Consider the following 56,718-nt stretch of genomic DNA (forward strand, 5'->3'; position numbering starts at 1 on the left):
TGGCGGTCTCATATTCGACGTGCGCCGTCGAAATGGTGATGCCGCGGGCCTTTTCTTCCGGCGCCTTGTCGATTTGGTCGTAGGCGGTGAAGGTCGCGCCGCCGGTTTCGGCGAGGATCTTGGTGATGGCCGCCGTCAGCGAGGTCTTGCCGTGATCGACGTGACCGATGGTGCCGATGTTGCAATGCGGCTTGTTACGCGAAAATTTTTCCTTGGCCATGGCCCTCGTTCCGAATGCAGGCTTCACCAATGTTGCGACACGTCGCGCGCCAATGCTGGATTGGGGGATGCGCGCGCCTGTCGTATACGCTCCCGACCGTTTCCCTGGCGGGAGAACTGGCGTCAGAATCCAACGACGGCGCTCATAGAAGGCTTTGCGGGCAAACTCAAGCGCGTTTTTCCGCGCGCGCCGCCATCAACGATGTCAGGCGGTCGCGGCGCGCTTGGCGGCCATCGCGTCGCGATAACCCGCCAGCACGTCGCGCACCATGGCGTCCACGGTAAAATGCGCGGCGACATGGGTCTTGAGCGCCAGACTCTCCGCCTGGAGCGCTTCAGGCGCGCGGCCGAGCGCCGATATCATGGCCTTGGCCAGCAGATCGGCGCGGTCGCGCGGAATCAGCCGTTCGCGATAGGGGCCGAAAATCTCGCCGACGCCGCCGACATCGGTGGCGATCAGCGGCTTTTCCGCGGCAAGAGTCTCCAGCACGATATAGGGCAGGCTTTCGGCGCGGCTGGGCGCCACGACGATGCGGCCCAGCGCGAAGGCCTCGCGCGCCGGCAGCACGCCATAAAAGGCGACATGGCGATTGAGGTTGAAGCGTTCGACCATTGTGGCGAGACGATCGAGTTCCCTGCCCGATCCGACAATGACCAGATTGGGCTTGTACGCGCCGCCGGCATGAATGATGGCCAGCGCGTCGATCAGCGTGTCCACGCCCTTGTAGCTCGACAATTCGCCGATATAGAGGAATTCGGCGGCGTCGGCCTGGGGAGGCGCGGGGATGAATTCCTCGGGCCGCAGGCCGTTCTTGGCGACGCGGGTCAAGGCGTCGGTCGGTCCGACGCCCCTGGCCACCTCGGCGGCGATGTAATCGCTTTCGAAGAACAGCACGTCGGTCTTGGCCGCCACCAGGCGTTCGACCAGCATGAACAGGGAATAGCCCGGCTGCTGGTGGAAGCTGCCGCCGTGCGGCGTATAGGCGCGCACCATCCCGCTCAGGCCCGGCAGGAAGCCGGTGGCCCTTGCGTAAAGACCGCCCTTGGAGCCGTGACCGTGCAAGATGTCCGGCTTGAGCCGCCGGGCGTGGCGATAGACCCGCACAATTCCCCCGACATCGGCGGGATGCGGCGCGCGGCGCATGGGGAAGCGCTCGACGCCCAGCGCCAACAGCGGCGCGATCGCCTTGAAGGCGCGCGCGGCGGATTCGCCGCCGGTGGAGGAATCCGCGACGAGGCCGACTTGATGGCCGAACCGCGCCTGCGCGGCCGCCAGATCGATCACATGGCGAAACAGGCCTCCGACCGGCGCCCGCAGCACATGGACGATTCTCAGGGCCTGTTCGCTCAACGCGCCGCACCGTCATTCCAAACCGGGCCAAAACTAGACCCGAGGGGTTAACAAAAAGCCCGGAACGCCCGGCCTTTCGCCCCTCTCGCCGGGTTCAGTAGGCGTTGGCGCCGAAAACGAGGGAAAACGGGGTCAACACGAGAATGTAGAGGTCGAGCAGCATCGACCAGTTCTCGATATAATCAAGATCGTGTTCGACGCGGCGCTGGATTTTTTCCAGCGTGTCGGTTTCGCCGCGCCAGCCATTGATCTGCGCCCAGCCGGTCACGCCGGGCTTGACGCGATGGCGGGCGAAATAGCCGTCCACCGCCATGTGATATTCGCGGTTGGCGACGCGGCTGTTCAGGGCGTGCGGACGCGGCCCCACCAGCGACAGGTCGCCCTTCACCACATTGATGAACTGCGGCAATTCGTCCAGCGAGGCGCGGCGCAGGAACCGGCCGAGCGGAGTCACGCGCGGATCGCCGCGCGTCACCTGCTTGCGGGCCACGGGATCGCACTGGTCCGCGTAGAGCGTGCGGAACTTGTAGATGGTGATGCGCTCGTTGTTGAAGCCCAGCCGCTCCTGGCGGAAAATCACCGGACCGCGCGAGGTCAGCCGCACCGCGAGCGCGATCGCCCCCATCAGCGGCGCGCAGGCGAGCAGCAGCAGCGCGCCGGCCACGCGGTCGAAGGCGGCCTTGAAGAACAGCGCGCTGTCGCTCAGCGGCTTGTCGAGCAGGTCGAGCATGGGAGCCGCGCCGATGAAGGAATAGGCGCGCGGCCGGAAGCGCAGGCGGTTGGCGTGCGCCGCGAGCCTGATGTCCACCGGCAGCACCCAGAGCTTGCGCAGCATGGAGAGAATGCGGCCTTCGGCGCTGACCGGCAGGGCGAAGATCACCTGGTCGATCCGCGCGTTGCGCGCGAAGGCGACCAGATCGTCCACGGAGCCGAGCTTGGGATAGCCCGCGATCATGTCGGGGGACCGCTCGTCGCCGCGATCGTCGAACAGGCCGAGGATGCGCAGGTCGTTGAGGGGCGGGCGCGAAAGGGTTTCGAGCAGCATCTCCGCCATCGGGCCGCCGCCCACGATCACCGCATAACGGTCGAGCCGCCCGAGCCGCGTCATCCGCCGCGTCCACAGGCCGAGCAGCACGCGCTCCACAATGAGGAAGGCGACGCCGCCGACCAGCCACAGCTGCATGAAATCGCGCGAGAAACGGCCGTCCAGCCGCAGCAGGAAATCCAGCGCCATGAAAGACAGGATCGCGCCGCACCAGATCAGCATCACGCGCGGCAAGCTCGTGGGCGCGCGCAGGGCGTCGAGCCTGTAAGCGCCGGAGGCGTTAAGGGTCACGCTGGCGATCAGCGCGACCGCGACATAGACGAGAACATCGGAGGCTTCAAAGGCGGGACCCGATTCGCCGGCGTTGAGCGCCAGACCGAGCAGCGCCAGGACGGACGTTTCCGCCGCGCGCGCACACCCGCTCAGCACGGCGCCGGACAGACGCGTTTGGCGGACCGCCTGCATCAGGGTTTCCGCCGGACTGACATGTTTCATGAAGCGCTCATCGTGATGCGGCGCGCGCCGCTTCTCTTCCAGATGAGATAATCTTAACCGATTTTTAACAGACGCCGCCCGGTTAAGCTTAGATTAACCCTGAAATTTGGTTGTTTACCTTTATATTGGAAATATTCGCCGCGCGAACATGCTGCAATGGCGCGCGGCTTCCGATGAAATTCCATCCGATCAACTCCGACGCTCGATACCGACGCCGCATGGCTCAACCCCGGTCTATTGCGGCCGTTCAGGCGGTCGCGCCGAGGGAAAGCCGTTCGGTTGGCGCGGTTTACCACATTGGCGCAACCGCGATCGCCGAGCGGCGCCGCGGGCGGGGGTGGCGCCGGAGGATCGTCCAGCCGCAAAAGTTACATTCTATTTCAGATTGATAAAGCGCGAAGCCCATGCTGTGGGGTCGTGATCTGCTCACGCGCAGCAACGCGGCAAGTTACAAGCATGAGTAGATTCCGAACCTGTTGCGACGACTTGCGATCGGGCACCGTCGCCAGCGACAATACGCGATTGGGCGCCGGTCGGATTCGAGGACAAAATGGGGCTTGCGGCAAATATCATTGAATTGGAAACCCCAGCGACAGCAACCGCGATCAACCGGATTGACCGGCATATCGGCGCAAGGGTCCGATTGCGCCGCCTGCTGATGGGGATCGAGCACGCCGCGCTCGCTCAGATGATAGGCGCGACAGTTCCGGAAGTGCAGAGACACGAAGCCGGCGGAAGCCGGATAGATGCGAAACGGCTCTTTCACATTTGCCGCGCGCTGGACGTGCCTGCCTCTTATTTCTTTGAAGGCCTCATATAATATTTTTTTAAGTCGATACTATAACAATATTCACAATTCAAGCTCGCGCCCTCTAAATATCTTTCTTGCCGCGCGAAACAACTCTTCAATTCTTTCGGAACTCCGTGAGCGAGACAGACAGTCATTTCACGGCTTATGTGGATTTTAGTCTGTAAAACGAATCGGGGGATTAGATGTCGTACAGCAAGAATGGAATGGTGGAAAGGGCCTGCATTGACCTCCACTTTGCGCGTACAGAGTTAGTCGTACTGAGCGGTCGAGCCTCCCTCGTGCGGGCGCTTGATCATGTCCGGCAGGCGGAGGAGAGTTTGATCATCGCCATAGCGAAATCGAACGTTCCTCCGGAAGGCGGAGGCCAAGGCGCCTCGCCCGAGGGCCTGAAACAGGGGCGGCCCGCCGAACAGATTCAGGAGAACGGCTCCACCTCCCGGCAATTCTTAAATTGAATCCAGATCGCCTTGCGCGAGCCGCAAGACATCGCCTCCCCCGCGCGCCGCGCCACGGAATAGCATCCCAGATGCCGGCTCCAGTTGTCGCCCGAGGGCGCAAGCGTGGGTTTTGTCCGCTAAAAGAACCGTTCGCGCACCATGATTGTGTCACCCGGCCTGACCGGCTGCGCCATTGGCACGTCCGCGGTAACAGTTCGGCCGTCCTGGGTGCGGGTGAGTTCGGCGTGGTCGCGCGACGCGCGCGGCGTATAGCCGCCGGCGATCGCCACCGCCGTCTCCACGGTCATGCCGTTGACATAAGGATATTGGCCGGAAGTGGTGACCTCGCCGAGCACGAAGAACGGGCGATAGGCCTCGATTTCCACGGAGACGCGCGGCTCGCGCACATAACCCGCGCGCAGCCGTCCCTCGATCTCGGTGGCCAGTTGGGCTGGACTGCGTCCAGCGGCCGGGACCAGCCCGATCAGCGGCATGGCGATATGGCCCGAGGAATCCACCGAGAAGGAATTGGACAGCGAATCCTGGCCGAACACGATGACGCGGACGCGGTCGCCCGCCCCGAGCGCATAGGGCTGGCTGGCCACCGCCTGGAATTCCGTCGGCGCGGTCGCGTGTACGCAGCCCTGGAGCATCCCGGCCACGGCAAGGCACATCAAGAGCAAAATCCGGCGCATCATTACAGCCTCGAACAAAATCTTTCCCGCGCAAGCTAATCGCTTATGGTTAACGAAGACTTGACCCGCGGCGCCGCCCGATTAACCGAGCCTCAACCATAATTCGCTAGGATTTGCGTCAACATGGAGTTGGCGATGAGTGCGGGTATTCCTGATGACGGCGCCCCGGGCGGACGCGATGAAGTCGATCTCGGCGGGACATTGGCGGCCCTTGCCCGGCGCAAGGGCCTCATCATCGGCGCGACGACCGGCTGCGCCGTGGCGGCGCTGGCGTTCTGCTTGGTGGTCAAGCCGCGCTACCTCGCGGAAGCGCGGGTGATCGTCGAGGATCAGGAAAGCTATTACACCCGCGCCGACCCCTCCCCGCGCGAAGCGCCGCAATTGATCGACGCCGAGGCGATCAACAGCCAGATCCAGCTCGTCAGTTCGCGCGATCTCGCGCGCAAGGCGGTTTCCGCGCTGCAACTCCAGAAACACCCGGAATTCGATCCCACCGTGAGCGGCTTGTCCGCCGTGCTGACGCTGCTGGCGGGCGGCGGCGGCGCGGCGGCGGCGGCGGAGGACCGCCTGCTCACCTCCTATTTCGACCATCTCACGGTGATGTCGCCGACCAAGTCGCGCATCCTGCAAATCGAGTTCACGTCCCGGAATCCCGACCTCGCCGCCCAGGCCGCGAACACGGTCGCCGACCTCTACATCGACCTGAAGCAGCAGGCCAAGCGCGAGGACGCCCGTCAGGCCGCGCAAAACCTGAAGCCGCTGATCGCCGACCTGCAACAGCGCGTGAGCGAAGCCGACGCCAGGGTCGCGGACTTCCGCGTCACCAGCGGTCTCTACGAATCCAACGAAAACCGAAGCCTGCCCACCCAGCAGCTCGGCGAAATCGCCACCCGGCTGGCGGACGCCAGCGCCGCGCAATCGGAAGCGCGCGCCAAGGCCAGGGCGCTGCGCGACCTCCTGTTACGGGGCCACCTGGGCGACGCCGGCGAGATCGCCAACAACGATCTGGTGCGCACCCTCGCCGCGCGGCGCGCCGCCGATCAAGCCGAACTCGCCGCCGATTCGCGCACCCTGATGCCCGGCCATCCCAAGATCAAGGAATTGCAGGCCCGGCTCTCGAATTTGGAGATGCAATTGCGCGCGGCGGTGGATAAGGCGGCGCGCGGCCTCGAAAATGACGCGCGCGTGGCGGCCTCGCGGGTCGCCAATCTCTCCGCCCTGCTGGACGAACAGAAGAAAATGGTCGGCGTCGCCAATGGCGAGGAGACCAAGCTGAAGGATCTGCAACGCCAGGCCAAGACGCTCAAGGACCAGTTGGAGACCGAATCGGCGAAATACCAGGCGGCTCTGGCCCGCGAAAAGTCCGAGAACACGCCGGCCGACGCCCGCGTGGTGTCGCGCGCCTTGTCGCCCAGCCTGCCCGTTTTCCCCAAGAAGATTCCGATCACGCTGTTCAGCGCCGTCGCCGGCCTGTTCTTTTCCAGTTTCTACGTGATTGCGCGTGAAGTGTCGGGAACGTCCAGGAACGCCCCGCTTTCGCCCGCGCCGACGCCGGCGCCGCTGGCCGGGGCGACGCGGTTCGGGCGGCGTCCGCCGCGCGACACGGCGACCGCCGCCGCGATGGCCCCGACCGGCGCGCGCGCTCAAGCCGACGCGACCCCGCGCGCTCAGGGCGATGCGCCCGAACCCCGCCGCGGCTTTCTCGGCAGGCTGAAGACGGCCCTGATGGAGTTCGGCGCGCCGGCGGTCGAACTGGACGAACCGTCCGCGCCCGAAAAGCTCCGCCAGGCGTTCGCGGCCAAGCCGGCCGACGACATCTGGGTGCGCGATCCCTTCGCGCAATCCGCGCCCGCGCCCCAAGCGACCGGCCAAGCGACCGCCGAAGTAACCGCCGAAGTGACCGCGCAAGCCATGCCGCAAGCCGCGTTCCAAATCGCGCCCCATGTCGCGAATCAAAGCGGCGCGCAAGCCCAAGCCGCGCCCCTTCAGCGCGCCCAGCCCGAGGTTTCCCGCGAACTGATCGGCCGCGTCGTCGCGGCGGGCGACGCCCATGGCGTCACCGCGCTGCTCGCCGACGCCACGGCCGGCGCCGCGCCGCTCTACGCCCTGGTCACGGCGCGCGCGCTGTCCCGCGAGGGACGGGCCATCCTGGTCCAGGCCGGTCCGGACCGTCGCCTCGACGCCGCGCTCGCCGTCGGCCCCGACAGTCCATCAACGGACGGCAGTCTTTTCGACCGGGACCAGCCAAGCCAGGAACAATGGGGCCAAGAACAGTGGGGCCAAAGGCGACAGGACCGGGAACAGCCGGGCCTTTTGCAATTGCTCACCGGCGACTCCTCCTACGCTGAAGCCATTTACCGCGACGGCTTGTCGCGACTGCACCTGCTCGCCAGCGGCGGCCGGCTCGACGCCGACGCCGAGGATCTGCGCATGGTGATCGATGTTTTACGCGCGACCTACGATTTCGTCCTGCTCGCGGTCGGCGCGGATACACTCGGCCTGGAGCTGGCGCGCGAAGCCGATGCCGTCGTGATCCTCGGTCCGGCTTCGGCCCGGCGCGACGCCCTGCGCGACGATTTCGCCGCCGCCGGCGCGCGGGATCTGATCCTGGCCGCGCCCGATCGCGATGGCCAATTAACAGACAGCGCGATCGGGTGAATCAGAACAAGCGCGCGGTCGTCCGTGGATTGCGACGCGTTGGGGCCCACCGCTGGCTCGCGGCCTGGGCGGCGGCGAGCAAGGCCTTCCGACCCGACCGCGTCCACCCGCGACATCGGCTTCACCCCGCCAGCGGCCCGATTTTCGGGTAAAGGGCGCCATCTGGCGGTTTCAATTGGATTTCGATGGAATCGAAGTCGGCCGACAGGCCGACCAATCCGGCTTTTTGAGCGCGACGCGTTCCACGGAAACGCATCGCGCTCTAGACTCTTTGTTTTCGCATGATCTTTTCAAAGACCGGCGTCTACTTTTTGGGATCATGCTCTAACGCATATTCCCGAAAAGTGTGCGCGGTTTTCGGAAAAGAATATGCGCAAAACCAAAGATTTAGGGCAAGTTCGGTGAACGGGAGTTCATCGAACTTGCCCTAACCCAATTACAGCTTGAACCCGGCGCTGACCGCGTCGTCATAGAACATCTTCACCGTATCCAGGGAATAGGCGTCGAGGTCGTAGCCGACGAGCTTCAGCTTCTTCAAAATATCGTTGGTCGCCGTGATGATGTGACAGCCGGCCTCGTCCGCCTCGAACACGTTGTAAAGCTCGCGCGGGCTGGCCCAGATCAGTTCCGACGCCGGCGCCAGTTTCAGCACTTCCACCGCCGCCTTCATCAGCGGCAGGGCGGACACCCCGGTGTCGGCGATGCGGCCGGCGAACACCGAGACATAGGACGGCACATGCGGGTTGAGCGCGGCGACCACGTCGCGGACCTGGGACAGCGTCATCAGCGCGGTGACATTGACCTTGACGTCGCGCGCCACCAGACGGCGGATCAGGTCGGTGCTTGGCTTGCCCTTGGTGTTGGTCACGGGAATCTTGACATAGACGTTGGCGCCCCATTGGGCGATTTCCAGCGCCTGCCGCTCCATCTCGTCGAAATCGTCGGAAAACACCTCAAACGACAGCGAGCGGTCGGGAATATGCGCGATAATGTCCTTGCAGAAGGCGCGATAGTCGGTGATTCCAGCCTTCTTCATCAGGGTCGGATTGGTGGTCATCCCCTTGATCAGCGGATTGGCGTACATGTCCAGCATGCCCGCCTTGTCGGCGCCATCGGCGAACAGCTTGACCTTGAGGTCCGCAACCTTTGTCATATCAACAGGTCTCCAGAATGCGTCGGGCCGCCTCTTCCAACGAGCCGACAGTAATATCTACAACTTCAGGCTGTTTTTCGTCATAGCCGTAATCGATGAACACGGTTTGGCAACCGGCGGCGCGGCCGGCTTCGACGTCGCGCCAGCGGTCGCCGACCATGAAACTGCGGCCGAGGTCGACGCCATGCGCGCGCGCCGCCGCCAGCAGGGCGCCGGGCTTGGGCTTGCGGCAATCGCAGCCGTCCGCGCTGTCGTGATAACAGGTGCGGAATTCGGCGATCGGCATGATCTTGCCGATTGCGCCGTTGATGGCCTCGACGGTTTCCCGCGCCGTGGTTCCGCGCGCAACATCGGGCTGGTTGGTCACCACGATGAGCAGAAAGCCGGCCTCGGCCAGGCGCCGCGCCGCGTCGGCCGCGCCGGGCAGGATCTCCATTTCCGCCAGCGAGGCCGGCGGAAACGGCTTGCCGTCGCGCACGAGCGCGCGGTTGAGCACGCCGTCGCGGTCGAGGAACACGGCGCGCACAGGCGCTTGGACCATCACTTGGCGACGGATTCCCATTTGGTCTGCTTGGCCTTGAGCTTGGGGTGCGACACCAGCAGGTGCCAGACCACGGCCTGAAAAGCTTCGGAATGCGGCGTGATATTGTCCGGATTGACGGTCGGAACGATGCAGACGGCGTCGCCCACCTTGGCGGTGTAGCCGCCGTCTCGACCGACCACGCCGACGATTTTCGCGCCGATCTCGCGCGCATATTTCAGCGCCTCGACCAGATTGGGCGAAATGTTCTTTTCGAGATTGCCGCCGCCCACCGAGAAGATGAACAAGGCGTCCTGGGGTTTCAGCTTGCTGACCTTGAGCCATTCGACGAAGATGGTCGCCCAGCCCTCGTCATTGGTCCGCGCGGTCAATTCCGAGACATTGTCGGTCGGCGCATAGGATTCGATACCGACGATCTTGCGGAAATCGTTGACCGCATGGCCGCAATTGCCGGCGCTGCCGCCCACGCCGAGGAAAAAGATGCGGCCGTCCGCCGCCTTGACGCCGCCAAGCACATCGGCGATCCGCTCGATGGCGTCGGCGTCGATCTTTTGGGCGATTTCGACCGCCTCGGCGAGATGTTGCTGCGCATAGGTCATGTAGCGTCTGTCCCCTTGAAATAATGAATCGTCTCCGCCAGACCTTCCGGCGACCCGATTTCGTAAAAGCGCTCCTTGACCGTATAGGCGGCCAGTTGACCGCCGAGCGAAAGCCGATGGTAGATTTCGGCGAGATCGAGAACCGCGTCGTCCGGACCAGCCTGAAGCGCTTCGGCCTTGAGCAGGCCCAGTCCATAATCGATGAAGGTGAAATCCGGCCGCGCCGCCGCCTTGTTGTATTCAACCAACCGGCCGTCGCGCATCAGCACATTGCTGCGATCCCACCGTCCGGCGTTTTCCAGCACCGTCATCAGCGCGGGCTGTCCGCAGGCCCGGAACGACTCGGCGATCTCAGCGAATTCGACGGGCAGGAAGGAATCGCCGTAGAGCACGAAAAAGACGTCGCCCAGCAGCGGCAGCGCCCGGCGCAAGGCACCGCCGGTGCCGAGCAGTTTTTCGCCATCGAAACTGTAGGAAACCTTCAGGCCGAAACGCGCGCCGTCGCCGATCTCGTCCCGGATCATTTCACCGAGATAGCCGACGCACAGCACCACGGAGCTGACCTTCTGGCGCGCGAGATATTCGAGCTGGCGCGCCACAAAAGGTTTTCCCGCGACGTCGATCAGCGCCTTGGGGATTTTTTCGGTGATCGGGCGCATGCGCGTGGCGAGCCCGCCCGCCAAAATGGCGACGGGCGGAATCATGACGTCAACACGACCTTGCTGCCTTCGAAATCGAACCGGAACCGGACTTCCTCCAGCCCGGCCTTGGCCATGGCGTGGCGCAGCTTGTTGCGGTCGCTAGCGTAGAACATCAGAAAACCGCCGCCGCCCGCGCCCACCAGCTTGCCGCCGATGGCGCCGTTCTTCATGGCGAGGTCGTACCACTCGTCGATACGGGGGTTGCTCATGCCGCCGGAGCGGCGCTTCTTGTGCTCCCAATGCTCGTGCATCAGTTCGCCGAAGCCGGTGAGGTCGGCCGCTTCCAGCGCCGTCTTGCTGCGCAGGCCGAGATCCTTCACATAATGAAGATTCTTCAGCATGTCGTCGTCGCTGGTCTTGGTGCGCTGGTTCTGATCCTTGAGGATGTTGCTGGCGCTGCGGGAATAGCCCGTGAAGAACAGCAGAAGGTTGTCCTCGAGATCGAACATCGTGCCGACCGAAATGGCCAGCGGCGTCGCCACCACCGAATCGTCCTTGCGGAAGTCGAAGCAGGTGATGCCGCCGACGGCCGCCGCATATTGATCCTGCTTGCCGATCGGTTCGCCGAGACGGTCGATCTCGACATGACAGGCGAGTTCGGCCAGTTCGCCCTGATGAATATGGCGACGGTTGAAGGTGTACAGGCCCTTGAGCAGCGCCGTGGTGAAACTGCCGGAACTGCCAAGCCCGGTGCCCGAGGGAATGTCGGCAAGCGTGGTGATTTCGATCTGCGGGTTTTCGCCGCCCATCAGATTGAGCGATTCCCGGATGATCGGATGCTCGACCTCGGCGACGGTCTCGACATGCTCCAGCTTGGAATATTTGAGGTAAACGCCGGGCGTGAACGGCCGCATGATCGTGACATAGACATATTTGTCGATCGCCGCCGCGATCAGGAAGCCGCTGTGATCGCGGTAATAGGAGGGCAGATCGGTGCCGCCGCCGCCAAGAGTGATGCGCAATGGGCTACGTGCGATAATCATAACCTGAAACCTCGTAGATCTTCTCGACGATCTCCAGCGCCGCCTTGGCGTCCTCAAGCCCGCAGTCGCAGGGTTCGTCAGCCTGGATCTGCCGGGCGAAGGCCTCCATCTCGACCGACCAGGAATTGTCGGCCATCGGATATTCCCAGGCGTAGGTTTCCGGCGGCCCCATTTCCGGCAGCATCTTGTAAAAGGTGATGCGCTCGACGCCGTAGCTGCCGCCGAGGCCGTTCAACTCGATCTTGCCGTCGCGACCGTAGATTTCCATGGAAAACAGGTTTTTCCATTCGCTGCACGACACGTGCAGGAAAGCCGTCTGCTCGCGCGCCGTGCGCAGCGTCATGAAGGCGTTGTCGTCAACCGGCATGTCCCAGAAATAGGTGTGGGCGAAGCCGTCAACCTTGGCGAATTCGCCGAGGAACCAGCGCGACAGGTCGATCAGATGTGGCCCTTGGTCGATCAGTTCGCCGCCGCCGGACAATTTCGGATCGGCGCGCCATTCCTTTTCATAACCGATGCGCCCGCCATGGCCGTAACGCGCGCGCAAAAACATCAATTCGCCCAGCCCCCCACCCGAGATCAACTCGCGCGCCTTCTGCAAGGAGCGGTGATAGCGGTGATTGAAGCCGACATGCACTTTGACGCCGACGCGGTCGCGCGCTTCGATCACGGCGGCCAGTTCGTGCGAGCGCCGCGCCGCCGGCTTCTCCACCAGCACGTGCTTTCCGGCCTCGACAGCGGCCAAGGTGATTTCGGCGAGCGAATCGTGCGCCGTGGCGATGATGACGAGATCGACATCCTCGGCCTTGGCGAGGTCGCGCCAATCCGCATAGGCCCGCGCGCCGCGCGGCCGCGCCAAAGCCTCGGCGCGCCCGAGTTCGCGGTCGGCGCAGGCCGTCAGCCGGCCCCAGCTTCCGATCGCCTTGGCGCGCTTGTCGCCGATCAGGCCGCAGCCGATGATCCCCACCCGCAAGGGCGCTGAATTGCCGCTCATTTATCTCCCCAAGCACAATCTCGGTCGCGCCCCGTGATCCGGCGCAGGGTATAGAGGTCGGTTTTTTCAAGCACGTCGGCATGGTCGGGCCAGTCGGCCCATTTGTCCCAGACCGCGCTGATCAGTTTTCCCGTGATGCGGCGCGCCCGGTCCGAACACAGGAACACCGCGAGATCGGCCACCGCATCCATCGAGGCGCCGCCAGCCTCGAACACCTTTGCGGCGATTTCATATTCGCGCGCGCCAGCGGCCTGCCGGCCCTCGTGCAAAACCTGTTCGAGCATGGCGGTCTTCATGGCGCCGGGCGCGAGCGCGTTGACGGTGACCAAAGGCGCGACTTCGCCGGCAAGAGTCTCGCCGAAACGCGCCAAGCCGGCCTTGGCGCTGGCGTAGGCCGTGAAATTCGGCCTCGGCCCGGTGGCGCCGCCGCCGGAAAGATTGAGAATCGCCCCCGCGCCGGAAGCCGCCAGCAGCGGGATGAAGGCGCGGCACAAGGCGACAGGCGCCAGCAGATTGACCTGAAGACAGATCGCCCATGCCTCGGGGTCGTTGTCGGTCAGCGGGCCGACCGGCCCCTGGATCGCGGCATTGTTGACCAGCGCGTCGAGCCGCGACCAGCGCGCGGTCACCTCCGCCGCGAAGCGCGCGACCTGCGCGGCGTCGGCGAAATCGCAAGCGAACAGCTCGACGTCGCGCCCCGTCGCGGGCGGCAGCGAATCGCGCAAAACCTCCAACGCCCGCAAATCGCGCGCGACGAGAACGAGAGAAAAGCCCTCCCGCCAGAACCGCTCGGCCAGATGACGCCCCAGGCCGCGACTCGCGCCGGTGATGACGGCGCGTCGAGCGGTCACGCCCGCGCTCCGTAAACCCATTCATTGTTCTGGAGGAACTTTACAGTCGCCAGCACGCCTTGCTTGATCGACAGTTTCGGCGTCCAACCGAGCGCGCGAATGCGGGCGGTATCGAGAAAGATAAAGGGATTGTCGCCGATCCAGCCGCGCTCGCCGCCGGAATAGACCAGCTTTGGCGTCACGCCCAGCGCTTCGCAGATCCAGCCGATGGAATCGTTGACCTGGCAATAGGAGTCCACGCCGAGATTGTAGATATTGTACTTCTCCGGCATCCGGTCGAGCGCCAGCAGAATGGCGTCGACGCAATCCTGGACATGGAGGTAGGACTTGCGCTGCTGGCCGTTGCCGAGCACTGGCAATTCATTCGGATTGTCACGCAGGCTGCGGTAGAAGTCGAAGACATGGCCGTGGGTGTAGCGCTCGCCCAGGATGGAGACGAAGCGGAACACGCAGGCGCGGAAGCCGAACCCCTCACAATAGGCCGAGATCAACCCCTCGCCGGCGGCCTTGGATGCGCCATAGAGCGAGGTCTGAATCGGAAATGGCGCGTCTTCCGGCGTCGGAATGACCTTGGCCTCGCCGTAAACCGACCCGGTCGAGGAAAAGCCGAGCTGACGGACGCCATTGGCGCGCATGGCTTCAAGTACATTGTAGGTGGCGATGGTGTTCTGTTCGAGATCCCGGCGCGTATGCTGCGTGCCGAAGCGGACGTCGGCGTTGGCGGCGAGATGCACGACGATTTCACCACCTTGAAACGCGCCCTTGAGCGCGTCGAGATCCAGCAGATCCAGTTCAAAAAGCTTGAAATGGTCGGACGTCAAGGCGTTTTCAAGAAAACGACGCTGTCCCGTCGAGAAGTTATCGACACCGATGACGCCATGCCCATTGGCCAACAGACGATCAACCAAAGTGCTTCCGATGAACCCGGCGCAACCCGTAACGATATATTGAGTCATTTCTGAACCCTAATCACAGTTTGCGCACGTCTTCGTTGCAAAAATGTACGCGATAAGCGAAGCGCGTATAGCGAGTTTGTTCGCGCCGGGCAAGACCTGAACGAGGCGCGGGCAAATTATTAACGAAGCGTTTCAACAGAATTGCATTTTCGCAGGTCATGCAAGGATGTTTTCACGCTTGCGCCTGATGCCAGAGCACCTGACAAAGCGAGAAAATCGCGGCAATTCTATACTCCCGTGGCGATCTCATGCAGGCGGCGCGGAATTGTTTTCCCACGGATAGGGCTCATCCGGGACATCGCGAGACAGGAACCCGCGCAGCTTGTTCCATTCCTGGCCGTCGCCAGCTTCAAGCATGAACTGAGCGCCTCCCAGCCTTCAGGCGTCGGAAGCGGCGACGATAATTATACCGACGATAATGGTCGCCATCCCCGCCGCGCGCAACAGCGTGATCTCCTCGCCGAGCACGAGCCATGACGCCAAGATGATTCCGACAAATTGCAGCGCGGCAAAACTCTGCGCGATGTTGAGCGGCAGCAGGCGCAGGAGCAGGGAATAGGACGCCAGGGCGACACCGAAGCTGGCGCAGCCAGCCAGCGTCCGCCATCCCCAAAATCCGAAAATCTTGGCCGCCGTCGCCGAAGACAGCGTGTCGAGCTTCAGAAGAAGATTGGCCAGGACGGAAAACGCCACCATGACCACGGTCGCCATAAATACTTTCATTCTGCACTCGGAGTTACTATGCCAAAACTTGCCGCGGAACCTCTCGGGAGAACCTGGGACAAATCAGCAGCTAACCAGAGCGCAATGGTTTGCGACAAACCAGGTGGCAACGGATGCCAAAGGGAAGATAGGCGAAGCGCCGCAGAAAGTCCTCGGTCGCCATGAGCTCTCGCCCGAAAGCGCCAAGCCGCGACGACAGGCCGATCGCCTGTACGACATGCGCACTTTCGGGCGGCGCCGCTTTGGGCGCGTTCGACTTCGTCCTCAAGCGGCTCGCCCTTTTGTAAGCATAGAAGGCAGGGTAGAGCAGGAAACCGATGTGTGTGCGTTCAAGCACGTCGAATCCCGCGGCTGCGAAACTCGCCGCCAGCGGCTTCAGCCGATAGCGGCGAAAATGCATGAGTTCGCGATCGTAATCGTCGTAAAGTTCGGGGCCTGCGGGAACCTCGATCACGGCGACGCCGCCCGGCTTCAGGATGCGGAAACACTGCGCCACGGCCAGGTCGTCGCGCTCGATATGTTCGAGCACGTTGAGGGCGACGACACCATCGGCGAATGCGTCCGGCAGCGGGCATTTGGCGAGGTCGAACTGGACGAGCGGGATCGGCGCCCTCAGACCAGAAATCCGGGTGAGCGTGTCGAAGGTGTAATCCGCCCCGACGAGCCGCCAGCCTGGGTTCGCGGCCTGTAGGTCCTTCAGCAGATGACCTTCGGACACGCCGATTTCGAGGATCGTGCGATCCGCGCCTGAGCAATGGCGCCGGAGCGCGTCGACCGCAAGCCGCCGCGAGGCGATGTCGATGAAATGCCGGCCGTCGCTGAGCTCCTTGTGAAGGTTGGTCAGCTCGTCACGCCACCCGGACTCGCCGACCGGATATCTGAGGCAGCCTGATCGCGCGCCGTCGATGACAAAGCCCTCGCCATCCCAGACCGGTTCGGCGCCGCCCTCCCGCAGGGGGGGAAATCGAAGCGAATCGCCACTCATGGCCTCTCCCTTTCGCTCTTATCGGCCGCGAGGCGATCGTACATCGACGCCGAGGGCGCGATCGACGATGTACTGTGGTCGCGAGCGCACTTCCTCGTAGATCCGCCCGATATATTCGCCGGTCACCCCCGCGCCCACGAGCTGGACGCCGCCGAGGAACAACACGAGGACGGTGAGAGTCGGCAGGCCGATTGGATAGGCCGGCCCGTTGAGAATTTTCAGCGCGACAACGACCCCGATGCCAAAAACGCTGAGAATCGCGAGCGCGAATCCGACCCAGATCATCATCTGAAGCGGGACCGTCGAGAAGCCGAACAGGCCGTTGAAGCCGATGCGGATGGAGCCCAGATGGCGATTGTAATTGCCCGCCCCGACGGCGCGGGCGTCGCGATCATATTCCAGCTCGCCCTGCGGGAAGCCGACGAATGACACCAGGCCGCGCAAAAAACCATGGCTCTCGCGCAGGTTGCGCAGTTCCTCGACCACGCGGCGGCTCATGATGCGAAAGTCTCCCGTGTTCGCGGGGATCGGCACGTCGGAAATGCGGTTGATGACCGCGTAGCCGACGCCGGCGACGATCCGCTTCACCAGCGTTTCTCCGACGCGCGACCTCCGCCGCGCCGTCACGACATCGAGGGAGTCGCGCCGCGCCTTGGCGAGCAGATCGGGAATGAGCTCCGGGGGGTCCTGCAGGTCGACATCTATGGCGACGACCCAATCCCCGCTGGCGTTCAGGATGCCGCCGAGCGTCGCGGCCGGTTGACCAAAGCGCCGGCTGAACACGAGTCCCTTGATGCGCGGATTGGCGCGCATGGCCTCGGCGATGACCGCCTCCGTCCGGTCAGGGCTGGGGTCCAGCGCGAAAATGATCTCATAGGGTCCGAGCGGTTCGAGGACCGGCACGATGCGCGCCAAAAAGTCGGGAATACTCCCTTCCTCCTTGTAGACCGGCACGACGACCGAGAGTAAGCAGGTCGCCGGGTCGGCCGGTTCGGATGAGGGCCGGCCTTCGGATGTCACGATTTCGTCCATATCCCCGTCCTATTGTTGGGCGCCCGCGACACGCGGCGCGGGCCGGCGCCGGTTGCGTATCGCCGCCAGCGCGCCGCCCGCGATCAACAGCGCCAGCGACGCCAGCGAAATCACGTTTGCGATCCGCATGCCCGTGAAGCGGATGACGACGCGGCTCGTTCCAGCGGGCAGGTTGACGCCGCAGAACACCATGTCATTGCGCGGCGCCGGACGGCAAGCGGAGGGCGCGTCGTTGATCGTCACCGACTGCAACATCGGATAGGCAAGCGCTGGCAAAACGAACAAATTGGCCGAACCCTCGGGGTTCTCGACCACGAAGACGCGCTTGGTCGGCCGCCCGGTCTCCGTAAGGCGAAACTCATTCCAGTATCTCACGGTCTCCTTGTCGGCGAGCCCCTCGAACACCACGGAAGGAACCCGCGCGAAAAAGCGCTTGCCATCCTTTTCCGTTGATTTGTCGGCTTCGTAGGTAATGCCGCGAACCCATTCGCCGCTTTGCGGGATTGGGGCCTCGATCGTCACGCTGCGTTGTTCGATCGTCCCGTCATAAACGACGGTCGGACCGACCGAGACCTTCATGTGAACCGGCGGCGCGATTTCGTCGAGCAGGTTCACGTCCAGTTTGAGGCGTTCGCGACCGCTCGGACGAAACGCCGGCGTATCGTAATGGCCGCCGTTCTCGGCCAGAAAACTATGCCAAAACAGGAAATATTGCGCGCGTCCCAACAAAGGTTCGCTCGGAAACAGCGAGGGAAAGCGCATGGAGTTGACGAGATAGTCGCCCGAATAAGTCGAGGATGGCTGCGCCAAGATATCCGTCAGTGAAACGGGCATCGTGAATCCGGTGGCGGCAGTCTGGATCGGTTGCTCAAGAAGGGACGCCACCGACGACCAACCGACGATCGAGCCGACGACGACAACGGCCAAGGCCCGTTTGACGGGCGTGTCGAAATCGCCGGCCTGCGCTTCTGGGCCCGGCGCGCCGCGCGACCAGACCGCGCCGACGGCGCGCGCGATGGCGATGGCTCCAGGCAGAGCGGCGACGGACAGCAACCGGAACGGAAACTGAATCACGCCAAATAAAGGCGCAAGAAGCGGCACTAAGTGCGGCGTAGTGGACAATACGAGCACCGCGAACAGGCCCGCGACGCCCCAAAAAGCCCGGTCAGAGAAGGTCTTCGCCGGCGCCGTCGCAAGGAACAGAAAGAAGCCCAGCACATAAGGCAACCCTAGCTGGAATCCGAAATCGCCGACCGACGGCGGAGCCGCATGGGCTGAATCCGCCAAACGCGGAGACAGCAGCCCATGCAAGGTTGAATGCTGGCCGGCAGATGTCAGGAACTTCGTGAGGTCGCCAAGCAGCGCGCTGATGCGGAGCAGTTTCTCCTGCCCATAGACGACGATCGGCAGAAACTCGAAGGCGGCCAGCACCAGGCCAAGCACCACGAAAATGCCCAGCGCGACGATGCGAATCGCGAAGGCGCGGAACGCCAAACCTGGAGCGAGAGCGGGTCCAATCAGCAACAAGAGAACGCCGCCTGTGACGGCCGTCAGCAGCGTCGTGATGACATGAGTCATGAGCAAAGTGAAAATGGCGAGCGACACAGCCAGCCCGCGCAGGTAGCTCGGTCGGGCAAGGTAACGGGCGCCGCCCAGCAGGACGGCGACGTTAAGCGTCACAGCCAGGTAGGTCGGCGTCGCCCGATAGGCCGCGAAAGCGAAAAAGGGGTAGCAGACGAAGGCGAAGGCGGCGATGAGAGCCCCCGCCGACCGCAGGCCGACAACGCGGCACAGCGCGTAGACGAGCCAGCCGGCGACGACAAAATTCAGCGTAACCACGACGGTCATGGCGGACAGCACGTCATGCGTCAGGAAGCAGCTGACATAGCCCACGATCAAGAAGGAAAGCGGCGGATAAAACTGGAACAGCGGGTAGCCGTAGCCGGAAAAGTCGTAGGCGGAGAGACGGGGAAAGTAGACGCCCGACCTGACGAGTTGCTCCACCTGAAAAGCGCTGCGCAGGAAGCTGACGGCATCCTGATTGTTGTCTACAAAGGGGCCAAAGTCTTTTGGATGCAGAGCTGCTGCCGCTACGGCGAAGCCTAGCGAAACGAGGATAAGAAACTTCAGCTTGTCGCCACGCATCCAGAGCAGATCATGTACTTTTCGCGACAAGGAAACGAATAGTATTTTCATACTGCTTCAGCCCAATTGAAAAATGAAATTACGGTCATCCATAAGCATGCCCCTAAGCGTTTTTAAGTTGCAACGCCTGTCGGGAGCGAGCTAACGCCGTACCGCTGATCGACAATCGGAGCTAGGACGCTCCACGGGACCAGGGAATGCCACGCGGCCGGCGCCTTGGCTCCGATGTTCTTCAACACGCGGAATCGAATTACGTCAGCATAAGGCTCTAGAAAACCCGGCCACTTCACATCGAAGCCGGTGGCGCGAAGCGCAAGCGCCAAGTTTTCGGGTTCAAAAAAACCGATATGGATTTCGGGTCTGACATAGCGCCATGTCAGCATGGAGTCCCGGAACGGCACAGCGCTGTTTGTCATCGCATAGAAAATGCCGCCCGGTTTTAGCAGTCGCCGGATGAGCCGAAAAACTTCAAGCGGCTCGGCTACGTGTTCGATCACTTCGATTGCAGTTATGACATCAAACTGACCAGCCTGTCCATTGAGCTCATCGCGCGTGAGAATTGGAATGCCGGCAGCGCGGGCATGATCGGCAATCCATCCTTCCTCAAAGCCAACCACGTCCAACCCGCGCGACCTTCCAGCCCGCACAAGGCCGCCATTGCCGCACGCGAAGTCCAGCCATTTCTTGCCAGCGATGGGCGCCGCGACGTGCGAAACAATGTTCAGGAAACCACGCCATTCATAGTCCCGAATTGTAGTCGCCGCTTCAAGTTCGGCGACGTAATCCACCATCGGATCGGCCCCCTGCCCCCGATAATAAGCTTCATCATAGAGGCGAGCATAATCCAGGCACGGATCACCGATGAAGGCGTACAGGCACGAAGAGCATCGCCGCAACTGAAATGATCGATTCAGGAACTGGCTGACCTTCTCGCCGAGGATATCGCTTGCATGGCCACAGATCGGACACTGTTCACGAGTCATTTGTCACATCCCCAACGAAAGCGACGCCCAACACGCAAACGCAACCACGCAATTGTTTGAAATATGCAAATACGATTGATTAGGTTCCGTCGATTTGTTTACCGCTTCTGCGTCGCGGCGACCATTAACTACTGGTTATTAGTCCAGAGCCCAATGAAAATGTGGCGATGTAGCCAGTGGAATGGATTTCGTCATAGACGTAACCGAGTTCGTCGAGCTTCTTGAATATCCGGTGAATTTCCAATGGGCCGATAAAGGCGTGGAGCTCAAAGAAAATGTGCCGCACGCGTCCGAGAGACGAGACGTTGTCGAAGAGACCTACCTCCCCACCTTCGATATCGATAATGAGGATCGAGGGGTCAACTTCCCGCAAGATCTTAGAAAAATTCTCTGATCGGACTGAGATCTTTTCGCGCACACTGCCATTGTCGTGTGCACGAGCGTAAATGCCTGAATCCCAAAAGAATGTCTTGTCGACAAAGAAGTCCATCGTTTCGGAGTCGGACGATGTGACAAGCGCGTGGTTCAGCACGACGTTGACGTTGTTGCGCTTGTGATTGTTTGCGGCGACCGGAATCATGTTCGGGTTGGCCTCGTAAGTAACCACGCGTCCTTGTGGGAGCATCTTGGCGACCCAAGTCGAAATAAAACCGACCGCCGCTCCGAGTTCGAGCACCGTGTCATCCGGTCGCAGGTTTTTCCTGATTGGCGAGAGTTCCTTGTCCTCGTATGTGCCGTTCATTAGATCGGAATGGAACTTATCCGACATGATATTGAGAGGAATTTCAAGCATCACGCCCTCAAGGACGTAGAGCCGTTGGTCAACGGGTTTAACTGAAGTTTCCGTTTCATTCTGCATATGGGAGAGTTGCTCCCTCACCTCTCGAAGTTCGTTTCGAGCTTTATCTCTTTGTCGATAAAGTCGTCCAATCAACGGTAAACGATGCTTGAGCATAATTTGTCCTTCCGATGTTTTGCGCATTTGAGCCGGGGAGGCTTTCAGAAATCAGGTCGCCGCCAGTCAATATTGGAAGTGGATGGCATCACTCGTGAGGCGGTCTTGCTGAATTTTGGCGATTTCGCTGATCTTCAGCACGACTTCTTCCGACGGCTCGTGAATGTTAGCGAGGATGGCGGCGATCAGCTGGTCGAGTTCGGGGCTGTGGAATTTTCTCGGCAAAAGCAACTCTCTTGGCGCCATTTCCGGGATCATGTGATTGGCGAACGGCCAGCCATTGCCCGGGAATCTTTGTTCGACCACCCGGAGCTTCGCAAGCCGCTCCGACGCCGTCCGCACCAGATAATCCAGATGGACGATCCGGGCCTCCGGTGGGCAATGGGAGACATAATCCGAGAGGAAATTGCCGTGGTGGGGACCGACCTGGTCATAGACGACGTCGCGATGCCGGTAGAACCGGCCGCCATGCAGGTTTTCATACACGGCGTTTCCGACTTTGACGCGCAGCCATTTCGGATGGCAGGAGCAAATCTCGCCATCGATCAACGCCACCTCGTGGCGCGGAATCCACCACGATGTGACGAAGGCGTAAGGAGAATCCGGAACTGAGTTGACCCAGGCGATGAAATCGGCGGTCGGGAATTCGTCATCGTCCAGCCGCAGGATGTAATCCTCTTTCACGTGCTTGGACAGATAGGGCATGATCCCTTCGCCGTTCCCGATCTGGGTGGAATCGATGAAGATCATGTCCGTATTGGTGGCCTTGAGGATCTCGAGCGTTTTCGGCTCGCAGCCCGGATCGACCGCGAAAGTCGGCTTCAAACCCCAATCCTCGTAAGCTTTCAGGAACTCCCGCAGCCACTTGGAACAGCCGCGCGTGGGGATGATCAACCTGACCTTGGGGTGCAAGCCTTTCGGCGCGCCGGGCGGCGTGATTTCGGGATTAAAGGCCACGTAGGCGCCGACAGGCGGCTTTTCGTGAATGGCGTCCGGATCGGGCTTGCGCAGCCTGCTGGCGTGCTCCCGCGCGCGGTCCTCCAACACGGAATTGAGGCTCCTGATGCCGCTGCGGAGAATTTGCTTCTTCTGAGCGTAGTGCTTTTGCTTCCGGGCGAACGGCGCCATTAACAAGTAGATGAGCTTTGCGCGCAAAAGTTGCAATTTCAGCAGTCTGCGCATGGATTTGACGACCGTGGTCGAGGCGAGAAGATCGCCCTCGCGGTAACCGACATGTTGCTCTGGAGGGCGACGCGCGGCTCTCGCCGTCAGATGACCGAGCCGCTCGAAAAAAAGCTGGGCCAGCATCGTCCGCTGCGAATCCTTGCCGAGCATCTCCATGAGGGCGGCTGTGGCGGACGGACTCCCGCCAACATAAAGAACGCCCAAACCGTCCTCGTGATCGAACGAAACGGTTGGATACTTTTGCTTCAGTTCGGTCCAAAGGCGCCAAATCCCGCATTCCTCGCGCACGGCTTTCGTGCCGCGCAGCAGCACGATTCCGACATCCGAGAGCTTGGGAAGCCAAAGCTCAAGCTGTTCCCTGGCTGAGTCGTAATCCGCCCAGGCGTCGATCAGCAGCACGTCGATCGACATGTCATCGAAACATTCCACAGCTTCCGAGAACATGGCGCGGATAAAATGCTGACGAGGGTACTTCTCCTCCAGATTGCGCGTAAAATGCTCGAACTGCGACGACTGATCGTCCCCGCCCCCCGGATGCGCCCAGGTGTCGACGGCGATGCATTGCGTGCCGATCTTGAACCGTTCGGCGGCGCGGCAGGCCGTCAACAGGCTCGCGCCATCGTTCACGCCGAGATTGACGAAGCGGCGCGGACGCGCAATCGCGAACAGAGCGAACAGAATGGGCGCAAACACCGCCCAATCTTCGTCGGTCGTCGCGTCAGGACGCACGAAAGCCGCTTCGACGGACTTGAGCGCGACAGTCAGGTCGAGATCGGCGCCCGCTTGCCCGGTTTCGCCGGGAAGCTTTTCGTAGCGCCCATAGTAGGCCAGGCGGCGCCCCGCCACCATTGGCAGGCAGCGAATGCGGATGTCCGTTCCCTGGAATTCCGCGCAAACCGGCGTGCCCTCGGTGAACCTGGGCTTGTCCCAGACGAGCGCGGAGTCGCGCTTGACCGTTTCGGCCAAGGAGCGAACCTCGCGCCCGGACGACGCGCGCGCATGGCCGGGCAGAAGTCGTGTCGGCCAATTCGCGCTTTGCGGCAAAAGCTCCGCGGTCGCGTCGTCGCGAATCGAGAAATTGGCGGCGATCGAATTCAGCACGCCAGGCGTCACTTGGCTGGCCTGGATTCGCTGCATGATCTTGCCAACATGAGCGTCTGTTTCGGGTAGAACGCCTCCCGTGTCCGTCAGTTGATATTTCAGACGAGAGGATGAGCGGACGGGAATGTGCAAAAGCTCAAGACCGGGACGGTGCGGTTCGGAATCTTCCGACGCCGACCTTGAGACAACGTTATTCCCGTCCCAAACGCGAAAATCCGGATTCAACAGCGCGTAAAACGACGACAGCGCCACTTTGAAGCTTGGTTCAGGTTTTCCGCGCCAAAAGAAGGACTGAGTCGCATCGAAGTGTTCAAACCGCCCGTAATCCGATGGAACGAGGTTAACTCCTTGCAGATGAATGAGCTCATCCTTGCAGCCTTCCAGAAACTTCAAAAGTTCGCCGCGGTTCTCGACAGCAATGAAATCAGCCGCGTCAAGAAAAAAGACCCAGTCGGCTCCTTCGCCAAAAGCCCTGCGCGCCAACGCATTCATCATGGCGGATTGACCGCGCCGCCGCGTCTTGCATGTGAATGTGGTGATCTTGCCCGGGTTATTCGCGGAAAACGTGTCGATGGCTTCCCTCGTGCCATCAGTCGATTGAAGATCGACCACGAACGTATGATCGAAAAGGGCGACAGCCTGGCCGAGGAAATTGGCGATGATGTCGCCCTCGTTGCGGATCACGGCGACGCAGTAGATAGACAAGGGCTTCGTCACTGCTTCCGCCTGTTCGATGTCAACGAACTCGTTCATACGAATATCCTTCAAATTCCGCGAAATGCATCAACACTCACGCGAGTTGAACAATCGGCCTGACATATCCTCATACCAATCGATAATTCATCGGATCTTGCTGTCACGGCGCCACGCGCGCACACCAAAAACAGACTCACGCCGCGCGCAATTTCTCGTCGCGTTCGTTCTCGGGCAAACGCCGTGCAGAAGCCCCCTCTGGCGCCGGATCTACCTTCGCGGCTTCAGAAAACCGCAAAAGGCATTGGCGCATGAACTTTGCCATCTTGAGTTGTTTCTGGTGACGCCTTCTTCTCGAAGGGAAGAGCCAAAGCAATATACGCTTGAAGCGGATTGCGCGCATCAGCAGTTTGAGCGCCTTGGCGACGACGATCAAATGCTCGTTGCGCGCGCCGAGTTCGGGATTGAAAGAAATAGGCAGAACACCTTCCGCGCTTTCAAACGCCTGCTGTGCGCGATGCGCCTCGTCGGCCTTGGCCTTGTGATCGATCGCATTCTCGCCAAGGATTTCGAAATATTTCTGCGCCGCGGCGAAATAGGCGGGATTTTCGACCAGCCAGCGGAAGATGGCGGCTATGGCGTTGTCCTGCCGGCCGACATAGAGCACGCCAAGACCATGGGAGTGCATGAAGGCCAAGCCGAGATAACGCGCCCGCAATTCGCGCCAGAACTGCCACACCCCGAAATTGCGCTCGTGGACGTTGATGTCGTGGAAGATGACGATTCCAGTGTCCGACATCTTGCTCAGCCAGGTATCGAAATCATCCTTGACGGCGTCATAGGTGTGATAGCCGTCGATGTGGAGCAAATCGATCGATCCATCGTCGAAACAGTCGCGCGCGTGGGAGAACATGCCCTGGATGAACCGGGCGTCGGGGTAGTCGCGCCCGAGGTTGCGCTTGAACTCGTCGAACACGCTGGAATCGTGGAAGGAGGCGTGGGGGTCGCCGACCCACGAATCGACCGCGACACATTCGGTTTCGGTCTGGAGATGTCGGGCGACCTGACAGCCCGCGAAAAAGCTCATGCCATTGTGGACGCCAAGTTCGACGAAGCGACGCGGTCGCGCCACGGCGAAAATCCCGAACAACACCGGGATGAGACGCGACCAGGCGGAAAGAGTTGCGAACGCCACGGGGAGCAGCGTGGTTTCCAGCGTCTTCGACAGCAGGGACGGTATGGCCTCAGGCCCCAGCTGCGGCGCGACGGCGGGGTTCGCGGGCGGCAGCGACGCAAATCGTTCATACAGGGGTTGCATGCGCCCGGACATCGGCTGGGCGACAATTCGCAATTCGCCGCCTTCGATGGCGGCCCCCACCGCCGCGTTGCGGACGAAGCCGGGATCGCGCCACTTGATCTCGGCGTCCGCCGCCAGGGTTGCGCCGATGCTTGTCGCGTCGTCCCGCATCTCCGGCGCGCGGTCGCGCAGATAAGCGGGAAGTCGCCTCACCGGCCAATCCAGCGCCGCCGGATCGACGACCTGGAGCTTCGCGTTGTTCTGCCCGTATTCAGCCGCGATGGCGTTGAGATAACCGACCGAACTCTCGATATTCTCGATCAGATCGAGGATCGTCGAGACGTGACTGCCTTCGCCGTCGCGCACATTATGCTTGCTGCGCAGGAAGCGCAGGCTGTTGGTCATCTTGTATTTGAGACGCTCACGCGAGCGCACGGGCACATGCAGCAACGGCATTCCGATGATCGGCGCGGCTGGAGTCCCGTCATTGCAGGGACTGATGGTATGGTTGCCCTCGGCGAGTGTCGCGTCGGGATTGTTGTGGAAATAGAGACTGGAGACCGCGACCTTGCAGTAAGGCGATGTCCGACCGGTCCAACGGAAGTTCTGGCCGAGATCGAAGGAAGAGAAGTCGGAATAAGACGATGGAACGAGATTGATCCACGGCATGGATAAAACTTCACTGCCGAAGCCCCGCAGGTATTCTTCCAGCTCGAAACGGCTCTCAACCGCCAAGAACTCGTCCGCATCCAGAAAAAACATCCAGTCCACTCCGGCGCGCAGGGCTTTGCGCGCCAGACAATTCATCATGGCGGCCTGGTACTTTTCCTTGGTCTTGCAGGTGAGCAGCGTTATGTTCTTGTGTTCTTCAGATGCCTTGATGAGCATCTCTTGGGTGCCATCGGTGCTCAAAACGTCTATAAATGTGAATTGATCAAACAGTTCCGCAGCCTGATGGACAAACGCCTCCATGACGTCGGCTTCATTTCGAACCATCGAAAATCCATGAATCGTCAATCGTGACGGTTGGATCAATTTAGCTTGACCTGCGTCAACTACATTCAAAACAACCTCCAGAGACATGGGTCGCGATGCGCACGCCCCACCTTTCACGACGCCCTAAAACTGCGCAGTTGGTTAATGGACATCCGAGCTCACGTCAATAAAGGTCGGGAATCGCGCGCGGCTAAACCTTGGCGGAGCGCGCACAACCTCGTGGCTGTGACCGCCGAAATCAAGGCAGACCAAGGCCGGACACTCCATCATGACGCCATCGCCTTGCGGTTCGAGGATGACGCCAAGGTTCCAAGCCAAGGTCGTCGCCCGCATGGAGTCATACGAAATCCGAATGATCCATTGTTGATTTCGTATTCTGCTCGCGCGGAACTCCGCTTCTGTGATCCAAGGAATTCCGCGCGATTGTGTTTCCGCGAATCGCGCTCCAGCGGAAATCGCGCCCTTCCGCCGGTCTAGCGGCGCCGCCACGCTTGAAGCATCCCGCGAAAGGGGACGTCGATTTTGCGAACAGGATAGACGCGTTCAAACGACTCGGAAGCTTGCCCGACTTTAGGTCACGCGGGCCAAAGCTGCAAACGCGCACGATGCAAGGCTTGCTCTATCGAAGAAGGACTTGCCTGCATCAAAGAAGGCGGGGCGCCCGAAAGTGTAGCCCCCTGCCCCGGCCGAGGACTGACGCCTCAAGCTAAGAAAAATCCCTTCGGTTCAACGCCGAAGGGCTCAATCTGTATTGAATGGTGCGGCCAAGAGGACTCGAACCTCCACCCCGTTTCCAGGACTAGCACCTCAAGCTAGCGCGTCTACCAGTTCCGCCATGGCCGCGAAGAATTGCGCGAAACAGCCGCGCAATCGGTAGGTGCGTCGTCTAACAAATCGACCTCGGGCTGGCAAGCGTCTGATCGCGGAATTTTCCGCTTTGAACATTTTTCGCGCCGAAAGCGCGATTTAACGCAAAGGAGGCGCGCGCGGCGCACGTCTTCACGAACCTCGCGGACCTTGCCGCGAGAGGACAGGACGGGCCGACGGCATCCATTATGCGCCAGCGATGAGGTGAGTCCGAGGAACGCGCCATCATGTCCGAGGCGGCCGACGTTTCCATGCCGTTGAGGACGCCCAATGCGTCGGGCCGGAGTAGGTCGCCAAAGCAGGTAGCCAATTCCGAACAGCAGGCGGAAGTCCGAGCCCGATCGGCAAGCGACGGTCCGGGTATTTCAGCGGCGGCGGCTCTGGGAAAGGCGAATCGCCATCGTGCGACGAGCCGGTTCTTCGCGACAAGGACGGAGTCGTCATCCGAAGGACGCCGGCCGGCAAAACCCGCCGGTCTGGATCAAGCGCGCTTCACCGCGCCGATCGTCTTGCTCATGGAAAAGTTTGGAGGCACGGCAATCGGGCGGGCCGCTCGCCGCGCGCCATGCCGAGTCGCGCGAATGATTCGATGATCTGTCTATACACAGACCGACACATGGACGCCCTACGGCGACGATATCAGGGAGCCTGGAGCCTCAACCCGCATCGCGTCGCCGTGGATGAGACGGTCGCGCCGAGTGCGGAGTCCTCCGGGGACTCCGCCAAGTTGGGGGAGCCGCGAAGTGGGCGCGCGCCCCTCAGGAGCGGCGCACCGTCTTGATCGCCGCCATCGGATGACCCGAACGCAGGGCGATCTCGCGATCCTGCTCCTCAAGAAAAGCCCGCGCTGGTTCATCGCCATCGAGGCCGCTGAGAATTTCCCTGGGAACGCGCCGGTTGGATCGTGTGGCGCCGTCTTCATAGATGACGTCGAAAAAGACGAATTCGCTCTTCGAGCCAGGTTTACGCGCCATGGTTCAACTCTCCGCATCGCCGCCTTGTCGCGTGGCGCCTTCATCGGCCACGCGACGCTTCAAGCACATCATCACGACGCTTTACGACGCTTTTGCCGCGATCGCGCCCGGTTCCGCCTTCGCGTCGCGCAAGGGCTTGCGCTTGGGCTTTGGCAACAGGCCTTCATACTGCGCCTTCTTGCGCGCCTGCTTGCGCGCCCGCCGAATCGCATCCGCGTGTTCCCGCGTGCGTTTCTCCGAGGGTTTCTCGTAAGCGCGGCGCTGCTTCATTTCGCGAAAGAGGCCTTCACGCTGCATCTTCTTCTTCAGCACACGAAGCGCCTGTTCGACATTGTTGTCGCGAACCAATACCTGCATGAAACATCCGATCCTTGCGTCAGTGGGGCGCTCCGCCAAATGGCCGCGCCAAGCGCGACACCGGGCGTCCGCGTCCCGTTCAATATGATTTTCGCCTCGCCCTTCAGGCGATCGCCGCATGCGGGGGATTGGGGAAACCGGGTCGCGAACCAGAGCGCCGTTTCCGCCACGCGCCCAACGACGACAACGCGCGGCCTGGGCGCAGCGCCTGAAACGCCGGCTTACTTGCGCGCGCGTTCGAGCAGCACTTCGATCACGACACGCTCGTAACCTTCTTGCTCACTCTTGATTCTGTATTGCAGTCCCGCCCCTCCATCGGGGAGGAGTCGCGTGACCTTGAACAGGGTCTGGTCCGACTTGCCAACCAGGGTCACCAAGGTTCCAAGTGCGAATTTGTGCGCCGCGGCCGAAACGTTCGGCCTCGCGGTGTCGGCCGTGGGTCTCCGCATGATGTCGCGCACGAGATGTCCTTTCGACTGCCCGTTCGAACGTTCGCCGATCCCGGTGAGCCCCGATGACCCGCGTCGCTTCCCGCAAACGGGAAGGAGAAGCCTCGAGCGCCGCCCAAGGCTTCCAGATCTCACGCCGCGTCGCGTCCGCGCATTCGTGGAGCGACGACGCGGTTGAGAGAAGGATTCAGCCCACGGTCTGAAGTTTCGAGGCCGAAGACTTGCCGGTGCGGCGGTCGGCGATCAGCTCGTAGCTGACCTTCTCGCCTTCCCGGAGACCCGTGAGACCCGCCTGTTCGACGGCGCTGATGTGCACGAACACATCCTTGCTTCCGTCGTCGGGCTGGATGAAACCAAAGCCCTTTTGCCCATTGAACCATTTCACGGTGCCGGTAGCCATGCGTAGACGCTCCATTGAGCAAGATTGAACGTGGCGCACCGACTGAGATGCGCCATTCTTATCGATGTGTTTTAGAGGAGATCGTCAGCTGCGTTGAAAACGCACGGCCAAGTCGTCGGCCTAAAAGTTCGATGTCTCATAGATAACGCGTGTCGACCGCGAAAACAAGGGCGGGCGATGATTTTCATGATTTGGGATCGATCTTGATTGGGATCGATCTTGGGCAATCGCCGAAGCGGTCGCCCCCCGACGGGTTCAAACGGCGCGGATGACTGTCATCGGAGGCGTGTCGGAGGGCTCCGAGGGCTGCTTCGAAACGCAATCGCGAGGGCATGGGGCCCTGAACTGGCACGTCGCCGAATCGCCATCGGAAGGGCAGGTGCGGTTCCTGCCAAGCGCCTTCGCCCGATACAGCGCCTGATCGGCGAAGCGGATGAGATCATCGGCACGGCCGCCTGGCGACGCGACGACGCAGGCGACGCCGATCGACGCGGTGACAAACAAACTCGCGGTGTTGCCCGGATGGCGGATTTCCCTCGCCTCGACGGATTTGCGCAGGTTTTCGGCGACGTCCCATGCGCCGGCGATGTCCGTGGCCGGGAGGATGAGAGCGAACTCCTCGCCGCCATAGCGCGCGGGAAGATCGTCGGCGCCTTGGACGACGCTCGCGATGACTTTCGCGATCGCCTCCAGGCGCTTGTCGCCTCCGGCATGCCCAAAATTGTCGTTGAAGCGCTTGAAATGGTCGATGTCGATCATCAGCAGGGACAAGGGCGCCCCTCTGCGACTGGATCGCCCCCATTCCTTGGCGAGCACATCGTCGAAAGTCCGGCGATTGGGAAGCCCCGTCAAGCCGTCCAGGCCCGCGAGGGCGCGGAGCGCGGCTTCCGCGTCCTTCATCGCGGTCATGTCGCGGATGGATTCCATCACGCCGATAAGATTGCCGTCGGGATCGATGATCGGTCCGGCTTCGGCGGTCAGATCGACACGTCGTCCCGTGAAGGGAAGATCGCACCAGGCCTCGACGACAAGCGCGCCTTTGGCCACCTTTGAATCGGCATAGGCGACGTAATATTCGGGCGCCCATTCGACGGCGTCGTTCAACACCAGATCCGCGACGGACGGACGCTCGGAACTGTAAAACGCCCTCCAGTGGGTCTTGGTGTTGAGGACCTCGGTGGCGGGCAGGCCCGTCAGGACCACGCAGGCGCGATTCCAAACTATGACCTTGCCGCCAGGGCCAAAAGGACAAAGTTGGGAGCGACATACTGATCCAGCATGGCGGGCAAGGCGTAGGAGATCGTGTTCATGCGCGGCGCGGCCACCAAAGGAAATACAACTTTGGGTTGTATATGTGAAAAAACCGCCCGCCCCTTCGTCGTGCGAATCGAAGGTCGCCCGCGGTCACCCTGTGTTTCGGCAAGCGCGCGATCCTGGCGGTGGCGGCAAGACCAATCGGCTGTTGGGTGAAGCTGCGCCGTGGGTTGCGCGCATCGCCAAGCCGAGCCCGCGGTTGCTGGACTGCGCCTTTTTAATATTAAGAAGTTTTTCACTTGTAAAACTAATGGGACTGTCTATATTGAGGAAGTCGAACGGTGGCTTTCAGGCATAGTTTCTGAGGAAATTACTCGCGATCGCCCCACACATATCCTGCTAAAAAGTGCAATTTCGACTGCCGGCGATCACGCCAGCATGCATTTCCGGCTTATCTAGAAAGGGGTTTCCATGTCTCAGGGAACCGTGAAGTGGTTTAATTTCGAAAAAGGCTTTGGGTTCATCGCGCCGGATGGTGGCGGTCAGGACGCCTTTGTCCATGTCAGCGCGGTCGAGCGCGCCGGCATCAGCCAGTTGCGGGAGGGCGACAAGGTCTCCTTCGAGCTGGTCGCGGACCGCAGGACCGGCAAAATGTCGGCCGAAAAGCTTGAAATCGTGACCTGACCTTCGCGCCGGAGTCACGCTGACCACGGATGTAATGGCGGTCTGACTCTGGCATTTGAGGTTTCGACCTCAGAATCGGGAACTCTCCCGCGCGAAAAACGGCTCCGCGCTGGAGTTCGTTCGGTGAACTTGGTTTCATCGGGCGGTCTCCAGCTTTCTTTTTTTCATGTACTGCCCGGCTGAAGATTCGCGTCGGCGGACGCGGTCGCCGTTGATCGGAACACGCTGTTGTTCGGAAAATCCGGGCCATGTTTCGGAAATACGCCGCCGGCAAGGCTGCTTTTTCATTTTCAATCGGACGCGTCGTTCAACGACGCGAAAGGAGCGAATCATGGCCAAGGAACAAAAACGCGGCAACCGTGAAGCCAAGAAGCCGAAGGCGGTAAAGCCCGCGGTCGATCCCAACCCGCCGAAAATGGCGATGGGCCAGTTGACCCCGGTCAAGGGGCCCAAAACGGCGCGTTGAGGCCGAGACGCCCGCGTCGAGACAAAAATCTTCGCCTTTCCTCGCCGGCGGCGGGTGGGCCGCGAAGGGGTGCAATCGACCCGGCCGGACGCGCCGCCGCCTTGATGTCCGACGGGAAGGACAGGTGAAATCATGGCTTTCAAGACCAAGGCGCTGCGCTATCTCGGGGGACTGTCGGGACGCGGCGACATCGTCCAGAACGGCAAGAAACTCGCGCCGACGACCTTCGATCTGGACGGCTATTACCGCGCGGCGGCCGGCGTTTCCGGTTGCGGCGAGATCCGCTTGGCCTCCGAAATGCTGAGAAGCCTGTTCGGTCGCAGCGACCTGCAATTGCTCACCGAGCAGGGTCAGGTCTTCGACATCAAGTTTTCGGACCATACGCTGCCGGCCTCAAGCTGCGTCGCGCACATCGATTTGTCCGGGAATATGGATCCCGCCGACTGGCGTCGCGGCGACGCCGCGGACAACAGCTGAAATCCGGGCCTTCAGCAAGGATTGGAAACAGCGTGCAAGCCTTTCCACCGCTGGGGCGAGAGTTCGAACCTTTCCTCTACGCCGTCCTCTACGAGGACGGCAATGGCATGCCCCTGACCATGGTTTCCGCGATCGCGCGCTCCGGCGCCGATCCCTGGGGCGAAGCGGCGCGCATCGCGCACATGCCGAAAACACTGGCGCTCGACGCCCTGGCGCGACTCATGCCCGACCGCAGCGGCGCCGACGCCGCACTCATCGCCGACCGCCTGTTCGCGCTGCTGCCGTCCACACGCGAAAACAGACTCGCCTCTGCGGTGACCGCCAACGTCATGTCGGCCAACGGTTTGTCGGCGAGAGTGTTGGGCGCCGCCAAGCCGACGCCGCGCTGGAGTCCGCTGGTCCCGGCCATACTCATCCTGCTGGTCGCCGTGATGCTGATGTCCGTTTTCCGCAAGACCCAGCATTCCGACGCGTCCCAACCCGAACGGCCGGCGCCGCCTGTCGCCGACAGGGCCGATCCATAGGCGGCAAGGGCCGGCGCGCTGCGATGACAGCGCCCATGCGTCAGGCGTTGTTCGGCTTCCATTTGATCGAACACCCGATTGAGGGCGTCTGGTCGGGCGGAACCTCATTATTGGCGGCGATGGCCCGCATGGCGTCGAGCAGTTCGCGCCGCGCGCCCGGAGGCGGCGGACTGGTGCGGCCCTCGTCGAGGCGGCCGCGATATTTCAGTCTGGCGTCGGCGCCGTAGCCGAAAAAATCCGGCGTGCAGACCGCATCATAGGCGCGCGCCACCTCCTGCGATTCGTCGTGGAGATAGGGAAAAGGCAGGGCGTGCCTTTGCGCGAAAATCTTCATGGCGGCGAAGGAATCCTCGGGATAGGCCGCCGAATCATTGGAGCAGATGGCGGCGAAGCCGATCCCCTCGGCCATCAGCGCGCGCGCGTCGGCCGCGAGTCGGTCGATGACGGCGATCACATAGGGGCAATGATTGCAGATGAAGACGATCACCGTCCCCTTGTCGCCGGCGACATCGGCGAAATGGTAAGTCTTGCCATCGACGCCGGGCAAGGCGAAATCCGGCGCCGGAAGGTCGAAGGCGATGTTCGAGGGGCTGGCCGCCATATCTGACTCCTTGATTCACGCTCGGGTACACGCGCGCGCGATGCGCCGACCTCCAAAGCAAAGGCCGCCGCCGCGAACATTGGCCTGTTCGGGCGCGGAATTCAACGCCCGTCGCGATCCCGCGTTTTCCCTTCCGAGGCGCAATGGGCTTGGCCCCCAGGCGCGCCGATCGCGTGTCCCGGGTTCTCGGCGCGGCCATTGCCAATGGCCGCATTGATCGGGTAATTTTTAGTTTTTTTTCGGGCGTTACAAGCTCATTTGACCTCTTGGCGTTATGATGTAGAATCATTTATTCGTGGATAAAAGCCAGCCACCTGCGCTCCTGCTCGGGAGCCGCTTTCCAAATATCATGTCGCGACCAAGATCATCTCGCTGCAATGCCTGAGATGGCGCGCATCTTGCTCCTTTGCGAGCGTCCATTCAGGGAAATCCATGTCCTTCGATAACGTTTTCGGCGCGCCGCCGCCCGAACTCGCTGAAATATCTCAAAATTTCCGGCAGTTCTCCCCGCTCTCCCCCGGCGCCGACCGGCTGGAGGATTCTTCGGATCTCGACAATCTCGTCATGCTCGCGCCGCCTGGCGCCATCGAGCGCCGCGCGGTTCTGGCTTTGGCGTTGCGCGCGCTAAAACCGGGGGCGCCGCTGCTGGCGCTCGCGCCCAAGGACAAGGGCGGCGGCCGGCTGGTCAAGGATCTCGCCGATCTCGGCTGCGCCTGCGTGGAAACGGCCAAGCGTCACCATCGCATCTGTCTGACGCAGGGCGGCGGCGATTCAGACGCGCTCGACGTCGCGATTCGCGCCGGGGCGCCGCGCCTGTCCGACGCGATGGGCTTGTGGACCCAGCCCGGCGTGTTCTCCTGGGACCGCATCGATCCCGGCACGGCCCTGCTCGCCGAACATCTGCCGGAATTTTCCGGACGCGGCGCCGATTTCGGCTGCGGGTTCGGCGTGCTGGCGCACAAAATCCTGGCCTCGTCGCGGGTGAAATCGCTGCTGATGATCGACATCGACCGCCGCGCGGTCGATCTCTGCGCCCGCAATGTCGATGATTCCCGTGCGAAAATCGTGTGGGAGGATGTGCGGCGGCTCAAAAAGACCGAGCCGCTCGATTTCGTGGTGATGAACCCGCCCTTTCACGATTCCGGCCACGAGAACAAGGGCCTTGGCATCGCCTTCATCGAGCGCGCCGCCGAATTTTTACGCACCGGCGGCGTTTGCTGGCTGGTCGCCAACCGTCACCTGCCCTACGAGGCGGCGCTGGAGGGCAAGTTCCGCTCGGTTGCGCCGGTCGCGGCGGCCTCCGGCTTCAAGGTGATCGAGGCGGTGAAGTGAAGACGGTCCGGCTGGACAAGCTGCTCGCCAATCTCGGCTACGGCTCGCGCCGCGAGATCGCCATTTTGGCGCGCAATGGCCGAATAAGACTGGATGGCGCGGTTTTGCGCGAAGCCGATGCGAAAATCGGGATCGACGAAGCCGCCACGCTGGCGGTGGACGGCGAACCCGTCGATCCCCTGCCCGGCTTCGTTCTGATGATGCACAAGCCGGTCGGCGTCACCTGTTCGCACAAGGAGGCGGGGCCGCTGGTGTCAAAACTGCTGCCCGAGCGCTGGCGCCGGCGCGAACCGGCGATCTCCACCGTGGGTCGGCTCGACAAGGAGACGTCGGGTTTGCTGCTGCTCACCGACGATGGCGCCCTGCTGCACCGGATCATCTCGCCCAAGGCCGAAATCCCCAAAAACTACCGCGCCACGCTCGCCCGCGATTTGTCCGGCGAGGAGGCGGCGATCTTTGCTTCCGGCGGTCTGATGCTGGAGGACGAGGACAAGCCGCTGCTGCCCGCCCGCCTCGACGTCGTCGGCCCGCGCGAGGCTGTGTTGACCATTGTCGAGGGCCGCTATCACCAGGTCCGCCGCATGTTCGCGGCGGTCGGCAACCATGTCGAACGCCTGCATCGCGAACGGATCGGGGGCTTGAACCTGCCGGCGGATCTGGCGGCGGGCGACTGGGTCGTGCTGGCGCCGGGCGAGGTCGAGAAGGTGTTTATCGTTACGTAACGATCTGCCTTGTCACGTAACCATGGCTATTGCGCCGTCGCCGTCTCCGTCGCCTTCCTGCCGCTCCTGAACGCGTAATTCAGGGTCTTGTTGAACACCTGCAAGCCCAGTTCGAAGGCCGCGTCCTTGGCGCGCTGGCTGAGATCGCCGAGCTCCACCGCCTCGCCGGTCTTCAGCGGAACGTCCAGCGCCAGAGTGGCGCCGTGGTAGATTTTCAGGCGGGCCACCGTCGTTCCCGCCTCTACCGGCGCCAGCAGCGGTCCGGAATAGACGATCTTGCCCGTGAGCCGCTCCGAAGCCCCCCGCGCCGTCATCAGGCGCACCGGCGCTTCGGTGAGGAGGGGAACCTCGGCCTTGGCCCCGCCATAGACCCTGGCCGCGCCGACCTGCTCGTCCAATGCGAACAGATCCTTCACTTCGAACCCGCGAAACCCCCAGTTGAACAATTTGCGCGCCTCTTCCGCGCGGTCCTTGGCGGATTTGGCGTCGAGAATCACCACGATGAGACGGCGTTCGCCGCTCGCCGCCGATCCGACCAGATTGAAGCCGCCGTCGGGCAGGTTGCCAACCTTCAGACCGTCGCCGTTGACCTCGTTGAACAGAATCGGATTGCGGTTGAGCTGTCGCACCTTGCTCCAGGTGAACTCCTTCTCGCCGAAGAAGTGATAATAGTCCGGATAGGTCGCGATGACGTGCTGGGCCAGTTTGGCGAGGTCGCGCGCGCTTACGGTCTGCGCCGAATTGGGCGAACCCCAGCAATCGATGAAATGGGAATGGGTCATGCCGAGGTCGCCGGCCCGCTTGTTCATCATGGCGGCGAAGCTTTCCTCCGAGCCGCCAATGCCCTCCGCCAAGGCGATGGCCGCGTCGGCGCCCGACTGCACGATCAGGCCGCGCAGAAGATCCTCGACCCGGATGCTGGAGCCGAGGCGCGCGAACATGGAGGCCCCACCCTGCGCGGTTTTCCAGGCATGTTCGGAAACGGGGAATTGGGTGTCGAGCGTGATCTTGCCGCTCTTGAGGTCGCGAAAGACGAGCTCCGCCGTCATCAGCTTGGCCAGCGAGGCCGGCGCCGTAGGTTCGTCGGCGGCCTTGTCGAACAGCACGGCGCCCGTGCCCACATCCATCACCAGCGCGCGCGGGGCGATGGTCGTGACCGATTGCGCCGACGCGACAGCCGCGCTGCACAAAATCCATAACAGGACGGCGATGAGTCTCACGCGGCCCTCGATCTCGCAATCATGTGAAAACAAGCGCGCTCTCCGGGCAAAACAGCTGGCGCAGCTTAACCTTTACGCCATCGCGACCGCCGCGCCAAACTGAAAACGCGCTCAGCGGCGGGATAAGCGGATCGGCGTGTCGGCGCCCGGAATCGTGCCGAGGTCGAGCGGACGCTGCGGCGGCGCCGGCGGATGTTCGGGCAGTTGGACGAGCGCGCGCAGCTCCTCCGGCCTGAGCGGCGGCTCGGCGACCGCATGCTGGGCCGGTTGCGGGTTCGCCGCTGGCCGTTCGGGACGCGGCGGCGGCGCGACCGGCGCGCTGTCCGGCTCGATCATGGCGACGCGTTCGATGTCGCGCTTGGCCTGGGCCGGAGCCGGCCTCTCCATCGGCGCCGCGCTGTCCGCGACCATGGTCGGCGACAGGGCGAAATCGTCGAGTTGCGCCGGCCCGCCGTCCATGCGCAGGGTCGCCATCAGCTTTTCGTCGTCGGAGCCGCCAAGCGAGGCCTTGCCGACATATTCCACCTTCACCTTGGCGGTGCCGAAGCGCCTGTAGTCCAGCGCCTCGGCGGCGCGGGCGGACAGGTCCATGATGCGACCGCCATGATAGGGGCCGCGATCGTTGACGCGCACGATGATCGAGCGGTGGTTGCGCAGATTGGTGACGCGCGCATAACTCGGCAGCGGCATGGTGGCGTGGGCGCCGCTGATCGACGCCTTGTCGTAAACCTCGCCATTGGCGGTGCGGCGGCCGTGGAAGGCGTCGCCATACCAGGAGGCCAGACCGACGGCGGCGACCTTGCGCTCGCTCGGCACATAGGTGTGTCCGGCGACCGAATAGGGTTTCCCCACCAGATACTGGCCGCCGCCCTTTGGCACCTCTTCGCCCTCGGCCACCACGCGCGGGCTGGCGCGGCCATAAATCCCTTCCGGGAAATATTCCTTGCCGTGGCCGGAGGTCAGGGACGCCTGCTGACGCTGGGCGCAGCCGCCGAGGCCAAAGGTGGCGATAACCAGGCCGATGGAGACGAAACGTTTCATCCGGAGCTGCTATCCTCGTTGCGCCGCGCCGCCCATTGCGCGGATTTTTATTCAAAATTTCCTCTTCGGCACCATGCGGCGCGAAAAGTTGCCAAAGCGTTACGCGCCTCACCCGGCGCCCCGGCTCGGGATCACGGATTTGTGATCGCGCCAGATTACCGCCGGGAATGCGGCGGAAATACGGCGCGGACTTTGCCTTCGGCGCGCGACCGCGCCTGAAGCGTTGGGCGCTCCCCCCCGCACCCGACGCGCTCCGGGGTTTGTCTTTATGCGTTTGAAAACGCATATCCTTTTCGGGAATACCCTAGCCCTGCTTTTGCCAGCCGCCCTCGTCCGTCTCGGCCCAATAGGCCAGATCGGCGTTGCTTTGACGCAAGGTTTTCCATTGCGCCCGGGCATTGGCGAGAAAAGCCTCGTCGCGGCCGTCGAACAGCACGATAAGCCTTTCATAACCTTGATCGACGAAAGGCGCGGCCTCGACCCCTTCGAGCAGGAAGCGGACGCGCGCGGCATTGGCGTTTTCCGGCCCAAGCGTCAAAAAAACCGGCTGCATCTCGGGGTCGCCGCCCTTGATTGCGCCATGAGGCAGGAACGAATCCTCGGCATAGGTCCACAGCAGGTCGTCGATCGCCGACAACCGCTCCGGCGTCGCCGTCTGGATGATCGCGCGCCAGCCGCGCTGGCGCGTCCGCTCGACCAGACTGGGCAGAACCTGTTCGAGACGGCGGCGCAGCAGCTGGTAGAACCAGACTTCTGTCTGGCGCCCTTCGGTCATCCTTCGTAAAAGTCGCGCACCAGCCGGTCGAGCAGGCGCACGCCCCAGCCGGAGCCCCAGCTCTGGTTGAGGTCGCCCGCCGGCGCGCTCATCGCCGTTCCGGCAATGTCGAGATGCGCCCATGGCACGTCATTGACGAAATGTTGCAGGAAATGCGCCGCGGTGATCGAGCCGGCGAAACGCCCGCCGGTGTTTTTGATGTCGGCGAATTTCGATTCGATCATTTTCTCGTAAGCCGGCCCCATCGGCATGCGCCAGACTTTTTCGCCGGTGGCTTCGCCGGCTTTCCTGAGGTTTTCCGAGAGATCGTCGTTGTTGGAGAACAGACCGGCGTAATCCTGGCCGAGCGAGACCAGGATCGCCCCCGTCAGCGTCGCCAGATCGATCATGAAGGCGGGTTTGAACGCGCTCTGGACGTGCCAGAGCACGTCGGCCAGCACCAGCCGCCCTTCTGCGTCGGTGTTGATGATCTCGATGGTGGCGCCGGACATGGCGGTGACGATATCGGACGGGCGCTGCGCCGCGCCATCGGGCATGTTTTCCACGAGGCCAATGGCGCCGACCACATTCGCCTTGGCCTTTCTCACCGCCAGGGCGCGCAAAAGGCCGGTGACGGCGGCGGCGCCGCCCATGTCGCCCTTCATGTCCTCCATGCCCGCGCCGGGCTTTATGGACACGCCGCCGGAATCGAAGCACACGCCCTTGCCGATGAAGGCGAGCGGGGCGTCGCCCTCCTTGCCGCCGTTCCAGCGCATCAGCACCACGCGGCTGGGACGCGCCGAGCCCTGGCCGACGCCGAGCAGCGCCCGCATGCCGAGCTGTTCCAGCGCGGGGACATCGAGGATTTCAACCTCGACGCCGAGTTTTTCCAGCTCCTTGGCCTCGGCGGCGAAGGATTCGGGATAGAGCAGGTTCGGCGGCAGATTGACGAGACGGCGCGCCAGATCGACCGAATCGGCCAGGGCCGAGGACTCGGCGATCGCCGAAGCAAGCGCGCCCGCGTCCGGCCCGGCGAGGAAGACCTCGACCGGATCGTCGTTTTCCGGCTCGTCCTTCTTGGCCTTTTTTGTCTTGAACTGATCGAATTTGTAGGCGCGCAGCCGCACGCCCAGGGCAAAATCGGCGGCGGCGGAAATATCCTCGGGCGCGGCGTCGAAATCGAAAATGACGCGCGCGAGCTTGGACTTGCCCAGTTTGGACGCGGCGATGCCGCCGAGGCGAAGGTAATCGGTTTTTTCGCCGTCCTTGTCGGGCGTTGTTCCCAACACGATCAGCTTTTGCGCGGCCAGGCCGGCGGGAGCCAAAAACTCCAGCGCCGAACCGATCTTGCCCTTAAAACCGGCGAATTCGGCCGAACCGGCGACGAGACCCGCGCTCGCGCCCAGGATTTTCGCGGTCTCTGGCCCGAGCGCCAGATCCTTGCCGGCGAAGGCGATCAAGGTGAGAGCGCCCTTTTCCGGCGCGGTCAGGACATCGGACAGCGGCAGGGCGCCGATGGAAAACGTGGAGGACATTGCAACCTCGTGGCCGGTCGCCCGCTGGGGCGATCCTAAAACGTTGCGCTACTATGCGACGGGGCGACGAGAGGGGTCAATGGCGGCGCCAGGACAGGGCGGCGCAAAGCGCGCGCGCCAAGAAAAACAAATCAGCGCGGGTCGAAGCGCAGGCCGCTCTCGTCGTCGGTGGACCAGACCACGAGACCGCTCCGCCTCTGCGCGCCGCAGTCGAGCGTCACGCATGTTCCCTTTTCCAAGGCGCCAAGGCCGCTGATCCGCGCGCCGCCTTCCGAAATATCCTCGATGATCACGCTGTGCGGGCCGGATGGCGCGGTCAGCACGCCCAGTCGGCCGCTTCGGCGCCGTTCATAGGCGCGGCGGTTGACGCCGCCGCGCTCCTCCTCGATGGCGGAGCACAATTGGTCGATTCGGTCGCGCATTTCAACGCTCGCCCGGTCGAGATCGTCGAGCAGGGCGTTGGCGGCCTCGCCGTCGTCGGCTTCGTCCCTGGCGAGAATTTCGCGCGCGAGGGCGTGGACGCGCGCGTGCGGCTCGGCGAGGGCGATGAAGGCGGGCAAGGCGCGCAAGCTCGGAGCCTGGACCGAATCGTACCATTGGCCCAGTCGGCAGGCGCGGTGGTCCTGGACCTCCGCCGCCAGCCATTGCGCGCGCCCGAGCAGCGTGTCCACCACGCGCTTCTTGAACAGCATGAGATCGATCTTGGCCATTTCACAGAGCGCGCGCGGCTGGTCGGGATTGAACCAGCCGTTCGCCTTCGCCGTGAAATGCGCGTTCATCTCCTGCAATTCCGCGGCCATGGCCTGGAGGATGGCGTCGTTGTCGCTGGCGCGCCGGGCGCTCGCTTCGGAATTGGCGGCGATTTCCGCGCTGGTGTTCCTTTGCATGTCCAGCACCTGCGCGATCGCTTCCATCCGCTCGCAGGCCGAGGCCACCATTTCGCAAAGTCCCCCCATCCGCGCGGAGACGCCGGCGATGGCCTCGCCGCCCTGGGACACCGCACTGTCGGTGCGGTGAATCGCGCCGGTCATGCCCCGGATCGCCAGTCGCATGTCGTCGATGCGCGCGCCGATCTCGACCGTCGCCTTGGCCGTCTGTGCGGCAAGAGCCTTGACCTCGCCGGCGACCACGGCGAAGCCCTTGCCAACCTCCCCGGCGCGCGCCGCCTCGATGGTGGCGTTGAGCGAGAGCATGTTGGTCTGCCGCGCTATGGCCTCGATCGCTTGCAGCGCGCCCGCGATCTGGTCGAAGGCGCGCTCCAGCGCCCCGACCTGTTCGCTGGTTTCGCCCGCGGCGGAAGAAATATTGGCCATGGCGGCGGCGAGCGAGTCCATGGCGCCCACGCCCGCGCGGGCGCTGTCCTGCGCCTCGCGCGCCAGATCCTGCGCCTCGCGGCCGGAGCGGGACATCTCGTCGATCGAGGTCACGAGATCGTAGGTCGATTCGGCGATGGCGTGGGAGCTTTGCGCCTCGATGCTGGTGTTGCGCGACAGATGCGCGATCTCGATGGCGAGGCCGTTCACATCCTCCACGATGCCCGCGAGAACCTTCAGGTTGAGCAGGTCGGATTCGCGCGAGAGATCCTCGGCTATGTCGTTGAGCGCCGAATCGGTCACCTGATTGTGGATCATGCCGATCAGCCCGACGAACTGGGCGCCCAGTTCGGGCAGGCTCGCCGCCGCCCCCGACAGGACGGAAGCCCGCCGCGTCAGGCTGCGGGTGGTCGCGGCCATCACCGCCTCCAGCGCATCGAGCAGCGCCGGCGCCGGCGCGCCCGAAGCCAGAATTGCGGCTATGTCCTGGCCGGGCGTCGCGCCGGAAAACAGGCGACGGATCAGCGGGTCGAGCCGTTCGCCGACGGGCGCCAGGCCGGGGAAACGCTCAAGCAGGGAAGCGGGGTCGATGACCAGCGATGCGACGCAAACGTCGGCGGGCGTTCTTTCGAAATCGGGCGCTTGTTTTTCGGCGGGCATGGACACGGCGGCGGCTCTCCAGGGCGATCTGGCGGCTGCGAACGCCAGAACGGTCGGCCGATCAATTCCACTGTTTTTCTACAAACTTGCATGAAACTCGCCGGCCGCATTTTATTGATCGCGGCGCGGCAAGCGCGACGGGGCGCGCGGCTCAATGCCGCAGGCCCGGCGCCTCCTGCCCGGTCGAGGCGACATATTCGCTATAGCCGCCGGGATAGCGATGCACGCCCGAAGGCGTCAGTTCGAACACGCGATTCGACAAAGCCGCGAGGAAATGCCGGTCGTGCGACACGAACAGCATCGCGCCCTCGTAGGCCGAAAGCGCCTTGATCAGCATTGACTTGGTGGCGATGTCCAGATGGTTGGTCGGCTCGTCCAGCACCAGGAAATTCGGCGGGTCGAACAGCATTTTCGCCATCACTAGCCGCGCCTTCTCGCCGCCCGAGAGCACGCGGCATTTCTTTTCGACATCGTCGCCGGAAAAGCCGAAACAGCCGGCGAGGTTCATGAGGGCGCCCCGCCCGGCCTGGGGAAAGCTCGCCTCCAGATCCTCGAAAATGGTGGCCTCGCCTTCGAGCAATTCCATGGCGTGCTGGGCGAAATAGCCCATTTTGGTGGCGGAGCCGATGGTCACGGCGCCCGCATCCGGCTCGGTCGCGCCGGCGACCAGTTTGAGCAGGGTCGATTTGCCGGCGCCGTTCACGCCCATCACCGCCCAGCGCTCGCGGCGGCGCACCTGGAAATCGAGGCCGTCATAAATGCGCTTGGCGCCATAGGCCTTCTCGACCCCCTTGAGCGTGGCCACATCCTCGCCTGAGCGCGGCGCCGGCGGGAACTCGAACAGCACGGTCTGGCGGCGGCGCGGCGGCTCGACCTTTTCGATCTTGTCGAGTTTTTTCACCCGGCTCTGCACCTGCGAGGCATGGGAGGCGCGGGCCTTGAAGCGCTCGATGAACTTGATTTCCTTGGCCAGCATGGCCTGCTGGCGCTCGAATTGCGCCTGCTGCTGCTTTTCGTTGAGCGCGCGCTGCTGTTCGTAAAACTCGTAATCGCCGGAATAGCTGTTCAGCGATCCCCCGTCGATCTCGATGATTTTGCCCACGATGCGGTTCATGAAGGCGCGGTCGTGCGAGGTCATCAGCAGCGCGCCCTCAAAACCTTTCAAAAAATCCTCCAGCCAGATCAGGCTTTCGAGATCGAGATGGTTGCTCGGTTCGTCGAGCAGCATGGCGTCCGGCCGCATGAGAAGAATCCGCGCCAGCGCCACGCGCATTTTCCAGCCGCCGGACAGTTTGCCGACGTCGCCGTCCATCATCTCCTCGGAAAAATTCAAGCCGGCCAGCACTTCGCGCGCCCTGCCCTCCAAGGCGTAGCCGTCCAGCTCCTCGAACCGGGCCTGCACCTCGCCATAGCGATGGATAATCTCGTCCATCTCAGAAAATTTGTCGGGGTCGGCCATGTCGGCTTCGAGCGCCTTCAATTGCTCGGCGACCTGGCTGACGGGACCGGCGCCGTTCATCGTCTCGACCACGGCGCTGTGGCCCGACATTTCGCCGACATCCTGGTTGAAATAGCCGATGGTGACGCCGCGATCGATCGAGACCTGGCCCTCGTCCGGCGTCTCCTGCCCGGTGATCAGGCGGAACAAAGTGGTCTTGCCGGCGCCGTTCGGCCCGACCAGTCCCACTTTCTCGCCGCGCAGCACGCACGCCGAGGTTTCGACGAACAGAAGATGGTTGCCGTTCTGCTTGCTGATGGCATCAAGTCGAATCATGATTTTCCGCGCGCCCTTCGATTTGCTGGCTTTTTAGCCGTTCAATCGTTTGCGACGCAACCGAAAGGCGTCGGGCGTTGTTCTGCTCCGATCCGCAGCTTCATCTTAAGCCTCGGGGCAGCTTGCTGCATTATCATGACGGCGAAAAGAATCTGGCGGAGATATCCGGCAGGTTTTGCTTTTTTCTCATCATTGATTTTGCCTCGGCGGCGAGGCTGGAGGGGGAGAATTGTCCACCGTCGCATCCCTTGGAACGAGCCTGGGCCTTTTGTCGGGGGCGAGGATGTCGAGCAAAACGACGACCGCGACCACATCGACCAAAACAACCACGACCGCGCAGGCGGCTTCTTCGACCACGGACGCCAGCCAGACCGCACAAACGAGTGGCGCGTCAACCTCGGAAAAGTCCTTCGCGCAAGTCGCCCTCGACGCCAGAGCGACGCTCGACGCCGGCTATCAAAAGCTCGGCAAGACGGCGGATTATGAGACCACCGGGCAGCAGTGGAGCGATACGCTGGGCCTAAACAACCTTGATCGGCGCACCCTCTATGCGATTTCCAGCGATCAAGGTGGCATGTTTTCCAAGGTCGAGGTGGATGCCGCCCAGTTTTTCATGTCGAAGCAGGAAGGCGACGTCATAACGGCCGCCGATCCGCTGCATACCAACCCATCAGCTGCCTATAAGGCCGCGACAGATTTTCTCGACTCTGCGAGCAGTGAAGAGAAATCTTCGCTCGGATGGGCGCAGGCGCGCGGAACCGCCCAAGCAGGCTATCTTCTCACCATGAAGAACGCAGGTCGCGCGGCGGCAAATGTCGATACAGGGAATCCGATTGTCAACCTGTTCGCCAATTCCTATGCCGAATTGGCCGCGACGAAAAGTGCATCCCTGGACCCGCGCGACATGCCCTCCTGGCAAAAGGCTGTCGATCTCTGGGCTCTCCAATCCGACGAAACACCGTCGATTTCGTGGACCGTTTGAGCAGCGGGAAGATGCCGGCCGTCACGCCCCATATGCTTTAGACCGCTCCAAAATCTCGGCGCCTTGCAGGCTCGCCAGACGGTCAATGAAGGCGACGCGGAAACTGCCGGGGCCGGCGCTCGCTTCAGCCGCGATGTCGCCCGCGATGGCATAGGCCTCCAGCGCCGCCACCGCCGCCGCGAAGCGATCCGGCGTCACCGCCGCGAAAGCGCCGACCACCGCCGACAGGGCGCAGCCGCAAGCGGTCACGCGGGTCATCAGCTCCGAGCCGTTGGCGATGCGCGTCACGCGGGTTCCGTCGGTGACGAGATCGACGGCGCCGGTCACAGCGACGACGCAGCTCAGATTTTGCGCCAACGCCAGCGCCGCGCCTTTCGCGGCCCCGGCCTCATGCTGGCTGTCAACGCCTTTTGGCGCGGCCTGATCGGCGTTGAGGCCGGCGATGCGCGCCACCGCCATGATCTCCGACGCATTGCCCCGGATGATCGACGGTTTTAGCGCGAGCAGCGCTTCAATGGCCGCGTTGCGGTAACGCGTGGCCCCCGCCCCGACCGGATCGAGCACCCAGGGTTTTCCGGCGGCGCGCGCGGCCTCGGCCGCGCCGAGCATGCCCTCGAAGAACGTCTTGGAAATCGTGCCGATATTCACCACCAGCGCGTCAGCTATCGCCGCGAATTCCGCCGCCTCCTCGGGCGCGTGGATCATCGCCGGCGCCGCGCCGATCGCCAGCAAAGCGTTGGCGGCCAGATCCATCGAGACGTAATTGGTGATGACCTGCACCAGCGGCCGCGCACGCCGCAGGTCGTCCAAAAGCAGGGGCTTGTCGTTCATGGCTCTTGTCCGATTTCTCTTGTTCTCGATGCGCGTCGTCGCTACAGCCGGCGCATGACGCGCGACCCGCTTTATCTCGTTCTCGAAAATTCGGCCTGGGTCGAACGCATGCTGGCCTGCGGCATAAAACTGATCCAGTTGCGCATCAAGAGCGCGAGCGAGGCGGATCTCCGCCGCGAGATTTCGCGCTCGCGCGATCTTTGCGCGCGGGCCGGGGCGCGTTTCGTGGTCAACGACCATTGGCGCCTCGCCATTGATCTCGGCTGCGCCCACGTCCATCTCGGTCAGGACGATCTGCGAACCGCCGACCTCGCCGCGATCCGCGCCGCCGGCCTGGGGTTCGACGTCTCGACCGAGACCGAGGACGACCTCGAACGGGCGCTGGCGCTCGGCGCCGATGGCGTCGCGTTGCAGCCGATCTTCGCGACGACGTCAAAGACGTTCGAGCGGGCGCCGCAGGGTCTGGCCCGGCTCGGCGTCTGGCGCCAGCGGCTGCGGGGCCGCCCGCTCATCGCCATCGGCGGCGTCAAGCTCGAAGACGCGGGAGCGGTTTTCGCCGCCGGCGCCGATTGCGTCGCTGTGATCAGCGACGTGACGCGCGCTCCCGACCCGGAGCGGCGGGCGAAGGATTGGCTCGCCGCCACGCGGGGGCGCGTGACGGCGTAAAATTCAGGCGGACTCGCCCGAGCGCAGCGGCAGGGCGTCCTTGCGCAGGATTTTCCTGGCCGCCGCGCCGCGTTGCGGCACGCCCGCATCGTCGAACCAGACGATGGCGCCGGTGGCGCAGCGGTCGATCACCTCGCGGCGAGCCTCGCTGAAGCGGGCGATGTCGATCTCCGCGAGATTATCCCGCACGGTGATGAGCCCTGGAGGGGCGTCGGCGACGCACTTGCCGCAGGCGGTGCAGGCCACTTCGCAAGCCGCCTCGGCGAGGTCGCCCTCCGCCCGGCTCTTGCAGGCCACAAACAGCCGGTCCTTGACCAATCCCAGCGAGAACAGCTTTTTCGGACACGCGGTGACGCAATCGTTGCAGGCGGTGCATTTGTCCTGGTCCACCACCGGCAGGCCGTGTTCGTCGAGCGTGATGGCGCCTTGCAGGCACACCGAGACGCAATCGCCCAGCCCCAGGCAGCCCCAGCCGCATTCCTTGCCGCCGCCGCTGACCACGGCCGCCCCGCGACAGGTGGAGAGTCCGACATATTTCGCGCGCAAAAAGGCGACGTGACGGCCGCCGGCGCAGGCCAGCCGCGCCACGCGCCTGTCCACCGCGCCGGCCTCGACGCCGAGATAACCGGCGATGGCCGCGATCTGCGCCGGACTGCTCACGGTGCATTTCGCCGCAACCACTTCGCCCAGGACCAGCTTTTCCGCGAAATCATGGCAGCCGGCAAGGCCGCAGGCGCCGCAATTGCTCTTGGGCAGCAGCCCGTCCACTTCCTCAATGCGCGGATCCTCGTAGACGAACAGTTTTCGGTTCGCCAAAGCCAGCATCAGCGCCAGCAAACCGCCGAGACCGGCCATGAAGACGCCGGCCATGCCGACAACGCCTAACTGCCCAAACTGCTCCACGAACTTGTCCCCTTCTGGCTCAGGCCGTCAGCGCCGGCAGGCCGGGCGTTTGCCAGGTCTGGCCGTTCTTGCCGATCAGCAGCGCGTCCACGCCCGGAAGCGTCGCGGCCAAGGCCAACGCGCGTTCCGCGCCCAAAACCATGAAGGCGGTGGACAGGCCATCGGCCTGCAACGCGGTCGGCGCCAGCACCGACGTGCTCGCCAGTTCCGTGGGCGAATGGCCGGTAGCCGGATCGAAAATGTGGTGATTGACGAAATCGGGCGTGAAATACGTCTCGTAATCGCCCGAAGTCGCCAGCGCGCGGCCGTCCACGGCCAGCCGCGCCGACAGCGCCTCGGCATTGCGCGGGTTCTGAACGCCGAGCACCCAGGGTTTTTCCTGCTGCTTGCGGCCGAGCGTGTCGAATTCGCCGGCGTCGATCAGCGCGTGCTCGATGCCGTGGCGGCGCACCGCGCTCAGGGCGCGGTCGGCGGCATAGCCCTGCGCCACGCCGTTGAGCGTGACCGCCATGCCCGGACGGCGCAGCCGCACGGCTTCGTCGGACACGTCGAGATCGCGCCAACCCACCCGCGCGCCAGCATTGCGAACCGTTTCATCCGTGGGCAGGCCGCCCTGCGCCTTGGCCTGCACAAAAGCGTCCCAAAGCGGCTGCACCGTCACGTCGAAGGCGCCGTTGGTGCGGTCGGCCAACTCCTGGGAATAGCGCAACACTTCGAGCAGCCGCGCGTCGGGCCGAAACAGTTCGCCATCGCGGTTGAGCGCGACCAGCTGGCTGTCGTGATAGAGCGTCATCACCGCGTCCACGCCCTGAACCTCCGCCAGCGCGTCGGCCAGCGCGGCTTGCGCCTTGTCGGCGTCGGTATGCAGCACCAGCAGCGACACCTTGGTTCCGAGCGCGCGGCCGGAGAGGGTATAGGGTTTCAGGTCTCGGGCGTGGGCGACCGACGCGACCGCGCCGAATCCGGCCAGGGCGGCGACCGAACCGAGGCCCAGGGAGGACCAGATCATCTTGCGGCGATTCATCATGGGACTTTCCTGTGTTCGGCTCAGTAGAGCACGTCGTGCCAGCGGCCGCCGGCCTGCAATTTCGCGCGGCGCGCCTTCCAGGTCTCGGGCGAGCCGACCACCTTCGCCAACGCCTTTTCCAGCATGGGCGTCAGCGATTCCGGACCGGCGATGAAGACATGGGTGCGGTCGTCCTGAAGCATCTCCCAGACCTCGCCGGCGTTTTCCAGCAGCGCCTGGTCCAGCGCGGGCGGCTCGTCGAAATGCGGGCGCGGGCTGACGGCGGCGAAGGCTTTGAAAGTCGGCTGGTCGTAATACAGGCCGAGATCGGCGTTCTCGTCGTTCTGGTACAGCATTTCCAGGCCGCTGCGCGCGCCGTGGAACAGCCGCACCGGACCCTTCCAACCGCCGAGTTCGTCATAGATGCGGCGCACCAGACCGCGGAACGGCGCGATGCCCGTGCCCATGCCGATCATCAGCAGCCCGGCCTCGCGATCCTCGGGGATCGGGAACGGATGGCCCACCGGCCCGCTAAAACTCATCTGGCCGCCGAGGGGCATGTCGCAGAGGTAATTGGACGCCACTCCGTCGTAGCGCTCGCCGTTGAAATCGTCGATCACATGGCAGCGCCGCACCAGCAACTCGAAGGCGACCTTGTTGTCGCCGGTCTGCTCAAGATCGGCGATCGAATAAAGCCGCTCGTGAAAGCGCTGGCCGAACTGGCCGGGCGCGCGCACCAGCAGGCACTGGCCGATGCGGCCGTCGAAGCCGGGATCCACCAGGAAACGCAGGCGCCGCACATCCTCGGGCGATTTGGGCGCGGTAATGCGCGCGCTGGCGACCAGGGTCGCCACCCAGGCCCTATTCTCGTTCGAAATTTCTGACCAGGACATGGAGGCCTCTCAGTGGGAAAGGGGTGGGCACGACTCAGGCGCCGCCGCCGAGCCCGGCTTGCAGGCCGTGTTGGTGCAGGCCTCGCAACCCTCGGGCTTCGCCGCGACGGGCCGCTTCGGGCTGACCGCGGGCGCGGGCGCTTCCGACCCATGCCCCTGGCCGCCGCAGCCGCCGCCGACCAGCCGCAGCGGGCCGGCCTCGGGATGCTGCGCGGCCACGTGGCGGGCCATGCGCTGCACCTCGATCCACCCCAGCATCAGCGCCAGCAGCAGGACGAAAGCGGCGATAAGCGACACGATCATGGTCAGCCTCCCAAGCCGGCGAAGCCCATGAAGGCGAGCGACAGCACGCCCGCCAGCATCAGCACCAGCACCGTGCCCTGCACGGCCTCCGGCACGTCCGAGAGTTGGACGCGCTCGCGCACGCTGGCCAACAGGGTCAGCGCCAGGGTGAAGCCGACGCCGCCCCCGATCGCGAAGGTGATCGACTGCATGAAGTCATAATCGCGCGCCGTCTGGAACAAAGCGACGCCCAACACCGCGCAATTGGTGGTGATCAGCGGCAGATAGATGCCCAGAGCCCGAAACAGCGGCGGATAGTGCTTCTTGACGTACATTTCGACAAGCTGCACCGCCGAGGCGATCACCACGATATAGCAGATCAGCCGCAGGAATTCGAGATGCGCCAGCCCCAACACCCAGTTGAGCAGATAGGCGCTCAGCGAGGCGATCACGATCACGAATGTGGTGGCGAGGCCCAAGGGGAAGGCGACGGACACGCTGTGCGTGACGCCGAGGAACGGACACATGCCCAAGAACATCGCCAGCACGAAATTGCCGGAGAGGATGGTGGTGAGCAGGATCTGGGCGAGGGATTCACGCGCCATGACAGGCTCCTGAAGTTTCGGCCGCCGCCCGGTTGGCGGCTTCCTGCGCGTTGGCGCGCATTTGCGCGCGGCGACGCACGATGGAGAACAGCAGCAGCCAGCCAGCCATCACGAAGAAGCCGCCGGGCGGAAGAACCATCACCACCCAGGGCTGGAAATGCGGGCCGAACAGCGGGATGCCGAAGAAGGCGCCGGCGCCGAGAATCTCGCGCACGCCGCCGATCATGACCAGACTCAGCGTGAAGCCGAGCCCCATGCCGATGGCGTTCATCGTCGCGGCAAGCGGCGGCGTCCGCGCCGCATGGGCTTCGGCGCGGCCGAGCACGAGGCAATTGGCCACGATCAACTGGATATAGGCGCCGAGCGCCTCGTAGAGATCGAGGCTGATGGCCTGCACCGCATAATCGACCACGGTGACGAAGGTGGCGATGATCACGATAAAGGTGGCGATGCGCACCTCCTTCGGGATCATCTTGCGCATGGCCGACACCAGGAAGCACGAGGCCGACAGCACGAAAGTGGTGGCGATGCCCATCGAGATCGAGTTGACCGCCGAGACGGTGACGGCCAGCGTCGGGCACATGCCGAGCACCATGACGAACACCGGGTTGCGCTTCCACAACCCTTCCGTGAACTCCTCCCAGGTGCTGGGCGGGGCCAACAGTGAGGATGACTCGCTCATGGCTTCTCCAATCGGTCGAGTTTGGGAACGAGGCGCGGCAGCAGCTGTTGCGCCGCCTCGTTGATGCCTTTGCCCACGGCGCGCGAGGTGACGGTGGAGCCAGAGATCGCGTCGATCTGCCAGGCCTGCGCCTTGGTCCCGTGCTTGACCACCTTGACCTCATTGGCCAGCGCGGAAAGCTCATCGTTGAGCTTGACGTCCAGCGCCTTGAAATTGGCCTGGAAGTCCTTGTCGGTGAGAATCTTGTCGCCGATGCCGGGCGTCTCGCGCATGGAGACGACGCCGATGCCGACGATGCACTGGCAGGCCTTGCGATAGCCGAACATCACGCGCACCATGTCGGCATAGCCTTTGGCCGCGCCTTCGGCCGCTATGCCGTCGAGGCCGCCCTTGTCATTATAGGCGGCGTAGAAGCGCACCGCGCCGGGCGGCGGATCGCCCTCGCCGGCCGGAACCACGTCGCCGCTGGCGAGCGCCAGCCAGGGTTTTATGGCGCTGGCGCCCGGCAGCACTTTCAACACCGCGCGCTCGGAGGCCAACCGGCGGTTGTCCTTGGCGCGGTCGAGCGTCAGCAGATAGCTCGCCACGATGATCAGGCCGCAGACGGCGGAAACGACGCTGAGCGCGCGCAGCAGGGTGAAGGTCGGCGTCGCGTGGACCAGCGCGTCGGTCGCTGGCGTCTCTTGCGGCGAAGTCTTGTCCGGCGCGCTCACGCTCTCGTCTCCTTGGTCGGGGCCGTGCCAAAAGCTTTCGGCTGGGTGATGCGCTCGATCATCGGCGTGGCGGCGTTGCCGATCAGGATGGCGTACATCACGCCCTCCGGCAAGCCGCCGGAATAGCGGATGACCACGGTGAGCGCGCCGATCAGCACGCCATAGAGCCACATGCCCAGGGGCGTGACCGGCGAGGTCACCATGTCCGTCGCCATATAGACCGCGCCCAGCATCAGGCCGCCCGAGAACAGCACGAAGCCCGGTTCAGGATAATGCTCGGGGTTGAGCGGATAGAGCGCGGCGGCCAGCAGCGCGGCGCTGCCGAGCACGGCGGCGGGAATCCGCCAGTCGAGATAGCCGCGTAACGCCAGATAGGCGCCGCACAGCAGGATCAGCAGCGGCGAGGGACCGACCGCGAGATGCCCGGAAATCGAGGTCAGCAGATCCCAATTGCTGGCGATCACGCCCTCGAATTTCCAGCGCGCCAGCGGAGTCGCGCCGCTCACGCCGTCGATGTTCAAGCCCGCCACCCAGGTCGCCGTGTCGGCCGGGGTCATGAACGGCAGCGCGAGACTTGAGGGAATGAACTCGCTGAAGCGGGCGGGCAGGAACGAGGGGGTGTAGGTGGCGATGGCGGTCGGGAACGCCGCCTGCACGAAACCACGCCCAACCAGCGCCGGATTGAACAGATTATGGCCGATGCCGCCAAAGATCGCCTTGCCCAGACCGATGGCGACGAAGCCGGCCACCGCGCCCATCCACAGCGGGAAGCCCGCCGGCAGCGTCAGCGCCAGCAACAGGCCGGTGATGGTGGCCGACCAGTCGCCGAGATCGCCCGATTGCCGGCCAAGCCGCAGGAAGAACTCCTCGGCCGCCAGGCACGAGGCCGTGACGACGACCAGCGAAGCCAAGGCGGACAGGCCATATTGCCAGACATAGAAGCCGCAGATCGGCAGCAGCGACCACACGACATTGCGCATGATCTTGACCACGCCATTGTCGTCCTTGATGTGGGGCGCGGAGCGAATTTCAACCGTCATGCCGCCTTCTCCGAGCCGCGCAGCACCTGTTTGGCCACGCGGAATTGCTGCACCAGCGGAATGTTCGCCGGGCAGACATAGCTACAGGTGCCGCATTCGAAGCAGGCGCCGAGTCGATAGGTGTCCGCCATGGGTTCATACTGGCGCTTGGCGGCCAGCATGCCCAGGGTGGACGGGTTCAGGCCCATCGGGCAGCTTTCGATGCACTTGCCGCACTTGATGCACGGGAAGCTTTTGCGCGTCGGCGGCGCCGTGAGGTCGCGGGCGCGGAAAACGAGGATGCCCGAGACGCCCTTGGTGATCGGCGCGTCGAGACAGGCCACCGCCTGCCCCATCATCGGGCCGCCGTAAATCACCTCGATGGCTTCCTGCGGCGCGCCGACGTAATCGAGCAGGAAACGCAGCGGCGTGCCCATCGGCACGAGATAATTGCCGGGCCGCTCGACCGCCGTGCCGGCGACCGTGATGACGCGCTCGATGAAACCACGTCCGCGCGGCGCCAGCGCGCCCATATAGGCGAGCGTCGCGACATTCTGCACATAGGCGCCGACCGAATAGGAGCGCGCGTCCGGCGGAACCTCTCGGTTCAGCAGGGTCTTGATCAGCATTTCGCCGGCGCCCTGCGGATATTTGGTCGGCACGGCCTCGACCGTCACCTCGCCGCTTTCGGGCAAAGCGGCGCGCAACGCCTCGATGGCGTCGAGCTTGTTGTCCTCGACCCCGATGATGGCGCGAGGATTGCCCAGCAGGCGCCGCGACAGCGCGACGCCCTTCATGATGTCGCTCGCGCGCTCCAGCATGATGCGATGGTCGCTGGTGAGATAGGGCTCGCATTCGCAGCCGTTGACCACCAGCGTATCGACCGGAAATTCCTTTGGCACGCGCAGTTTGGCGTGGGTGGGGAAAATGCCGCCGCCCAGGCCGACGATGCCGGTGCGCTGCACCGCAGCGATCACCCCGGCGGCATCCAGCGCCGAGAGGTCTTGCGGCTCCTCCCATTCCACGGCTTGCGTCGAACCGGCGTGCGACTTGATGATGACCGATTCGGTCCACGGGCCGCTGGAGGTCGGGTTGAGGCGGATCGCCTCGACCACGCCGCTCACGGGCGCGTGGTGCGGCACGGACACGAATCCATCCGCCTCGGCCAAGGGTTGGCCGCGCACGACCTCCTGGCCGACCTTGACGACCGCCTTGGCGGGGCGGCCGACATTTTGCGACAGCGGCACGATCAGGCGGGGCGCGAACGGCACCCGCGTGATCGGCATTTCCGCCGTGTCCTTGTGCTGCGGCGGGTGAATGCCGCGGGCGAAAGCCTCGCCGCGAAGAAAGGTGAAAAGCTTCATCGCCATCTCAATTGTACTTCTTCGCGCGCGTGATCAACCTTTCCAGCTTCGGCTCCTGCTCCCACGGCATGCCGGGATGCAGGCACTCGGCCGGACATTTTTCCGCGCTTTTCACGATGTCGCTGAACTTGTTCCCCTTGGGGTCCTTCACCGTGACCTGCTTGGAGGCATTGTAGACGAACACGTTCGGCGCCTGGTCGATGCACTCGCCGCAGGCGGTGCAGTCGGGCGAGTCCACCCAGACCGGCTCGTAGTCCGGCAGGGCGACCGCGCCAGCGGGCGCGGCCTCGGCCTTGGCGGCCTTGGCCGGCTTGACCGGAGCGGGCGCGGCGGCCGCAGGTTCGGCCGGCTTGGCGGGCGCCGCAACGCTCGCCTGGACCGACGCCGGGGCGGCGGCGGGTTTCGGTTCAGGGGCCAAAGGCGCCGCCACCGGCGACGGCGCCGCGGCGAGCGCGGCGGCCAATCCGGCCAGCGTCGATGGGGTCGGAGCCGGAGTCGCCGGGGCGACAACCGCAGCCAAGGCGGCCGGAGCCGAAGCAACCGGGGCCGCCGGTTCGGCAGGCGCGGGCGCGGCTTCGATCGCCGCGGCGGCGAAGCCCTCCTCGACCTCGGCGCGCACGCGCGACTCGATCGCGGCCACATCGACCGGTTGGGCCACGATGTCCTTGAGCTGGCGCCAGAACTGCTGGCGCTCCTCGCATGACCTGACCAATTCCTCGGCCACGATCAGCCTCATAAGACGGCCCTTGGCGTCGGTCGCCCAGATGTAGGGGAAGCGTCCGACGCGCTCGTCGCCGGGCAGATCCAGCAATTCCGCCAGCGGAATCATGGAGTCATTCCAGGTCTCGCGCGGCGCCTTGCGGAAATGCTTGCTGAAGCGCGCTTCCGTCGCCGCGAAATCGGCGAAGGTCACCGGCAGGTCGAGGCGCGCCTTTTCGCCCTTCTCGTCGAGATATTCCAGTTGATAGCTCGGCCAGTCGGCGTCAACGGCGGGATTGCCTTCGAGACTGGCGCAGGCGGAGAATTCCACGCCCGCGTCGGGATCGTAGCGGAACAGCGGATAGGCGCGGCTTTCGACCGCCAGCTTGCTCTGCGCCACCGTGCGGTCGTCGCCCACGCCATGTTCGGGCGGGCACACCGAATAAATATTGAACACGGCGGGACGGCGCGAGTTGAGGCCGTCGATATAGCCTTCCAGCAGATGCGAGACATGGGCGACCGTGCTTTGCAGCATGAAAGTGCTGCGATGGGCCATGCCGATGATGCTGATCTCTTTTCTGATTTCGGTCTTGCCGTGGCGCGCCGAACCATAGGGCGCCATGTCCGACACCTGGCTGACGAAGCCGGAGGTGCAGGCCTGACCGCCGGTGTTGGAATAGACTTGCGTGTCCACCACCAGCACCTTGATCGGCTTGCCGGCCATCATCATGCGCGACAGGTTCTGGAAGCCGATGTCGTACATCGCCCCGTCGCCGCCGACGCTGACCACCGGCGGGCAGAGCAGCCATTCCTCGTCGGAAAAGTGCTCGTAAGTGAAGCGGTTGAAGAAGTCGCGGTCGCGCTCCTCGACGAAGGCGCCCTTCAGCTCCATCTCGGCCATGCGCACGATCTTGAAGCCCTCGGCCATCTTGGCCATGTGGCCCTCGAACAGGCCCATCGCCACCGACGGCGAGTCCTGGAACAGATGCGAGGTCCAGGGGAAGGGATAGGGATGATAGGGGTAGGTGCTGGCCCACACCGAGGTGCAGCCGGTGGAATTCACCATGCCCATTGTGGCGCGGCCCCGGCGCGTCGGCCCTTCGACATAGCGCCAGCGCAGGTCCTTCAACGATTCGAGCAGTTGCGCGCCGCGCTTGACCCAGTTGGCGTCGAGCGGTTGCGAGGGCTTGCCGTCATTGAGTTTCGAGGCCAGCGCGGACAAGGTGAGGTCGTGCGGCGCGGACGAATCCACCGCGCGCGCCACGGCGCCGGCGTCCGACAGGTCCACCGCCTGCGCCAGACTCAACCTTATGTGCTGCTCAAGGTTCTGGATCAGGCTGTCGAGCTTGCCGACAAACGCTTTCACGCGGGGCTGCATCAGCGCGGAAACCGTGCTGGTGAACAGGTGGATCGCGGTCTTTTCGCCGCAGCCGAGGCAGGCGCCGTCGCCGCAGGTCATGGCGTTGTAATTGGTTTTGTCGAGCAGCAGCGTGTCGAGCGCGCCGACCTTCTCGTCCAGGCTGTCGATGCGGCTGAATTCCTTGCCGGTGGTCGGCAGGTCGAGCCAGAGATTCCAGTCGCGGCGCAAAGTGGCGATGGAGTCTTCGGTTTGCGTCACCATCTTCAACGCCTTGTCGTCGCAGACGTCGACGCAGAGCGCGCAGGCCTTGCAGGTCAGCGGATTGACCGTGATCGAGAACAGGCCGCCGCCGCCGCCCTTCTTCTCCTTGCCGCTCCAATAGGGCTTCGTGGCCGCGAAGGCGAAGGTTCCCAGTTCGGCCTTCAGCAGTTCGAACTCGGACGCCGTGGCCTCCCGTTCCTCGGCCGGCGCGTCGGCGACCACCTGCGCGAAGGCCTGGTCGATCAGCGGGCGCACGGCCACGCCGTCATTGGGGCCGACCAGCGCGCGCAGCTTCCGTTCAGCTCCACGCAGCGCGCGGCGCAAGAATTTCGTCGGCGTCCCCGCGCGCTCGACGCGGGACAACGCCGTGTTGAAGACTTCGCTGACGCTGTTGACGAGGCCGGGAATCGCGCTGTCCGGGCAGACCGTGTAGCACTTGCCGCAGGCGGTGCAGTTTTCGGCGA

54 protein-coding genes, 1 tRNA gene and 1 pseudogene (1 of these 56 only partly in view) are annotated in these 56,718 nt (G+C 63.4%); 11 read left to right on the forward strand and 45 right to left on the reverse strand.

Annotated elements, in window-relative coordinates; genetic code table 11:
* The 3 genes from CCR94_RS04755 to CCR94_RS04765 form a co-directional block, all read right to left on the reverse strand.
* Positions 1-220 (reverse strand): GTP-binding protein (locus CCR94_RS04755; RefSeq protein ID WP_244593940.1); only part of this gene is annotated, 220 nt, incomplete at its 3' end.
* A gap of 204 nt (positions 221-424) precedes the next feature.
* Positions 425-1,570 (reverse strand): glycosyltransferase, encoded by a 1,146-nt coding sequence (locus CCR94_RS04760; protein WP_104506734.1) that lies wholly within the window; start codon positions 1,568-1,570, stop codon positions 425-427.
* Between the two features lie 94 nt (positions 1,571-1,664).
* Positions 1,665-3,110, reverse strand: a complete 1,446-nt coding sequence (locus tag CCR94_RS04765) for an undecaprenyl-phosphate glucose phosphotransferase (protein WP_104506735.1) — start codon at positions 3,108-3,110, stop codon at positions 1,665-1,667.
* A gap of 550 nt (positions 3,111-3,660) precedes the next feature.
* Here CCR94_RS04765 and CCR94_RS04770 point away from each other — a divergent pair.
* Together CCR94_RS04770 and CCR94_RS24960 are read left to right on the forward strand one after the other, a co-directional pair.
* The gene (locus CCR94_RS04770) at positions 3,661-3,930 is read left to right on the forward strand and encodes a helix-turn-helix domain-containing protein (protein WP_104506736.1); all 270 of its coding nucleotides are present in this window, start codon (positions 3,661-3,663) and stop codon (positions 3,928-3,930) included.
* A 269-nt stretch (positions 3,931-4,199) separates the two neighbouring features.
* Positions 4,200-4,376 carry a hypothetical protein gene (locus CCR94_RS24960; RefSeq protein ID WP_158254624.1) on the forward strand — a complete coding sequence of 59 codons (177 nt, stop codon included), beginning with the start codon at positions 4,200-4,202 and terminating at the stop codon, positions 4,374-4,376.
* A gap of 119 nt (positions 4,377-4,495) precedes the next feature.
* On the opposite strand, the gene CCR94_RS04780 is transcribed toward CCR94_RS24960, so the two are convergent.
* Positions 4,496-5,053: a polysaccharide biosynthesis/export family protein gene (locus CCR94_RS04780; protein ID WP_104506842.1), complete on the reverse strand. Its 558-nt coding sequence runs from the start codon at positions 5,051-5,053 to the stop codon at positions 4,496-4,498.
* A gap of 135 nt (positions 5,054-5,188) precedes the next feature.
* Between CCR94_RS04780 and CCR94_RS04785 the strand changes: the two genes are divergently transcribed.
* Positions 5,189-7,711: a GumC family protein gene (locus CCR94_RS04785; RefSeq protein WP_158254625.1), complete on the forward strand. Its 2,523-nt coding sequence runs from the start codon at positions 5,189-5,191 to the stop codon at positions 7,709-7,711.
* Between the two features lie 436 nt (positions 7,712-8,147).
* Here the strand turns inward: CCR94_RS04785 and CCR94_RS04790 are convergent, their stop codons facing one another.
* The 23 genes and pseudogenes from CCR94_RS04790 to CCR94_RS04900 form a co-directional block, all read right to left on the reverse strand.
* On the reverse strand, positions 8,148-8,864 hold the full coding sequence (locus CCR94_RS04790; RefSeq protein WP_104506739.1) for a transaldolase: 717 nt from the start codon (positions 8,862-8,864) through the stop codon (positions 8,148-8,150).
* Between the two features lies 1 nt (position 8,865).
* Positions 8,866-9,405: a D-glycero-alpha-D-manno-heptose-1,7-bisphosphate 7-phosphatase gene (locus CCR94_RS04795; RefSeq protein ID WP_104506740.1), complete on the reverse strand. Its 540-nt coding sequence runs from the start codon at positions 9,403-9,405 to the stop codon at positions 8,866-8,868.
* Entirely contained in the window at positions 9,405-10,004 is a 600-nt protein-coding gene (locus CCR94_RS04800; RefSeq protein WP_104506741.1) for an SIS domain-containing protein, read from the reverse strand. The genes CCR94_RS04795 and CCR94_RS04800 overlap by 1 nt, the downstream gene beginning before the upstream one ends.
* Positions 10,001-10,708: a nucleotidyltransferase family protein gene (locus tag CCR94_RS04805; protein WP_170068934.1), complete on the reverse strand. Its 708-nt coding sequence runs from the start codon at positions 10,706-10,708 to the stop codon at positions 10,001-10,003. Before CCR94_RS04805 ends, CCR94_RS04800 begins: the two co-directional genes overlap by 4 nt.
* On the reverse strand, positions 10,705-11,688 hold the full coding sequence (locus CCR94_RS04810; protein WP_104506742.1) for a GHMP family kinase ATP-binding protein: 984 nt from the start codon (positions 11,686-11,688) through the stop codon (positions 10,705-10,707). Before CCR94_RS04810 ends, CCR94_RS04805 begins: the two co-directional genes overlap by 4 nt.
* Positions 11,672-12,682 (reverse strand): Gfo/Idh/MocA family protein, encoded by a 1,011-nt coding sequence (locus CCR94_RS04815; protein ID WP_104506743.1) that lies wholly within the window; start codon positions 12,680-12,682, stop codon positions 11,672-11,674. Before CCR94_RS04815 ends, CCR94_RS04810 begins: the two co-directional genes overlap by 17 nt.
* Positions 12,679-13,533: an SDR family NAD(P)-dependent oxidoreductase gene (locus CCR94_RS04820; RefSeq protein ID WP_158254626.1), complete on the reverse strand. Its 855-nt coding sequence runs from the start codon at positions 13,531-13,533 to the stop codon at positions 12,679-12,681. The genes CCR94_RS04815 and CCR94_RS04820 overlap by 4 nt, the downstream gene beginning before the upstream one ends.
* Positions 13,530-14,489 (reverse strand): NAD-dependent epimerase/dehydratase family protein, encoded by a 960-nt coding sequence (locus CCR94_RS04825; RefSeq protein ID WP_104506745.1) that lies wholly within the window; start codon positions 14,487-14,489, stop codon positions 13,530-13,532. The genes CCR94_RS04820 and CCR94_RS04825 overlap by 4 nt, the downstream gene beginning before the upstream one ends.
* A gap of 378 nt (positions 14,490-14,867) precedes the next feature.
* Positions 14,868-15,212 carry a hypothetical protein gene (locus CCR94_RS04830; RefSeq protein ID WP_146089864.1) on the reverse strand — a complete coding sequence of 115 codons (345 nt, stop codon included), beginning with the start codon at positions 15,210-15,212 and terminating at the stop codon, positions 14,868-14,870.
* A 70-nt stretch (positions 15,213-15,282) separates the two neighbouring features.
* Entirely contained in the window at positions 15,283-16,197 is a 915-nt protein-coding gene (locus tag CCR94_RS04835) for a class I SAM-dependent methyltransferase (protein ID WP_104506747.1), read from the reverse strand.
* Between the two features lie 18 nt (positions 16,198-16,215).
* Positions 16,216-17,229 (reverse strand): glycosyltransferase family 2 protein, encoded by a 1,014-nt coding sequence (locus tag CCR94_RS04840; RefSeq protein ID WP_104506748.1) that lies wholly within the window; start codon positions 17,227-17,229, stop codon positions 16,216-16,218.
* 9 nt (positions 17,230-17,238) lie between these two features.
* The gene (locus CCR94_RS04845; protein ID WP_146089865.1) at positions 17,239-19,425 is read right to left on the reverse strand and encodes a glycosyltransferase family protein; all 2,187 of its coding nucleotides are present in this window, start codon (positions 19,423-19,425) and stop codon (positions 17,239-17,241) included.
* A 62-nt stretch (positions 19,426-19,487) separates the two neighbouring features.
* Positions 19,488-20,357, reverse strand: a complete 870-nt coding sequence (locus tag CCR94_RS04850) for a class I SAM-dependent methyltransferase (protein ID WP_104506750.1) — start codon at positions 20,355-20,357, stop codon at positions 19,488-19,490.
* 124 nt (positions 20,358-20,481) lie between these two features.
* Positions 20,482-21,312, reverse strand: coding sequence for an FkbM family methyltransferase (locus tag CCR94_RS04855; RefSeq protein ID WP_158254627.1), 831 nt, complete (start codon positions 21,310-21,312; stop codon positions 20,482-20,484).
* 66 nt (positions 21,313-21,378) lie between these two features.
* Entirely contained in the window at positions 21,379-23,634 is a 2,256-nt protein-coding gene (locus CCR94_RS04860) for a class I SAM-dependent methyltransferase (RefSeq protein ID WP_244593941.1), read from the reverse strand.
* Between the two features lie 399 nt (positions 23,635-24,033).
* Positions 24,034-24,351: pseudogene (locus tag CCR94_RS26550) on the reverse strand (glycosyltransferase family 2 protein); the annotation flags it as partial.
* A 136-nt stretch (positions 24,352-24,487) separates the two neighbouring features.
* Positions 24,488-26,584, reverse strand: coding sequence for a class I SAM-dependent methyltransferase (locus CCR94_RS04865; RefSeq protein ID WP_158254628.1), 2,097 nt, complete (start codon positions 26,582-26,584; stop codon positions 24,488-24,490).
* Positions 26,585-27,340: 756 nt separating this feature from the next.
* Positions 27,341-27,427: transfer RNA gene (locus CCR94_RS04875), tRNA-Leu, on the reverse strand.
* Positions 27,428-28,209: 782 nt separating this feature from the next.
* Positions 28,210-28,425 carry a hypothetical protein gene (locus tag CCR94_RS04880; RefSeq protein WP_104506755.1) on the reverse strand — a complete coding sequence of 72 codons (216 nt, stop codon included), beginning with the start codon at positions 28,423-28,425 and terminating at the stop codon, positions 28,210-28,212.
* Positions 28,426-28,506: 81 nt separating this feature from the next.
* The gene (gene rpsU / locus CCR94_RS04885) at positions 28,507-28,782 is read right to left on the reverse strand and encodes a 30S ribosomal protein S21 (RefSeq protein ID WP_104506756.1); all 276 of its coding nucleotides are present in this window, start codon (positions 28,780-28,782) and stop codon (positions 28,507-28,509) included.
* 221 nt (positions 28,783-29,003) lie between these two features.
* Entirely contained in the window at positions 29,004-29,243 is a 240-nt protein-coding gene (locus CCR94_RS04890; protein ID WP_104506757.1) for a hypothetical protein, read from the reverse strand.
* 175 nt (positions 29,244-29,418) lie between these two features.
* Positions 29,419-29,631 (reverse strand): cold-shock protein, encoded by a 213-nt coding sequence (locus tag CCR94_RS04895; RefSeq protein WP_104506758.1) that lies wholly within the window; start codon positions 29,629-29,631, stop codon positions 29,419-29,421.
* A gap of 255 nt (positions 29,632-29,886) precedes the next feature.
* Complete coding sequence (locus CCR94_RS04900) at positions 29,887-30,834, reverse strand: GGDEF domain-containing protein (RefSeq protein ID WP_206605776.1); 948 nt, start codon at positions 30,832-30,834, stop codon at positions 29,887-29,889.
* A 522-nt stretch (positions 30,835-31,356) separates the two neighbouring features.
* Here CCR94_RS04900 and CCR94_RS04905 point away from each other — a divergent pair.
* The 4 genes from CCR94_RS04905 (at position 31,357) to CCR94_RS04920 (ending at position 33,036) form a co-directional block, all read left to right on the forward strand.
* Positions 31,357-31,569 carry a cold-shock protein gene (locus CCR94_RS04905; RefSeq protein WP_104506760.1) on the forward strand — a complete coding sequence of 71 codons (213 nt, stop codon included), beginning with the start codon at positions 31,357-31,359 and terminating at the stop codon, positions 31,567-31,569.
* A gap of 331 nt (positions 31,570-31,900) precedes the next feature.
* A complete protein-coding gene (locus CCR94_RS26320) occupies positions 31,901-32,035 on the forward strand; it encodes a hypothetical protein (protein WP_275112804.1) in 135 nt (44 codons plus the stop codon).
* Positions 32,036-32,167: 132 nt separating this feature from the next.
* A complete protein-coding gene (locus CCR94_RS04915; RefSeq protein WP_104506762.1) occupies positions 32,168-32,512 on the forward strand; it encodes a hypothetical protein in 345 nt (114 codons plus the stop codon).
* A 32-nt stretch (positions 32,513-32,544) separates the two neighbouring features.
* On the forward strand, positions 32,545-33,036 hold the full coding sequence (locus CCR94_RS04920) for a hypothetical protein (protein WP_104506763.1): 492 nt from the start codon (positions 32,545-32,547) through the stop codon (positions 33,034-33,036).
* Between the two features lie 40 nt (positions 33,037-33,076).
* Here CCR94_RS04920 and CCR94_RS04925 read toward each other — a convergent pair whose 3' ends face one another.
* The gene (locus CCR94_RS04925) at positions 33,077-33,637 is read right to left on the reverse strand and encodes a thioredoxin family protein (RefSeq protein WP_104506764.1); all 561 of its coding nucleotides are present in this window, start codon (positions 33,635-33,637) and stop codon (positions 33,077-33,079) included.
* Positions 33,638-34,069: 432 nt separating this feature from the next.
* On the opposite strand from CCR94_RS04925, the gene CCR94_RS04930 reads away from it, so the two are divergent.
* Positions 34,070-34,969 carry a class I SAM-dependent methyltransferase gene (locus CCR94_RS04930; protein ID WP_104506765.1) on the forward strand — a complete coding sequence of 300 codons (900 nt, stop codon included), beginning with the start codon at positions 34,070-34,072 and terminating at the stop codon, positions 34,967-34,969.
* The gene (locus CCR94_RS04935; protein WP_104506766.1) at positions 34,966-35,691 is read left to right on the forward strand and encodes a pseudouridine synthase; all 726 of its coding nucleotides are present in this window, start codon (positions 34,966-34,968) and stop codon (positions 35,689-35,691) included. Before CCR94_RS04930 ends, CCR94_RS04935 begins: the two co-directional genes overlap by 4 nt.
* Before the next feature lie 26 nt (positions 35,692-35,717).
* Here CCR94_RS04935 and CCR94_RS04940 read toward each other — a convergent pair whose 3' ends face one another.
* From CCR94_RS04940 to CCR94_RS04965, 6 genes are all read right to left on the reverse strand, one after another.
* A complete protein-coding gene (locus CCR94_RS04940; RefSeq protein ID WP_244593943.1) occupies positions 35,718-36,944 on the reverse strand; it encodes a D-alanyl-D-alanine carboxypeptidase family protein in 1,227 nt (408 codons plus the stop codon).
* Positions 36,945-37,022: 78 nt separating this feature from the next.
* Positions 37,023-37,952: a septal ring lytic transglycosylase RlpA family protein gene (locus CCR94_RS04945; RefSeq protein ID WP_104506767.1), complete on the reverse strand. Its 930-nt coding sequence runs from the start codon at positions 37,950-37,952 to the stop codon at positions 37,023-37,025.
* Between the two features lie 304 nt (positions 37,953-38,256).
* Positions 38,257-38,727 carry a DNA polymerase III subunit chi gene (locus CCR94_RS04950; RefSeq protein WP_104506768.1) on the reverse strand — a complete coding sequence of 157 codons (471 nt, stop codon included), beginning with the start codon at positions 38,725-38,727 and terminating at the stop codon, positions 38,257-38,259.
* The gene (locus CCR94_RS04955) at positions 38,724-40,241 is read right to left on the reverse strand and encodes a leucyl aminopeptidase (RefSeq protein WP_104506769.1); all 1,518 of its coding nucleotides are present in this window, start codon (positions 40,239-40,241) and stop codon (positions 38,724-38,726) included. The genes CCR94_RS04950 and CCR94_RS04955 overlap by 4 nt, the downstream gene beginning before the upstream one ends.
* Positions 40,242-40,372: 131 nt before the next feature.
* Positions 40,373-42,214: a methyl-accepting chemotaxis protein gene (locus CCR94_RS04960; RefSeq protein WP_104506770.1), complete on the reverse strand. Its 1,842-nt coding sequence runs from the start codon at positions 42,212-42,214 to the stop codon at positions 40,373-40,375.
* Between the two features lie 151 nt (positions 42,215-42,365).
* Positions 42,366-43,988, reverse strand: a complete 1,623-nt coding sequence (locus tag CCR94_RS04965) for an ABC-F family ATP-binding cassette domain-containing protein (RefSeq protein ID WP_104506771.1) — start codon at positions 43,986-43,988, stop codon at positions 42,366-42,368.
* Between the two features lie 229 nt (positions 43,989-44,217).
* Here CCR94_RS04965 and CCR94_RS04970 point away from each other — a divergent pair, with 229 nt between their 5' ends.
* Positions 44,218-44,970, forward strand: coding sequence for a hypothetical protein (locus CCR94_RS04970; protein WP_146089868.1), 753 nt, complete (start codon positions 44,218-44,220; stop codon positions 44,968-44,970).
* A 21-nt stretch (positions 44,971-44,991) separates the two neighbouring features.
* Here CCR94_RS04970 and thiM read toward each other — a convergent pair whose 3' ends face one another.
* Positions 44,992-45,801, reverse strand: coding sequence for a hydroxyethylthiazole kinase (gene thiM, locus CCR94_RS04975; RefSeq protein ID WP_104506773.1), 810 nt, complete (start codon positions 45,799-45,801; stop codon positions 44,992-44,994).
* A 54-nt stretch (positions 45,802-45,855) separates the two neighbouring features.
* On the opposite strand from thiM, the gene CCR94_RS04980 reads away from it, so the two are divergent.
* Positions 45,856-46,467 (forward strand): thiamine phosphate synthase, encoded by a 612-nt coding sequence (locus CCR94_RS04980; protein ID WP_104506774.1) that lies wholly within the window; start codon positions 45,856-45,858, stop codon positions 46,465-46,467.
* Between the two features lie 3 nt (positions 46,468-46,470).
* Here the strand turns inward: CCR94_RS04980 and CCR94_RS04985 are convergent, their stop codons facing one another.
* The 10 genes in view from CCR94_RS04985 to CCR94_RS05030 are tightly spaced (at most 52 nt apart) and all read right to left on the reverse strand, a layout consistent with a single transcriptional unit that may run on beyond the window.
* The gene (locus tag CCR94_RS04985) at positions 46,471-47,337 is read right to left on the reverse strand and encodes a (Fe-S)-binding protein (protein ID WP_206605777.1); all 867 of its coding nucleotides are present in this window, start codon (positions 47,335-47,337) and stop codon (positions 46,471-46,473) included.
* Positions 47,338-47,389: 52 nt separating this feature from the next.
* Positions 47,390-48,397 carry an FAD:protein FMN transferase gene (locus tag CCR94_RS04990; RefSeq protein WP_206605778.1) on the reverse strand — a complete coding sequence of 336 codons (1,008 nt, stop codon included), beginning with the start codon at positions 48,395-48,397 and terminating at the stop codon, positions 47,390-47,392.
* A gap of 20 nt (positions 48,398-48,417) precedes the next feature.
* Entirely contained in the window at positions 48,418-49,269 is an 852-nt protein-coding gene (locus tag CCR94_RS04995; RefSeq protein WP_104506775.1) for an FAD-binding oxidoreductase, read from the reverse strand.
* A gap of 9 nt (positions 49,270-49,278) precedes the next feature.
* Positions 49,279-49,572, reverse strand: coding sequence for a hypothetical protein (locus CCR94_RS05000; RefSeq protein WP_184421489.1), 294 nt, complete (start codon positions 49,570-49,572; stop codon positions 49,279-49,281).
* A 2-nt stretch (positions 49,573-49,574) separates the two neighbouring features.
* Positions 49,575-50,156: an electron transport complex protein RnfA gene (locus CCR94_RS05005; RefSeq protein ID WP_104506776.1), complete on the reverse strand. Its 582-nt coding sequence runs from the start codon at positions 50,154-50,156 to the stop codon at positions 49,575-49,577.
* Entirely contained in the window at positions 50,146-50,838 is a 693-nt protein-coding gene (gene rsxE, locus CCR94_RS05010) for an electron transport complex subunit RsxE (protein WP_104506777.1), read from the reverse strand. Before rsxE ends, CCR94_RS05005 begins: the two co-directional genes overlap by 11 nt.
* Positions 50,835-51,551 (reverse strand): RnfABCDGE type electron transport complex subunit G, encoded by a 717-nt coding sequence (locus CCR94_RS05015; protein ID WP_206605779.1) that lies wholly within the window; start codon positions 51,549-51,551, stop codon positions 50,835-50,837. The genes rsxE and CCR94_RS05015 overlap by 4 nt, the downstream gene beginning before the upstream one ends.
* Entirely contained in the window at positions 51,548-52,591 is a 1,044-nt protein-coding gene (locus CCR94_RS05020; protein ID WP_104506778.1) for an RnfABCDGE type electron transport complex subunit D, read from the reverse strand. Before CCR94_RS05020 ends, CCR94_RS05015 begins: the two co-directional genes overlap by 4 nt.
* Positions 52,588-53,934, reverse strand: coding sequence for an electron transport complex subunit RsxC (gene rsxC, locus CCR94_RS05025; RefSeq protein WP_104506848.1), 1,347 nt, complete (start codon positions 53,932-53,934; stop codon positions 52,588-52,590). Before rsxC ends, CCR94_RS05020 begins: the two co-directional genes overlap by 4 nt.
* A gap of 7 nt (positions 53,935-53,941) precedes the next feature.
* Positions 53,942-56,718 carry the 3' portion of a 2-oxoacid:acceptor oxidoreductase family protein gene (locus tag CCR94_RS05030; protein ID WP_104506849.1) on the reverse strand. 2,386 nt of this gene lie beyond the right edge of the window, so the window shows 2,777 of its 5,163 coding nt (coding positions 2,387-5,163); the start codon falls outside the window, past its right edge; it ends in the stop codon at positions 53,942-53,944.

This window comes from Rhodoblastus sphagnicola (genome assembly GCF_002937075.1).
Classification (GTDB): domain Bacteria; phylum Pseudomonadota; class Alphaproteobacteria; order Rhizobiales; family Beijerinckiaceae; genus Rhodoblastus; species Rhodoblastus sphagnicola.

Excerpts from the sequence above, each read along its gene's own strand:
- CCR94_RS04765 (WP_104506735.1), bottom strand. The coding sequence starts at position 3,110 with ATGAAACATGTCAGTCCGGCGGAAACCCTGATGCAGGCGGTCCGCCAA.
- CCR94_RS04770 (WP_104506736.1), top strand. The coding sequence starts at position 3,661 with ATGGGGCTTGCGGCAAATATCATTGAATTGGAAACCCCAGCGACAGCA.
- CCR94_RS04780 (WP_104506842.1), bottom strand. The coding sequence starts at position 5,053 with ATGCGCCGGATTTTGCTCTTGATGTGCCTTGCCGTGGCCGGGATGCTC.
- CCR94_RS04785 (WP_158254625.1), top strand. The coding sequence starts at position 5,189 with ATGAGTGCGGGTATTCCTGATGACGGCGCCCCGGGCGGACGCGATGAA.
- CCR94_RS04790 (WP_104506739.1), bottom strand. The coding sequence starts at position 8,864 with ATGACAAAGGTTGCGGACCTCAAGGTCAAGCTGTTCGCCGATGGCGCC.
- CCR94_RS04795 (WP_104506740.1), bottom strand. The coding sequence starts at position 9,405 with ATGGTCCAAGCGCCTGTGCGCGCCGTGTTCCTCGACCGCGACGGCGTG.
- CCR94_RS04800 (WP_104506741.1), bottom strand. The coding sequence starts at position 10,004 with ATGACCTATGCGCAGCAACATCTCGCCGAGGCGGTCGAAATCGCCCAA.
- CCR94_RS04805 (WP_170068934.1), bottom strand. The coding sequence starts at position 10,708 with ATGATTCCGCCCGTCGCCATTTTGGCGGGCGGGCTCGCCACGCGCATG.
- CCR94_RS04810 (WP_104506742.1), bottom strand. The coding sequence starts at position 11,688 with ATGATTATCGCACGTAGCCCATTGCGCATCACTCTTGGCGGCGGCGGC.
- CCR94_RS04815 (WP_104506743.1), bottom strand. The coding sequence starts at position 12,682 with ATGAGCGGCAATTCAGCGCCCTTGCGGGTGGGGATCATCGGCTGCGGC.
- CCR94_RS04825 (WP_104506745.1), bottom strand. The coding sequence starts at position 14,489 with ATGACTCAATATATCGTTACGGGTTGCGCCGGGTTCATCGGAAGCACT.
- CCR94_RS04830 (WP_146089864.1), bottom strand. The coding sequence starts at position 15,212 with ATGAAAGTATTTATGGCGACCGTGGTCATGGTGGCGTTTTCCGTCCTG.
- CCR94_RS04835 (WP_104506747.1), bottom strand. The coding sequence starts at position 16,197 with ATGAGTGGCGATTCGCTTCGATTTCCCCCCCTGCGGGAGGGCGGCGCC.
- CCR94_RS04840 (WP_104506748.1), bottom strand. The coding sequence starts at position 17,229 with ATGGACGAAATCGTGACATCCGAAGGCCGGCCCTCATCCGAACCGGCC.
- CCR94_RS04845 (WP_146089865.1), bottom strand. The coding sequence starts at position 19,425 with ATGAAAATACTATTCGTTTCCTTGTCGCGAAAAGTACATGATCTGCTC.
- CCR94_RS04850 (WP_104506750.1), bottom strand. The coding sequence starts at position 20,357 with ATGACTCGTGAACAGTGTCCGATCTGTGGCCATGCAAGCGATATCCTC.
- CCR94_RS04855 (WP_158254627.1), bottom strand. The coding sequence starts at position 21,312 with ATGCTCAAGCATCGTTTACCGTTGATTGGACGACTTTATCGACAAAGA.
- CCR94_RS04860 (WP_244593941.1), bottom strand. The coding sequence starts at position 23,634 with ATGCAGCGAATCCAGGCCAGCCAAGTGACGCCTGGCGTGCTGAATTCG.
- CCR94_RS04865 (WP_158254628.1), bottom strand. The coding sequence starts at position 26,584 with ATGGTTCGAAATGAAGCCGACGTCATGGAGGCGTTTGTCCATCAGGCT.
- CCR94_RS04880 (WP_104506755.1), bottom strand. The coding sequence starts at position 28,425 with ATGGCGCGTAAACCTGGCTCGAAGAGCGAATTCGTCTTTTTCGACGTC.
- rpsU (WP_104506756.1), bottom strand. The coding sequence starts at position 28,782 with ATGCAGGTATTGGTTCGCGACAACAATGTCGAACAGGCGCTTCGTGTG.
- CCR94_RS04895 (WP_104506758.1), bottom strand. The coding sequence starts at position 29,631 with ATGGCTACCGGCACCGTGAAATGGTTCAATGGGCAAAAGGGCTTTGGT.
- CCR94_RS04905 (WP_104506760.1), top strand. The coding sequence starts at position 31,357 with ATGTCTCAGGGAACCGTGAAGTGGTTTAATTTCGAAAAAGGCTTTGGG.
- CCR94_RS26320 (WP_275112804.1), top strand. The coding sequence starts at position 31,901 with ATGGCCAAGGAACAAAAACGCGGCAACCGTGAAGCCAAGAAGCCGAAG.
- CCR94_RS04915 (WP_104506762.1), top strand. The coding sequence starts at position 32,168 with ATGGCTTTCAAGACCAAGGCGCTGCGCTATCTCGGGGGACTGTCGGGA.
- CCR94_RS04925 (WP_104506764.1), bottom strand. The coding sequence starts at position 33,637 with ATGGCGGCCAGCCCCTCGAACATCGCCTTCGACCTTCCGGCGCCGGAT.
- CCR94_RS04930 (WP_104506765.1), top strand. The coding sequence starts at position 34,070 with ATGTCCTTCGATAACGTTTTCGGCGCGCCGCCGCCCGAACTCGCTGAA.
- CCR94_RS04945 (WP_104506767.1), bottom strand. The coding sequence starts at position 37,952 with ATGAAACGTTTCGTCTCCATCGGCCTGGTTATCGCCACCTTTGGCCTC.
- CCR94_RS04950 (WP_104506768.1), bottom strand. The coding sequence starts at position 38,727 with ATGACCGAAGGGCGCCAGACAGAAGTCTGGTTCTACCAGCTGCTGCGC.
- CCR94_RS04955 (WP_104506769.1), bottom strand. The coding sequence starts at position 40,241 with ATGTCCTCCACGTTTTCCATCGGCGCCCTGCCGCTGTCCGATGTCCTG.
- CCR94_RS04960 (WP_104506770.1), bottom strand. The coding sequence starts at position 42,214 with ATGCCCGCCGAAAAACAAGCGCCCGATTTCGAAAGAACGCCCGCCGAC.
- CCR94_RS04965 (WP_104506771.1), bottom strand. The coding sequence starts at position 43,988 with ATGATTCGACTTGATGCCATCAGCAAGCAGAACGGCAACCATCTTCTG.
- thiM (WP_104506773.1), bottom strand. The coding sequence starts at position 45,801 with ATGAACGACAAGCCCCTGCTTTTGGACGACCTGCGGCGTGCGCGGCCG.
- CCR94_RS04980 (WP_104506774.1), top strand. The coding sequence starts at position 45,856 with ATGACGCGCGACCCGCTTTATCTCGTTCTCGAAAATTCGGCCTGGGTC.
- CCR94_RS04985 (WP_206605777.1), bottom strand. The coding sequence starts at position 47,337 with ATGGCCGGCGTCTTCATGGCCGGTCTCGGCGGTTTGCTGGCGCTGATG.
- CCR94_RS04990 (WP_206605778.1), bottom strand. The coding sequence starts at position 48,397 with ATGATGAATCGCCGCAAGATGATCTGGTCCTCCCTGGGCCTCGGTTCG.
- CCR94_RS04995 (WP_104506775.1), bottom strand. The coding sequence starts at position 49,269 with ATGTCCTGGTCAGAAATTTCGAACGAGAATAGGGCCTGGGTGGCGACC.
- CCR94_RS05000 (WP_184421489.1), bottom strand. The coding sequence starts at position 49,572 with ATGATCGTGTCGCTTATCGCCGCTTTCGTCCTGCTGCTGGCGCTGATG.
- CCR94_RS05005 (WP_104506776.1), bottom strand. The coding sequence starts at position 50,156 with ATGGCGCGTGAATCCCTCGCCCAGATCCTGCTCACCACCATCCTCTCC.
- rsxE (WP_104506777.1), bottom strand. The coding sequence starts at position 50,838 with ATGAGCGAGTCATCCTCACTGTTGGCCCCGCCCAGCACCTGGGAGGAG.
- CCR94_RS05020 (WP_104506778.1), bottom strand. The coding sequence starts at position 52,591 with ATGACGGTTGAAATTCGCTCCGCGCCCCACATCAAGGACGACAATGGC.
- rsxC (WP_104506848.1), bottom strand. The coding sequence starts at position 53,934 with ATGAAGCTTTTCACCTTTCTTCGCGGCGAGGCTTTCGCCCGCGGCATT.